This window comes from Micromonospora sp. NPDC051925, from assembly GCF_044548625.1.
GTDB lineage: Bacteria > Actinomycetota > Actinomycetes > Mycobacteriales > Micromonosporaceae > Micromonospora.
The window spans coordinates 230,687-274,211 of record NZ_JBIUCH010000010.1 but is presented as its reverse complement, the minus strand read 5'-3'; the positions used below and the strand labels follow the sequence as shown (position 1 = coordinate 274,211).

Annotated in this window: 33 protein-coding genes and 2 pseudogenes (1 of these 35 only partly in view); 17 read left to right on the top strand and 18 right to left on the bottom strand. The window is 71.3% G+C overall.

Annotation, left to right across the window (positions count from 1 at the left end; translation table 11 throughout):
• Nucleotides 1–494 precede the first annotated feature (494 nt).
• The 3 genes from ACIG87_RS16330 to ACIG87_RS16320 are packed head-to-tail and all read left to right on the top strand — an operon-like array spanning nucleotide 495 to nucleotide 2,704.
• Nucleotides 495–890, top strand: coding sequence for a hypothetical protein (locus ACIG87_RS16330; protein ID WP_396851312.1), 396 nt, complete (start codon nucleotides 495–497; stop codon nucleotides 888–890).
• The gene (locus ACIG87_RS16325) at nucleotides 887–1,174 is read left to right on the top strand and encodes a hypothetical protein (protein ID WP_396851311.1); all 288 of its coding nucleotides are present in this window, start codon (nucleotides 887–889) and stop codon (nucleotides 1,172–1,174) included. The genes ACIG87_RS16330 and ACIG87_RS16325 overlap by 4 nt, the downstream gene beginning before the upstream one ends.
• A gap of 51 nt (nucleotides 1,175–1,225) precedes the next feature.
• A complete protein-coding gene (locus ACIG87_RS16320) occupies nucleotides 1,226–2,704 on the top strand; it encodes an FtsK/SpoIIIE domain-containing protein (RefSeq protein ID WP_396851310.1) in 1,479 nt (492 codons plus the stop codon).
• A 29-nt stretch (nucleotides 2,705–2,733) separates the two neighbouring features.
• Here the strand turns inward: ACIG87_RS16320 and ACIG87_RS16315 are convergent, their stop codons facing one another.
• A complete protein-coding gene (locus ACIG87_RS16315) occupies nucleotides 2,734–3,072 on the bottom strand; it encodes a hypothetical protein (RefSeq protein ID WP_396851309.1) in 339 nt (112 codons plus the stop codon).
• Nucleotides 3,073–3,199: 127 nt separating this feature from the next.
• Complete coding sequence (locus ACIG87_RS16310) at nucleotides 3,200–3,793, bottom strand: hypothetical protein (protein ID WP_396851308.1); 594 nt, start codon at nucleotides 3,791–3,793, stop codon at nucleotides 3,200–3,202.
• 435 nt (nucleotides 3,794–4,228) lie between these two features.
• Between ACIG87_RS16310 and ACIG87_RS16305 the strand changes: the two genes are divergently transcribed.
• Nucleotides 4,229–5,599 carry a replication initiator gene (locus ACIG87_RS16305; protein ID WP_396851307.1) on the top strand — a complete coding sequence of 457 codons (1,371 nt, stop codon included), beginning with the start codon at nucleotides 4,229–4,231 and terminating at the stop codon, nucleotides 5,597–5,599.
• Between the two features lie 187 nt (nucleotides 5,600–5,786).
• Here ACIG87_RS16305 and ACIG87_RS16300 read toward each other — a convergent pair whose 3' ends face one another.
• From ACIG87_RS16300 to ACIG87_RS16285, 4 genes and pseudogenes are all read right to left on the bottom strand, one after another.
• A complete protein-coding gene (locus ACIG87_RS16300; protein WP_396851306.1) occupies nucleotides 5,787–6,356 on the bottom strand; it encodes a hypothetical protein in 570 nt (189 codons plus the stop codon).
• Nucleotides 6,357–6,451: 95 nt separating this feature from the next.
• Nucleotides 6,452–6,883: a hypothetical protein gene (locus tag ACIG87_RS16295; RefSeq protein WP_396851305.1), complete on the bottom strand. Its 432-nt coding sequence runs from the start codon at nucleotides 6,881–6,883 to the stop codon at nucleotides 6,452–6,454.
• A 192-nt stretch (nucleotides 6,884–7,075) separates the two neighbouring features.
• Nucleotides 7,076–8,494 carry a recombinase family protein gene (locus tag ACIG87_RS16290; RefSeq protein ID WP_396851304.1) on the bottom strand — a complete coding sequence of 473 codons (1,419 nt, stop codon included), beginning with the start codon at nucleotides 8,492–8,494 and terminating at the stop codon, nucleotides 7,076–7,078.
• Between the two features lie 21 nt (nucleotides 8,495–8,515).
• Nucleotides 8,516–9,037, bottom strand: a pseudogene (locus ACIG87_RS16285) (class I SAM-dependent methyltransferase); the annotation flags it as partial.
• Nucleotides 9,038–9,441: 404 nt separating this feature from the next.
• Here ACIG87_RS16285 and rpsA point away from each other — a divergent pair.
• Nucleotides 9,442–10,938, top strand: a complete 1,497-nt coding sequence (gene rpsA, locus ACIG87_RS16280) for a 30S ribosomal protein S1 (RefSeq protein WP_396851303.1) — start codon at nucleotides 9,442–9,444, stop codon at nucleotides 10,936–10,938.
• Nucleotides 10,939–11,247: 309 nt separating this feature from the next.
• Nucleotides 11,248–12,456: a dephospho-CoA kinase gene (coaE, locus tag ACIG87_RS16275; RefSeq protein WP_396851302.1), complete on the top strand. Its 1,209-nt coding sequence runs from the start codon at nucleotides 11,248–11,250 to the stop codon at nucleotides 12,454–12,456.
• A 3-nt stretch (nucleotides 12,457–12,459) separates the two neighbouring features.
• Here coaE and ACIG87_RS16270 read toward each other — a convergent pair whose 3' ends face one another.
• Nucleotides 12,460–13,929 carry a hypothetical protein gene (locus ACIG87_RS16270; RefSeq protein WP_396851301.1) on the bottom strand — a complete coding sequence of 490 codons (1,470 nt, stop codon included), beginning with the start codon at nucleotides 13,927–13,929 and terminating at the stop codon, nucleotides 12,460–12,462.
• 524 nt (nucleotides 13,930–14,453) lie between these two features.
• On the opposite strand from ACIG87_RS16270, the gene uvrB reads away from it, so the two are divergent.
• The gene (gene uvrB, locus ACIG87_RS16265; RefSeq protein WP_396851300.1) at nucleotides 14,454–16,562 is read left to right on the top strand and encodes an excinuclease ABC subunit UvrB; all 2,109 of its coding nucleotides are present in this window, start codon (nucleotides 14,454–14,456) and stop codon (nucleotides 16,560–16,562) included.
• 341 nt (nucleotides 16,563–16,903) lie between these two features.
• Nucleotides 16,904–17,758, top strand: a pseudogene (locus ACIG87_RS16260) (helix-turn-helix domain-containing protein); the annotation flags it as partial.
• Nucleotides 17,759–17,905: 147 nt separating this feature from the next.
• On the opposite strand, the gene ACIG87_RS16255 reads toward ACIG87_RS16260, so the two are convergent.
• Nucleotides 17,906–18,667 (bottom strand): SDR family oxidoreductase, encoded by a 762-nt coding sequence (locus ACIG87_RS16255; RefSeq protein ID WP_396851299.1) that lies wholly within the window; start codon nucleotides 18,665–18,667, stop codon nucleotides 17,906–17,908.
• Nucleotides 18,668–18,909: 242 nt separating this feature from the next.
• Complete coding sequence (locus ACIG87_RS16250) at nucleotides 18,910–19,203, bottom strand: antibiotic biosynthesis monooxygenase family protein (RefSeq protein WP_396851298.1); 294 nt, start codon at nucleotides 19,201–19,203, stop codon at nucleotides 18,910–18,912.
• Between the two features lie 396 nt (nucleotides 19,204–19,599).
• Here ACIG87_RS16250 and ACIG87_RS16245 point away from each other — a divergent pair, with 396 nt between their 5' ends.
• Nucleotides 19,600–20,598, top strand: a complete 999-nt coding sequence (locus ACIG87_RS16245; RefSeq protein ID WP_396851297.1) for a TerC family protein — start codon at nucleotides 19,600–19,602, stop codon at nucleotides 20,596–20,598.
• A 50-nt stretch (nucleotides 20,599–20,648) separates the two neighbouring features.
• On the opposite strand, the gene ACIG87_RS16240 is transcribed toward ACIG87_RS16245, so the two are convergent.
• Nucleotides 20,649–21,578: an NlpC/P60 family protein gene (locus ACIG87_RS16240; protein WP_396851296.1), complete on the bottom strand. Its 930-nt coding sequence runs from the start codon at nucleotides 21,576–21,578 to the stop codon at nucleotides 20,649–20,651.
• A 60-nt stretch (nucleotides 21,579–21,638) separates the two neighbouring features.
• On the bottom strand, nucleotides 21,639–22,736 hold the full coding sequence (locus ACIG87_RS16235) for a mandelate racemase/muconate lactonizing enzyme family protein (protein WP_396851295.1): 1,098 nt from the start codon (nucleotides 22,734–22,736) through the stop codon (nucleotides 21,639–21,641).
• A gap of 43 nt (nucleotides 22,737–22,779) precedes the next feature.
• On the opposite strand from ACIG87_RS16235, the gene ACIG87_RS16230 reads away from it, so the two are divergent.
• A complete protein-coding gene (locus tag ACIG87_RS16230; RefSeq protein WP_396851294.1) occupies nucleotides 22,780–23,577 on the top strand; it encodes a tyrosine-protein phosphatase in 798 nt (265 codons plus the stop codon).
• A gap of 6 nt (nucleotides 23,578–23,583) precedes the next feature.
• Here ACIG87_RS16230 and ACIG87_RS16225 read toward each other — a convergent pair whose 3' ends face one another.
• From ACIG87_RS16225 to ACIG87_RS16215, 3 genes are all read right to left on the bottom strand, one after another.
• Nucleotides 23,584–24,441 carry a serine hydrolase gene (locus ACIG87_RS16225; RefSeq protein ID WP_396851293.1) on the bottom strand — a complete coding sequence of 286 codons (858 nt, stop codon included), beginning with the start codon at nucleotides 24,439–24,441 and terminating at the stop codon, nucleotides 23,584–23,586.
• Nucleotides 24,442–24,647: 206 nt separating this feature from the next.
• Complete coding sequence (typA, locus tag ACIG87_RS16220) at nucleotides 24,648–26,516, bottom strand: translational GTPase TypA (protein ID WP_396851292.1); 1,869 nt, start codon at nucleotides 26,514–26,516, stop codon at nucleotides 24,648–24,650.
• A gap of 420 nt (nucleotides 26,517–26,936) precedes the next feature.
• Nucleotides 26,937–29,117 (bottom strand): MMPL family transporter, encoded by a 2,181-nt coding sequence (locus ACIG87_RS16215; protein ID WP_396851291.1) that lies wholly within the window; start codon nucleotides 29,115–29,117, stop codon nucleotides 26,937–26,939.
• A gap of 148 nt (nucleotides 29,118–29,265) precedes the next feature.
• Between ACIG87_RS16215 and ACIG87_RS16210 the strand changes: the two genes are divergently transcribed.
• Both ACIG87_RS16210 and ACIG87_RS16205 read left to right on the top strand, forming a co-directional pair.
• Nucleotides 29,266–29,781, top strand: coding sequence for a MarR family winged helix-turn-helix transcriptional regulator (locus tag ACIG87_RS16210; protein ID WP_396851329.1), 516 nt, complete (start codon nucleotides 29,266–29,268; stop codon nucleotides 29,779–29,781).
• Nucleotides 29,782–29,786: 5 nt separating this feature from the next.
• A complete protein-coding gene (locus ACIG87_RS16205; RefSeq protein WP_396851290.1) occupies nucleotides 29,787–31,412 on the top strand; it encodes a CocE/NonD family hydrolase in 1,626 nt (541 codons plus the stop codon).
• Nucleotides 31,413–31,656: 244 nt separating this feature from the next.
• Here ACIG87_RS16205 and ACIG87_RS16200 read toward each other — a convergent pair whose 3' ends face one another.
• Nucleotides 31,657–31,860 carry a cold-shock protein gene (locus ACIG87_RS16200; RefSeq protein ID WP_091237353.1) on the bottom strand — a complete coding sequence of 68 codons (204 nt, stop codon included), beginning with the start codon at nucleotides 31,858–31,860 and terminating at the stop codon, nucleotides 31,657–31,659.
• A 183-nt stretch (nucleotides 31,861–32,043) separates the two neighbouring features.
• On the opposite strand from ACIG87_RS16200, the gene ACIG87_RS16195 reads away from it, so the two are divergent.
• Nucleotides 32,044–32,727: a class I SAM-dependent methyltransferase gene (locus ACIG87_RS16195; RefSeq protein WP_396851289.1), complete on the top strand. Its 684-nt coding sequence runs from the start codon at nucleotides 32,044–32,046 to the stop codon at nucleotides 32,725–32,727.
• Between the two features lie 103 nt (nucleotides 32,728–32,830).
• Here ACIG87_RS16195 and ACIG87_RS16190 read toward each other — a convergent pair whose 3' ends face one another.
• The gene (locus ACIG87_RS16190; protein ID WP_396851288.1) at nucleotides 32,831–33,484 is read right to left on the bottom strand and encodes an MBL fold metallo-hydrolase; all 654 of its coding nucleotides are present in this window, start codon (nucleotides 33,482–33,484) and stop codon (nucleotides 32,831–32,833) included.
• 7 nt (nucleotides 33,485–33,491) lie between these two features.
• Nucleotides 33,492–34,211, bottom strand: a complete 720-nt coding sequence (locus tag ACIG87_RS16185) for a maleylpyruvate isomerase family mycothiol-dependent enzyme (RefSeq protein WP_396851287.1) — start codon at nucleotides 34,209–34,211, stop codon at nucleotides 33,492–33,494.
• 178 nt (nucleotides 34,212–34,389) lie between these two features.
• Between ACIG87_RS16185 and rsgA the strand changes: the two genes are divergently transcribed.
• The 3 genes from rsgA to ACIG87_RS16170 all read left to right on the top strand — a co-directional run bounded on the left by rsgA (nucleotide 34,390) and on the right by ACIG87_RS16170 (nucleotide 39,348).
• The gene (rsgA, locus tag ACIG87_RS16180) at nucleotides 34,390–35,469 is read left to right on the top strand and encodes a ribosome small subunit-dependent GTPase A (RefSeq protein WP_396851286.1); all 1,080 of its coding nucleotides are present in this window, start codon (nucleotides 34,390–34,392) and stop codon (nucleotides 35,467–35,469) included.
• A 197-nt stretch (nucleotides 35,470–35,666) separates the two neighbouring features.
• A complete protein-coding gene (gene uvrA / locus ACIG87_RS16175) occupies nucleotides 35,667–38,612 on the top strand; it encodes an excinuclease ABC subunit UvrA (protein ID WP_396851285.1) in 2,946 nt (981 codons plus the stop codon).
• Nucleotides 38,613–38,880: 268 nt separating this feature from the next.
• Nucleotides 38,881–39,348 (top strand): Rieske (2Fe-2S) protein, encoded by a 468-nt coding sequence (locus ACIG87_RS16170; protein ID WP_396851284.1) that lies wholly within the window; start codon nucleotides 38,881–38,883, stop codon nucleotides 39,346–39,348.
• A 50-nt stretch (nucleotides 39,349–39,398) separates the two neighbouring features.
• On the opposite strand, the gene ACIG87_RS16165 is transcribed toward ACIG87_RS16170, so the two are convergent.
• Nucleotides 39,399–42,650 (bottom strand): penicillin acylase family protein, encoded by a 3,252-nt coding sequence (locus ACIG87_RS16165; RefSeq protein ID WP_396851283.1) that lies wholly within the window; start codon nucleotides 42,648–42,650, stop codon nucleotides 39,399–39,401.
• Nucleotides 42,651–42,865: 215 nt separating this feature from the next.
• On the opposite strand from ACIG87_RS16165, the gene ACIG87_RS16160 reads away from it, so the two are divergent.
• A protein-coding gene (locus tag ACIG87_RS16160; RefSeq protein ID WP_396851282.1) for a jacalin-like lectin crosses the window boundary here: on the top strand, nucleotides 42,866–43,525 show its start. It continues 672 nt past the right edge of the window; 660 of the gene's 1,332 nt are visible here — the first part of the coding sequence; the start codon lies at nucleotides 42,866–42,868; the stop codon falls past the right edge of the window.

The following is a 43,525-nucleotide window of genomic DNA, read 5'->3' as shown; positions in this document are numbered from 1 at the left end:
TCTTCGGTTGTCCTCACAAACCATCGATGATCAACGCGGTGGCCGTCTTCACGCCCACGCCACGCCCAACGCCGAAGCCAAGTGACGTTGGAGTACTAAGTAGGGAAACTCGTACGCACCCCGGCTTCCGGGGGGTTGACCCTGCTGCCCTCGCGCCTCCGTCGTCCTGGCCCTGATCGCCGGAACCCGGGTGCGCGAGCGTCTACGCCGATCCCGCTCGGCCGTCCGCTCGTGCGGGTCGCGTCGAAGTCGTCCCGGTCCTCGGGCGGCGTCATCCGTTCTCGCCTGTCTGTCTGGAGGTTCGTCATGTCCCGTCACGCCTGCGCCACTGTCACCGCACCGATCCGGTCGTGCCTCGTGCCGACTTGCCGGAGTCGCGGCCCGCCCTGATGGCCCGCTCCGCTGCCCCTGTCCCGACCAGGCACCACCTGCACTACCTGCACCACCGCACAACCTGCACTACCCAACCAAACCCCTTGTCTTTGGAGCTTTTCGTGAACAGCATTCCTGTTGATCTTTCTCGTCTGTCCGGCCTGCTCTGCGTGGCCGCACCCGAACCCAAGACCGACCTCGACGGCGAACAACGCAAGGACCGCGACGGTAACCACCTGTGGGTGACCGGGATCGCGGTACGTCGAGCAGGCACCCGCAAGGCGTCGGTGATCGACGTGCAGACCTCCGCCGAGCCCGAAGGCGTCACGGAGGGAAGCCCGGTCGGCGTGACCGAGCTGGACGTGTCGCCGTGGGAGATCGAGGGCCGACACGGCTTGTCCTACAAGGCCGCATCGATCTACCCGAAGCGACCCGGCAACGCGGCCGGCGGTGCTTCCTCGCCTGGTGTGGTGCCGGGTCCGCCCCAGCGGGAGCGCGGCGCTAAGGGCACCGCATGACCGCCGCCGAAGCCACCTGGGCCGATGACCGGCCCGGCACCAGCGAACTGGACGTGATCCGGCTCATGGCCTCCGACGTCGCCGGCCTGACCGACGCGATCGAGTCCGCGCCGCCGGCTGCCCGGTCCCGCCTTGTCGCGGAGCTGGCCGGCTACCTCGGTGAGATGGCGGCGCGGTGCCGCTGGCTGGCCGGCGTCCTGGCCCACGGGTTGAACCTGAACGGCACCTACGCCGACGAGTCCGACTACGCCACCCACCACCCGATGTGCCGAACGGAGGACTGACTGATGCCGCCGGCATTGGCACCACCGCCAACGCCCGCGCCGTCACCATCGATGACCCCCGGGATTCCCGGCTTCACGCCGCGTTTTCCGGGGGTCACCCTGGAACGGCTCCAGGCATGGCTACCCACCATCATCACCGTCGCCCTGACCGTGGCCGCCGCCCTCGTGCTGCTGCTCGTCATGTCGCGGCTACTCCACCGGCTGGCACCCCGCGTGCACTGGTACGTGGTCGGGTTCCCGCTGATGCGGATACGGATGCGGCATTCCTGGCGGCACCTCTGCCTCAACGCCGATCTGACCGGCACCGACCGGCCGACCACCGGGCAACTCGGGCCGCTGGTCGTCAAGGGCCGACCGATCATGCCGGTCCTGCCGCTCCTGACCCGCATCCGACCCCGCACGTTCGGCGCAACGGCGGTGATCCTGCTGCACCCCGGGCAGATCCCCGAGCCGTTCGTCAACGCGGCGGAAGCGATGGCCCACGCATGGCGCGTCCACGCCGTCCGGGTCGACCCGAGGCAACGCGGCCGGGTCCGGTTGACCATCCTCACCGCCGATCCCCTCACCACCAACCACCGCGACGATGCCGCCGACTGGGCCACCGGTCCCGCCCCGGCATCGGCTGCGGGGACGTCCCGCTCCGACAGAGGAGCGGCCATCGAGGCGGCGGCCAGCACGACCCCGACTGTCGTCGCCGGGGCCGATGCGGCGGCTGTTCCGGGCGACCTGGCGGCGAACGTCGGTCACCGGGAAGACGGCCGACCATGGGTGATCGACCTGGTCACTTTCCCGCACTGGCTCATCACCGGGGCTACCCAGTCGGGCAAGAGCACGCTCATCAACGCGGCCGTGGCACGGTGGGCGGCCCGACCGATCGCCCTGGTCGGCATCGACTGCAAAGGCGGTATGGAACTCGCCCCCCACGCACCCCGCCTGTCCGCGCTCGCCACGGACCGGGCGGAAGCGGCCGATGTCCTGGCGCAACTCGTCACGGAGACACAACAACGGATGCGTCTGTGCCGCCAGCACGGGGCACGCAACATCTGGCAACTCCCGCCGGCCCTGCGACCTGTTCCGGTGATCGTCGTGGTCGACGAGTTGGCTGAGCTGTACCTTGTCGCCTCACGGGCCGACAAGGACGAAGCCCTCCGGGCCACGACGAACCTTCTCCGGCTGGCGCAACTCGGCGCGGCCCTCGGCGTGCATCTGGTCGTGGCCGGGCAACGGGTCGGCTCCGACCTCGGCCCCGGCGTGACCGCACTACGCGCCCAGCTCGCCGGACGGATCTGCCTACGGGTCAACGATGAGGAAACCGTCGACATGACGCTAGGTGACCTCTACCCCGACGCGGTGGAAGCCGCCCAGCAGATCGACCCCGCCGCGAAGGGCATCGCGGTCACCACCGCCAATGAGGCCGGGTGGATTCGTGCCCGCTCGGTCTACCTGCCACCAGAAACCCTGGACACCGTCATCACCGCGACAGCACACCTGGCACCGCGACTACCAGGGCTGACCCCGCCGAACCCGTGAAGGGAGACACGCACCGAGGCTGACCGAACCTAAATGTCAATCTCGTCGTCATTGTCGGGTGCCGGAATCCAGTACGGTTCCCGTTCAACCGGCACAACAAGCGCCGCCGCCGGACGCGACCTCGCCCACCTCAGAACCTCGTCGCGGGTGCCTTCAATTCCCGCCACCCCGGCCGTCTGACCACCTGGCATCTCGTCTACCCAACTGGCAGCCCAGACAATTTCCCGTTCCAGGTTGCGGCCTTTATGTATATACACCGTGCCGTGCCCGGGGCGGGGATCGGTTATCACCTGTGCGGGCGCGATTTCTTCGTCACGAATCTCGGGCGGAAGATAATAGGCATTCGTTCGGCGGCGAGGTTGCTCCATGCGGAGGATGCTACCGGACTGACTGAGATCCGAACCGGAAAGCGGATCGAGCCCCGCGTGATCATTCGCTTGGTCACGCGGGGCTCGACCGTCTGGTGTTATTCAGGTACCGCTCGTCTCAGGTGCGTCAGGACGGGCTCCACCCCGAGCCGTACCAGGCGCTGCCCATCTGCGGCGGGTCGTCCAGGTTGTACGCCCCGGCGGAGTTGCGGTGGAACTTCGGGCTCTTGACGAAGGTGTACCACCGGCCCGGGTACGAGCTGGACGGGTCCGTCCAGTCGAACTGGTGAGCCACTCCGGCATGAGCGACGGTGCTCTCATAGGCGATGTAGCCGCCTGATCCGAAGCAGCTCACCAAGGCCCCGGCCCCATACGGGCCACCGCTCCAGGTCTGCAACGTCGAACCCCCGCTCACGGGGTAGCCCTCGGGGTGGGCGCTGCTGAAGTACAGCCGCTCACCCGACGCCCGGACCTGCTTCGTGCCGCGCGTCGACTCGAACTGGAAGGGCTTCGACGTAGTGGTGCCTCCGCTGAACTTCACCTCGATGAAGAACTCGGTACTTCCCAACGTGGTGCCGTTGTAGCCGTAGATGCCATCGCCGCTGAACTCGGCCCAGTAGTTCGCGACGTAGTACCAGCACCCCAGCACCGAGCACGTTCCGCCGTTGGCCCGGACCTTTGACGTGTCCGGGCAGATCCACGCACCCTTCCGTGCGCTCACCGGACTGGAGCACTGGTCCGCCCCAGTTGCGGTCACGGCTTCGGTGTACGCCTTCGTCGTCGTGCTCGGTCGGGAGTCTGCGACTGCGGGAGCGGCGCTCACGGTGAGCCCACCGACAGCCACCAGCATTGCGGCGAGTAGCAGTCTTGCGAACCGTTTGACCATCGCCTCTTCTTCCTTCGAGGGTGTCCGGCAACAGCCGTGCAGCCGATCGCCGTTCACCTTGACCTCAGGGGATGGGCACACAGGAAATCCAGGCCCTTAATCGAAAGACGTCCCCGTGCCTCAAGTGAACGCTATTGATGAACCCGCCCAACACGCAAGGTCATCGATTGTCGGAGTTCGACTCCGACAATTTCAGCGAAACCTGTAACCGAGATTATCTCAACGAGGATTCCCATGCGCGAAAGCCACTCAAATGGAGATTTGCAACGGTTGACCTTCACCGACCGAGAGATCCTGACCACCGCCACCCACCCCGACTTCCGGGCATGGCTTGCCCGCATCCGCCACATCGGCGGCTGTCAACACCCCGTTCACCTCGTCGGCCACACCCTGACCGTCGACGCCACCACCGGCCGCCTGGTGGACGCCTTCACCAGCGCCGAGCAACCACACGGCCGACTCACCATCGCCTGCGGCAACCGCCGCCAATCCCGCTGCGAACCATGCGCCCGCCTGCACCAGGGCGACACGTACCAACTCGTGGTGTCCGGGCTCGCCGGAGGCAAGTCCGTCCCCGACACCGTACGGACGCACCCGCGCGTCTTCGTCACCTTCACCGCGCCCAGCTTCGGCCCCGTCCACCGGCACACCACCGACAAGCCCTGCCGGCCGCCCCGCCCACGTCGCGGCCTCGTCTGCACCCACGGCCGACCCCTGTGGTGCCTCGACCGCCACGCAACTGACGATCCGCCGACCGGTTCCCCGATCTGCGGCGACTGCTACGACTACCCGGCCGCCGTGCTCTGGAACGCGCACACCCGCGAACTCTGGCAACGCCTGCACCGCAACCTGTACGAAGCCATCGCATCGTCGCGGAGCATCTCCCGCACCGCCGCACGCAAGACAGTCCGTATCGCCTACGCCAAAGTGACCGAGTACCAGAGACGCGGGTCAGTCCACTTCCACGCCGTCATGCGCTTCGACGGCCCCACACCTGCCACCCCACCGCCAGCCTGGGCAACGCTGCCACTGCTGATCCAGACCATCCGCACCGCCACCCGCCGCGTCCACCTGGCCGTGCCCGGCCTGGATGCCATCCTCCGGTTCGGCGCACAACTCGATGTCCGACCCATCCTCCCCGGCCACCAGGGTGACGACCTCACCGAACGCGCCGTGGCCTCCTACATCGCCAAGTACGTCACCAAACCCGATGTCGCCGGCATCACCGTGGACCGCCCCATCCGCGACGCCATCACGATCTCGGTACTTCCTCTCACTGAGCACGCACGCACGCTCATCCGCACCTGCTGGAGTCTTGGCAGACGGCAGGAATACAAGGCCCTGAACCTGCGGCGGTGGGCGCATCAGCTCGGCTACCGAGGCCACATCGCCAGCAAAAGCCGGGCCTACTCCACCACCTATACCGCACTACGCGCCGCGAGGGAGGAGCACCGCCGCGACCAAGCCGAGGAACGTTTGCCCGACTCTCCGAACACCATCACCGACAAGCAGTGGACCTATACCGGCAACGGTCACACGCCTGGACAAGCCATGTTCGCCGATGCCATCGCAGATGATCTGCAAAGCGCTCGGGAGGCGGCGCACGACGCGCGCATGGGGGGTGAGCCTGATGGGCCTTGAAACCACCCCCACCCGTACAACGCGCCGCGTTTACGGGCTGCCTGGTGATTCTGCGGGTAGACGACAGCAGCGCCACGTCGAGCACGTGCGAAAACTGCTCGATAGGTGGCCTCCATTGACTGAGGAACAACGCTCAACACTTGCGCTGATCATTCGAAAGACACAATCTTCGCTACCAGATCACACACTATGCGCCTTTACCGCCATGAGCGTAGAAGCCGAGGGCAACAACAACCAATAGAACACCTATGAGTATGCCCAATAAGAAGCGTCCGGGCTTAGGCTGCGGAGCGACGCGGCTAGCCGCCATAGCGAGGTTCTCGGATGCGCCAAGAATGGCCGAGATGCTGCTATCAAAATCTCCGTGCGCCCGAACAGCGCCGAGTAGCTCCCTGATTTCCTGAGCCGCCACATGCATCTCGGCAGTGATATCGCGCATCTCCGCGGCAATATCCCGGAGCCCTTCGGGGACATTTTCGAGGTCGCCAGCAGCCCTGGAGATGGTTGAGGCAACCTCCATGTTAATGCTGTTTGATGAGACGATGAGCATCTCGGCAACGTCGACATTAATGCTACGGCTGGCCGCCCAGAGGGCTTCCGCAACATCGGCGTTAATATTATGCGCCGCCGCGCTGAGGGCCAGGGCGGTGTCAGGCGAAATTACGCCGTCTCGCAGCGCTTTCGTTAGAAGCGTACCTAGCTTGGGTGCATCATGCGAGATCTTGTCCAGGACGGCCTTAGTCTTACTGTCCACCATCTCTATATGGCCGAAGTTGTGGCCATTGACGATGGAGCCGGAGCCGGAGACTGTCTGACTCGAAGGCAATTCCCATTCCGGGCTAGAGGCTGCCATTAGATCGCCGCCCCGGAGGCTGGATTGATGCCCCCGAAGTTGTTTCCATTGATAATGCTACCCGAGTCGGAATTAGTCTGCCTCTGGATGGCGTATCGTTGAAAGTTGTTGCCCTGTGGCAGCAGATGCGCAATCTCGCGTGCAAGATCAGGGTCGGCCGCCATTGCTTTTCTGATCTGCAATTGCAGCGCGATGTCGCCGCCCTCTTCCCCCGCCGCAATGTCGGTTACGGCCCCTTCGATTACCTGCCGGGACTGCTCTCTGCGGAGTAGGCGATTGAGAATGTGGTGCCCAATACCAATCGTAGCGTCAGAAGCACCCTCGATCACCGTGCTTCGAACCTTGTCAAGGGTGCTGACTCCATATGCTGTCACGGCAGCGGTCACGTAAGGCATCACGGAAGCAGCGGTCTCGGCAACATCGAAATCCATCTAGCATGAATACAGCAATCCGAAGTGACATAGAAGCACCTTGCAACGATGCTTCATCGATTGTCGGCTTTCCGACTCCGAGTGGACAACGCAGCGAGAGTCGCGGCTCCCTGACGGGGCGACGATCCCGCGTGGCTTGCCCCGATCGATGCATCTCGGTGGCCGACCAAAGTTTGACGCTGAGCGGCAAGCTCAGCTCGTCGGCCGCGTCGACTTCTTCGGTGTGATCCGAACAGTCGTGGGGTCGAACCCTTTCCGCCCCCGGACTGCCGGCAGGATGGCGACGTCCATGAGCGTTGCGATGATCTGGCGGCGCTGGTCGTTGGTAATCTCGTCGGAGTGCCACCACGCCCGTACGTCCGGGGCGGCAATGGCCGGGCCAAGAACGTCAACCCGGCCAGCGTCTGCCATCCTCGCCTCGATCTCGGCAATGTCCGCCTCGGCAGCCTCGGTTCCGGCGAGCATTGTTGCCCTTGGGATGCGCTTCTTGGCGTAGTCGATGCCGAGTTGCTTGAGCAGGACCCGGGTTGCCTCCAACTCCTCACGGAGCGCGTCCACGTCGGGCCGCTCGTGGTCGACGAGCAAGTCAGCGCCGTCTCGCTCGATGAGGGCGATGACAACATCGCTCACCAGCTCGTCCACCGGCTCCACTGCCCGACTGACGTGCTTCCCGGTGCGACAGGTGTAGTTCTTGGCTCCGGTCTTCGACTGGCCGCTCATGTTGACGGTGTCGTCACAGACGCCACAGCGCGCAAGCCCGGTGTTCAGCCCTTTGGCGGACTTGCCGGTTCTCCTACGTGCCGGGTTCTCCAGGATGCTCTTGACCGCCCGCCACGTGGCCTCATCCACCAGGCCCGGCCAGGCTGCCTTGGTCACCACCTCGCCCCGGTGCGAACGCAAGCCGGCATTGCGCGGGCTGGTGAGCCACTTGCGTAGCGTCTCCGTTCGCCACAGGTTCCCCTGCCCGGTACGTAGTCCGGCATCGTTCAGTGCTCGGACCTGGGACGCGAGGTTGCCCTTGGCAAGGATCGCCCGGTAGACGTCCTTCGCCGCCTTGGCCTCCTTCTCCCGCAACGTCACGCGGTCAGGCTCGTACCCGAACGGCCGGGGGCCGGGGGCCGGGCGTCCCTTCTCGGCGTGCTGCCGGTTGGCCCGCTTCTGGCGCTCGGACTTCAACTCCGTCTCGTACCGGGCGTCACTCGCCGCGTTGTCGAAGAACTTGCGCCCCTGCGGCGTCGAGAGGTCGAACGTCATCCCGCGAGCGTAGGAGACGATCACCGGGTGAGGCGCGGCAAGACACGTCTCGTAGAACCGATACTCGTCCGTCTTCGTCTTCAACAGTCGCTCACTCGACCACGCGATGACCACACTGATCTCACCGGACGCGATGAGCTTCAACAGCCTCTCGAAGCCGGGCCGACGGCGGAGCGCGGTCTTGTCGTTGTCGACGAGCCGATGCGCCACGGGCCACCTGTTGTACTCCGCGTGGGCATCACAGTCCTCCCCTTGGCGCGCGATGCCTTCACCCTCGCGGCTGGTGCCCTTGTGCGGATCGTCAGAGAGGCGGAGGCAGATCGCGGCGCGTCGGTCCTGGCTGCTCAACAACGTCATGGGTAGATACTAGCAAGATCATACCCACTCGATCGGGTGGGTCACCGAGAAGACCCAGCGTCCGCCGGGGCGCAGCACCCGGTGCACCTCGGCCATCAGCGTCGCCGAGTCGTCGACGAACGGGATCGCCCCGAAGGCCGTACAGGCGATGTCGAAGGACGCCTCGGCGAAGGGCAGGGCCAGCGCGTCGGCCTGCACCAGCGGAACGCGTACCCCGCTGGTGCCGGCGGCGCGGGCGGCGTGCCGCAACATCCCGGCGGAGAGGTCGAAGGCGACCGGACGCGCCCCCTGGGTGGCCAGCCAGCGGGCACAGGACGCCGCCCCACAGCCGACCTCCAGGACCCGCCGACCGGTCACGTCGCCGAGCAGCCGCACGTCGGACTCGCGCAACCCCTCCGGGCACCAACGGAAGTCCACCTCGCCCAGGAACGCGCCGTGCTCGGCCTGGTAGTCGTCGGCATCGCCGTCCCACCAGCCGCGGTTGGCCCATCGCGTCTCGGTGTTGCCCACCCGACGCCGGATCACCCGCTCGTCGTCGTCCACCCGCTCGTCGTCGCCCACCCGCTCACGCTAGGCCCTGTGGTGGTGCCGCCCGCCGGACCCCGGCGTGCGCGGCGCGCCGGACGGCCGTACGCTGTCGGTCCCGTGGGGTGGATGTGACGGATGAGACACCGGAGGCGCTTTCTCACCGAAATATGCGCTTTCGCAGCTGACGAGGTCGCGAGGACCCGGGAGGGCTTGCACGCTGTGGTAATGCAGCGGGTAGGCTAGACGATGCGCTCGTGGATCGTGTACCTCGGCAGGGAGCAGGTGCGCGGTCACCGGAGCACCGATGATCTTCTCTTGGCGATCGTTCGGTGGACCCGGTGGCGGATCCGCTGGCGCGAACGGGTCACTGCGACACCACGCCTGCTGTGACAACCCATCCGACCGGAGCAACCGCCCACATGACGAGCAGCATCGAGGCCCCCTCGAGCGCCACCCGGGTCACCCACGACGATCTCGGTTCCGAGGAGGCTTTCCTCGCCGCGATCGACGAGACCATCAAGTACTTCAACGACGGCGACATTGTCGAAGGCACCGTCGTCAAGGTCGATCGGGACGAGGTCCTGCTCGACATCGGCTACAAGACCGAGGGCGTCATTCCCTCTCGGGAGTTGTCGATCAAGCACGACGTGGACCCCGCCGAGGTCGTCTCGGTCGGTGACCACATCGAGGCCCTGGTCCTCCAGAAGGAGGACAAGGAGGGTCGTCTGATCCTCTCCAAGAAGCGGGCGCAGTACGAGCGGGCCTGGGGCACGATCGAGAAGATCAAGGACGAGGACGGCGTCGTCCGCGGTTCGGTCATCGAGGTGGTCAAGGGTGGCCTCATCCTCGACATCGGGCTGCGCGGCTTCCTGCCCGCCTCCCTGGTCGAGATGCGGCGGGTGCGTGACCTGCAGCCGTACGTCGGCCGCGAGCTCGAAGCCAAGATCATCGAGCTGGACAAGAACCGCAACAACGTGGTGCTGTCCCGCCGGGCCTGGCTGGAGCAGACGCAGTCCGAGGTGCGCACCGAGTTCCTCAACAAGCTGCAGAAGGGCCAGGTCCGCAAGGGCGTCGTCTCGTCGATCGTCAACTTCGGCGCCTTCGTCGACCTGGGTGGCGTGGACGGTCTGGTGCACGTCTCCGAGCTGTCCTGGAAGCACATCGACCACCCGTCCGAGGTCGTCGAGGTCGGCCAGGAGGTCGAGGTCGAGGTCCTGGACGTCGACCTGGACCGCGAGCGGGTCTCGCTGTCGCTGAAGGCGACCCAGGAGGACCCGTGGCGGCAGTTCGCCCGTACCCACGCGATCCAGCAGATCGTGCCGGGTAAGGTCACCAAGCTGGTCCCGTTCGGCGCGTTCGTCCGGGTGGACGACGGCATCGAGGGCCTGGTCCACATCTCCGAGCTGGCCGAGCGCCACGTGGAGATCCCGGAGCAGGTCGTCCAGGTCGGCTCCGAGGTCATGGTCAAGGTCATCGACATCGACCTGGAGCGTCGCCGCATCTCGCTGTCGCTCAAGCAGGCCAACGAGGGCTTCGTCGAGGGCGAGGAGCACTTCGACCCGACCCTCTACGGCATGGCCGCGACGTACGACACCGAGGGCAACTACATCTACCCGGAGGGCTTCGACCCGGAGACGGGCGAGTGGCTCGAGGGGTACGACAAGCAGCGCGAGACCTGGGAGAACCAGTACGCCGAGGCCCGTCAGCGCTGGGAGGCCCACACCAAGCAGGTGCAGACCTCCCGGGCCGCCGACGCCGAGGCCGCTGCCAACCCGGCCCCGCCGGTCGCCACCGGTGGCACCACCACCTCGAGCAGCTCGTCGGCCCCGAGCCGGCAGGCCGAGGAGCCGGCCGGCACCCTGGCCACGGACGAGGCGCTCGCCGCGCTGCGGGAGAAGCTCGCCGGCGGCAAGTGATCCCTGCGGCTACTCCCACTCGGTGCGGCGTCTGACGTCGCCGCCGACCGGGAGCCGTCGCTGACGACGAAGAGCCCCGCCCCCGATCCGGTAGCCCGGATCGCGGGGCGGGGCTCTCGCCGTCTCCCCGTCCCCGCCACCCGTCGGGGTCGGACATCGGCCCGGCGGTGACCCCCCTGCCCGCCGGTCGGTACGTTCGGCCGCCCCTGCGCCCGTCCGGCCACGCTGTCCTGCACCCGTCGGGCCAGGCTGTCCTGCACGCGCGGGGGCGGTGTGGTGGGTCGGGAGTCGATCCGGTTGACTGGGTCGGTGCTGAGGGTGGGGTTGACCGGGGGCATCGGTTCCGGCAAGAGCGCGGTGGCGGCCCGGCTGGCAGAGCGGGGCGCGGTCATCGTCGACTCCGACCGGATCGCCCGCGAGGTGGTCGCGCCGGGCAGCGAAGGGTTGGCCGCGATCGTCGCCGCCTTCTCCGACCGGGTACTGGCCGCCGACGGGGCACTGGACCGGGCGGCGCTGGGCGCGGTGGTCTTCGCCGACGAGGCCGCCCGTCGTCGGCTGGAGGAGATCACCCATCCCCGGGTACGGGCCCGCACCGCCGAACTGTTCGCCGCGGCACCCACCGACGCGGTGGTGGTCAATGACGTGCCGCTGCTGGTGGAGGTGGGGCTCGCACCGACGTACCACCTGGTGGTGGTGGTGCAGACGGCCCTGGACATCCGGCTGGAGCGGCTGGGGCGGGACCGGGGAATGACCCGTGCGGAGGCCGAGCGGCGGATCGCCGCCCAGGCCGACGACGCCCGCCGTCGCGCGGCGGCCGACGTGGTCCTCCACAACGACGGCGCTCTCGACGAGCTGCACGCCGCCGTGGACGCCCTCTGGTGGCAGCGGCTGCTGCCCTACGAGCGCAACGTGCGGGAACACCGAGCGGTCCCCGACGGGCAGGCGGCGCTGACCGAGCCGGACCCGACCTGGCCGCAGCAGTACGCCCGGCTCGCCGCCCGGATCCGGCACGCGGTCGCCCCGGCCGACCTACGGATCGACCATGTCGGCCCGACCGCCGTTGCGGGGCTGGCCGGGCGGAATGTCATCGACGTGCAGGTGACCGTGCCGTCGCTGGCCGAGGCGGACGGCCCGTTGGCACGGCGGCTCGCCGACGCCGGGTTCCCGAGGGTGCCCGAGGCCCGTGGGGACAGCCCCCGGCCGACGGCCAGCGGAGGCGGTACGGGCAGCGGAGGCGGTATGGGCAGCGCGGCCAGCGAGAGCGGGCAGCAGCGGCTGCACGGCAGCGCCGACCCGGGCCGGCCGGTCCGGGTGCACCTGCGGGTGGCGGGATCGCCCGGTTGGCGTCACGCCCTGCTGATGCGTGACCACCTGCGTGCCGACCCCGATCAGCGGGCCGCGTACCTGCTGCTGGTGGCCTCGGACGGCGCGGCGTCCGCCACCGCCGACGACCCGTGGTGCGAGGAGGAGCACCTGCGGGCGGAGGCCTGGGCCGCGCGGACCGGCTGGCACCCCTGACCCTCACCGCCTGCCGGCCGGTGCGGTGGGCCGCGCGGTGACGCCAGCGGGCCCGGGTCGGGGGCGGGACGGCTTCGGACGGGGCGGGACGACTCCCGCCGGCAGCGGGCCGGGGCTCAGGTCCAGCTGTGCCCACAACCCACCGGGGGTGCGCAGCTCCAGTCGATGCAGGAAGCTGGAACGGTCCAGCCAGTACCTCAGCCGTTGGCCCTGGTGGCGCACCTCGAACACGTCCACCGGTCGGCCGGCCCGCCGGTCGCCCCGTACCCGTATCGCCGTGCTGCTGGCCGGGGCGGGCCCGCCGGCCCGCAACGCCGCGTCGACCAGCACGTCCAGCCCGTCGGTCGGCTGCCCACCGATCCGCCAACCGGCTTGGGCCGGCGGCGGCAGCGGCGGAACCGACGGCGGTCCGGGGGCTGCGAGGTCCGGCCCGACCGGTACGTCCGCCCGGCCGAAGCCGGCCCGGTCCCGGCGAAGCAGCGTCCGGCGGCCGAGGGTGTCCAGCTCGGAGACCGACAGGTAGGCGACGCCACCGGACCAGCTCAGCCAGCCGGCGCCGCGCAGGTTGGCGGCGCTGCCGAGTGGTGCGGTCACGGTGACGGCGGCCCCGGGGCCGGTGTGCAGCCGGGTGGCCAGCCGGCCCAGCCGTGCCACCTCCTCGTCGGTGAGGGCCCGGGGCAGTCCGGGCCGACCACCGAGCGCGTCGACCGGCCACGGTGTCGGCCGGTCGATCCGGTCCAGCTCGACGGTGATCGGGGTGCCGTCGACGAGCCGGCCCGCCCAGCGACGTAGCCGGGCGTCCCGGTCGACCCACCAGCGGGGGTCCGCGTCCCCCGCCACCGGATGATCGGCCGGTGCGGCGGTCGGCCCGACCGGCCGCAGCGCTGCCTGGAGGACGTCCACCGGGTCGCCGCCGAGGGTGTCCCGCCCGATCCAGCGTCCGCCGCCGGCCCGCAGTGGTTCCGCCGGTTCGGCCCGGTCGGCGGCGAGCGCGAAGAGGACGGCGAGCGCCCCGGCCAGGCCCCGCCCGCTCGGCAGGTCGCGCAGCCGCCACCGGTCACCGGGCGGCACCAGCGGCGGCCGGGCCGGGGTCACGATCGCCGTGGGGTCGGGGCGTTGCACCACCACCGACCGGGTGGCCTGCACCAGTCCCCGGTCCTGCCCGGCGCCCGGACCGCCCACCTGGAGGTAGGCCAACGGACGGGACCAGTCGACCCAGCCGACCAGGTCGGTGCGGCCGGCCCCGGTGCCGACGGCCACCCGTACCCCGGCCCGGACGTCCCGGTAGGTGGTGACCCGGACGGCGGCCAGCCGCTCGGCCTCGTCGCCGGTCAGCGCGCGGGCCGGCTCCGCCGGTGCGGGTGCCCAGCTGAGCAGGGCGGCCACCAGCGCGGCGGCGGAGGTGGCGGCGACCACGCCCAGGGCGACCAGGGCGGTACGTCGACGGCCCGGCGCGCTCTCGTCGACGTCCACCGCAGTGGGTTCGACGACGGCGACCGGCGTACCGGCCTTCCGGTGGTGCCGGCCGGGGCGTCGTCGGCCGGGTCCGGCCGGTGGCGGGCGCGCTGTGGAGGGGTGTCGCGGCCGGTCGGACGAGGTCTCCACGTGTGGTTGAACGGGCCGGCCCGGGGCGGGGTGACGCCGGCGCGACGGCCGGGGCGGCGGGTCGGTCGGGGCGAAGGGTCTGTCAGGGCGGCGGGTCTGCCGGGGCGAAGGGTCTGCCGGGAATGCAGGGGCGCTCGCGGCGGGCCGGTCTGCGCCAGGGGCGCGACCACCCGGGATGCGCACGCCGGTGATGTCCGGGTGCTGCGACCCCAGGTGCCGGGTGGTGGGAGCCTGTCGAGGGCCCGGCCACCGCCGCGGTCGGCCGCCGCGAGCGGCCTACGGTGTCCAGGCTAGCCCTCGCAGATGTGGGCCACAATGGCAATATCGAAGCTGATCACGGGGCCGGCGGTGGTCGCGGTGGTTTGTCGGACCTGCGGCGTACCGTGGGGACCATGGCGCTCGACATTCCCCGGCTCGACGGTCGCTTCCAGGTCGTCAGCGATTTCCAGCCGGCCGGCGACCAACCGGCCGCGATCGACGATCTTGAGCGTCGGGTCCGGCGTGGCGATCGTAACACCGTGCTGCTCGGCGCCACCGGCACCGGCAAGAGCGCCACCACGGCCTGGCTGATCGAGCGGCTGCAACGGCCGACCCTGGTACTCGCCCCCAACAAGACGCTCTGCGCCCAGCTGGCCAAGGAGTTCAGCGAGCTGCTCCCGCACAACTCGGTGGAGTACTTCGTCTCCTACTACGACTACTACCAGCCCGAGGCGTACATCCCGCAGACCGACACCTACATCGAGAAGGACTCCTCGATCAACGAGGAGGTCGAGCGGCTGCGGCACAAGGCGACCATGTCGCTGCTCACCCGGCGCGACACGATCGTGGTGGCCACCGTCTCGGCCATCTACGGCCTGGGCACCCCCGAGGAATACCTCGACCGGGCCGTCCGGATCACCGTCGGTCAGGAGCTCGACCGCGACCAGCTGCTGCGCCGGCTGGTCGACATCCAGTACACCCGCAACGACATGGCCTTCCAGCGGGGCACCTTCCGGGTCCGGGGTGACACCCTGGAGATCATCCCGGCGTACGAGGAGCTGGCGGTCCGGATCGAGCTCTTCGGTGACGAGGTGGAGAAGCTCTACTACCTCAACCCGCTCACCGGTGACGTGGTCAAGGAGGTCGACCATCTGCTGATCTTCCCGGCCACCCACTACGCGGCCGGTCCGGAGCGGATGGAACGGGCGACCCGGGACATCGAGGCCGAGCTGGGGGAGCGGCTGGCCGAGCTGGAACGGCAGGGCAAGCTGCTGGAGGCGCAGCGGCTGCGGATGCGCACCACCTACGACCTGGAGATGATGCGTCAGGTCGGGTTCTGCTCCGGCATCGAGAACTACTCCATGCACATCGACGGCCGGCTGCCCGGCAGTCCGCCGCACTGTCTGCTCGACTACTTCCCGGACGACTTCCTCACCGTGGTCGACGAGTCACACGTCACCATCCCGCAGATCGGCGGCATGTTCGAGGGCGACGCGTCGCGCAAGCGGATGCTCATCGACCACGGTTTCCGGCTGCCCAGCGCCGCCGACAACCGCCCGCTGCGCTTCGACGAGTTCCTGGAGCGGGTCGGTCAGCTGGTCTTCCTGTCGGCCACCCCGGGCCCGTGGGAGATGGAGCAGGCCCAGGGCGAGTTCGTCGAGCAGGTGATCCGTCCCACCGGCCTGATCGATCCGGAGGTCGTGATCAAACCGACCAAGGGTCAGATCGACGACCTGATGCACGAGATCAAGCTGCGTACCGAGCGGGACGAGCGGGTGCTGGTCACCACGCTGACCAAGAAGATGGCCGAGGACCTGTCCGACTACCTCCTGGAGAACGGCATCCGGGTGCGTTACCTGCACTCCGAGGTCGACACGCTGCGCCGGGTGGAGCTGCTGCGCGAGCTGCGTAAGGGCGACTACGACGTGCTGGTCGGCATCAACCTGCTCCGGGAGGGCCTCGACCTGCCCGAGGTCTCCCTGGTGGCGATCCTGGACGCCGACAAGGAGGGCTTCCTGCGCAGCGGCCGGTCGCTGATCCAGACCATCGGCCGGGCCGCCCGCAACGTCTCCGGCCAGGTGCACATGTACGCCGACAAGATCACCCCTTCGATGGCGTCGGCGATCGACGAGACCAACCGTCGCCGGGCCAAGCAGATCGCGCACAACGAGGCGCACGGGATCAGCCCCGAGCCGCTGCGCAAGAAGATCCACGACATCCTCGACGACATCTACCGCGAGGCGGAGGACACCGAGAGTTCGCGGATCGGTGGGGCCGCCCGGCAGCTCTCCCGGGGCAAGGCGCCGGTCAAGGAGACCCGCAGCCGCAGCCGGGCCACCGCGGGCACGCCGTCGCGGGAGGGCATGGCCCGCGCCGACCTGGCGCAGCTGATCCAGGAGCTCAACGACCAGATGCTCGCCGCTGCCCGGGAACTGCAGTTCGAGCTGGCCGCGCGGATCCGGGACGAGGTCGCCGACCTGAAGAAGGAACTGCGCGGGATGGACGCCGCCGGGGTGAAGTGACGGGCGACACCGACTACGGTTTCCGGGACTGTGCGGCCCGGGAGCTGGCCGGGAAGGCCTGGTCGTCAGGCGCCTACCGGCTCTGGAGACCCCGGCCCATTGCCCGACCGCGCGGCGTCGACGGCCCGGCGGGCTGAGTGGCGCGGTGGGCTGAGTGGCGTCGGCGGACCGGCGGGTGGTGCGAGTGGCGTCGACGGCCGGGCGGCAGCGGCGGCCAGGTCGGCGGTCGTGCCCGCCGACCAGACGGTATCCGATTTCGGTGCAGATAAATGTTGCGTTGAGCAAGCGATGTGTTGCCCTGGGTGATGATCCTGCGTACCCTCCCTCGTGGGGAGGCTGGGATGCCATTGTCATCGAGTCCTGTCATTCGACGTGCGCGGCTCGGCGCCGAGCTGCGCCAGTTACGCAGACGGGAGGCGCTGACACTGGAACAGGTCTGTACCCGGTTGGGCTGGGCCTCCACCTCGAAGCTGTCCCGCATCGAGCTGGGGCAGAGCCGGCCCGATCTGGCCGACGTCCTCGACCTGCTGGACGTCTACGAGGTCCCGTCGCCGCAGCGCGAGGCGCTGATCGTCATCGCCCGGGACGCGGCGACCGGTCGCGGCTGGTGGAAGGCGCTCGGCGAGATGAGCGAGCGGCAACGCACCTACGCCGAGTTGGAGGCGGGGGCGGCGAGCATCGTGGAGTACCAGCCGACGGTGCTGCCCGGCCTGCTCCAGGCTCCCGGCTACGCCCGGCTGCGGATCACTGCCGGCCGGTTGCTGCACCCGGATGTCGACGTCGAGGCCGATCTGCGTGCCCGGCTCACCCGACAGGGAGTGTTGCGCCGTCCCGATCCGCCGCGCTACACCGCCCTGCTCGACGAGCGGGTCTGCGATCCCGCCGGTCTGCCCGACGACGTCTGGCGCGAGCAGTTGGACCATCTGCTGGCCGTGGCCGAGCTGCCGCACGTGACGATCCGGGTGGTGCCCTGTACGGAGGTTCCGCGCGGTGGGGCGTACCCGTTGACCGCCTTCTCGTGTTATTCGTTCCCTGACCCGGCCGATCCGCGCACGGTGATGCTGGAGGCGTTGACCACCGACGTGCGGCTGGCCTCCGACGCCGACGTCAGTCGCTACGACCGGATGACCGGTTGGCTCTCCGCCGCCGCGCTCAGCCCGGCGGAGACGATGGAGCTGATCGGCCGAAAGGCGGCCGGTCTCGCCGCCGATCCACCCGCGGGCGCAGCGGCCGGGCCGCCGGCTGACGAGGACATTGTCCGGGACGGGCGGGAGGCCGCCGACCGGGCCGGCGGTGTCGTGCCCGGGACGCCGCAGGTCACCCGGCGGGCGGCTGCTCCGGGCTCACCCGTGGCGGCGGAACCCACCCTCGGAGTCGATGACCTGGCCGGTGATCCAGTCCGCCTCCCGTGAGCAGAGGAAGCGGACCAGTCGCGCCGCGTCCTGTGGGGTGCCCCAACGCCCACCCGGGAAGAGCGCCGCCACGGCGGCGTGTGCGTCCGGTGGGGCGTACCCGGTGTCGGTCGGCCCGGGGTTGAGGCAGTTGACGGTGATCCCTCGGGGCATCAGCAGCGGCGCGAGCTGGGTGGTGAGGTTCTCCACGCCGGCCTTGCTGGCCGCGTAGGCCAACTCGTCCGGCATCGGGCCGAGGCGCTGGCCGCTGGAGAAGAACACCAACCGGCCACCTGCCCCGGCGGTGAACGCGGTGGCGAACGCGTCGGCCAACAGCAGCGTGGCCCGGACGTTCACCAGCAGGTGCCGGTCGATCTGGGCCACGTCCAGCTCACCCAGGCCGGTGCGGGTGGAATAGGCGTGCGCCGCCACCACCGCGTCGAGCCGACCGTGCCGGCGTACCGCCTCGGCGACCAGGGCGGCCGGGGTGGCGGGGTCGAGCAGGTCGGCGGCGACGTGGCCGGCGGCGTCGCCCAGCTCGGCCAACAGCGCCGGTACGCCGTCCGGGTCACCGCCGTAGGGCTGGGCGTCGTCGTAGTCGGGCAGGCCGGTGAGGAGCAGCCGGTGCCCGTCGGCGGCGAGGGTGCGGGCGACTGCCGCGCCGATGCCGATCCGCCGGCTCACCCCGGTCACCAGGAACACCCGTTCGGTCATGCGGACCAGTCAACCGGGCCGGTGGGCCGGACGCCACGGGTTATCGCCGCGCTGGTCACGCAGGCCAGTCGATCGGGCCGGACGCCACGGATCGTCGCCGCGCCACCAGGTGCGCCCCAGCCGCGTGACCACCGGACCCGGCGCCCCCGAACGCGTCGGAGCCGGTGTGCCGCGCGTGCGCCGCACGATAGCCCCGGGGTACGACAGGTCCGCTTGAGTAGGAATCGACCGGAACGACTTCCTCAGGCCGGCACGTCGACGAAGTGCTCGACCCGGGGCGGGCCGGCGAAGTGCGGGCCGATCAGTGCCCGCCACCTGCCGAACGCCTCGGTGGCCCGGAAGTTCTCCTCGTGCGCCTGCACCGAGTCCCACTCGACCAGCAGGACGAACCGGGAGGGGGACTCGATGCCCCGGGTCATCCGGACCGAGCGGCAGCCCTGGGCGGCGACGATGATGGGATGCGCCGCCGCGTAGGCGGCGGCGAACTCGTCCTCGTGTCCGGGCAGTACGTCGATGAGCGCGACCTCAAGCACCATGCCTGACAGCCTGCCACGCCGCCCCGGTCCCGCGACGCTCCGGGGGACCTCCCCACCCGTCCACCCCTAGCCTCCTAGGATGCCCTAGCGGGTGTGCTGTCACCGCGCTCGGTGCCGGAACGTGATGCTGTCGGCAAAGCGGGCCGCAGGAGGTGCGCCCGTGGCCCTCGATGGTGAACAATGGCGGCCGAGGAGGGGAGTATTCCCTCGCGACGGAGTCGTCAGCACGGTCGAGCGTCGTCCCCGACGATCGACCCGGCTCCGCCGGTCAGCGTCCCGTTCGTGGGTCGCTGGCGGAAGAGACCTCCGACAGTCACCCGTGTGTGCGTCGTCGCCCACCCCGCCGTCACGCGGCGTACGGTGTGCCCGACGCCGCGTGTCTGCCGGAGGAATGGATTGAACGTGTCCGGAATGGTGTGGGCGGGAACCCTCGTCGCACTGACGGCGGTGCTCCTCGTCGACCTCTTCATCATCGGTCGCCGGCCGCACGAGCCCAGCGTCCGCGAGTCGAGCCTCTGGGTCAGCTTCTACGTCGGCCTGGCGCTGCTCTTCGGGGCGGGGCTGTGGGTCACCGCGGGCGGCAGCGTGGCCGGCCAGTTCTACACCGGTTGGCTCACCGAGTACAGCCTCTCGGTCGACAACCTCTTCGTCTTCGTGATCATCATGGCCCGCTTCGGGGTGCCCCGGAAGTACCAGCAGAAGGTGCTGCTCATCGGCATCGTGCTGGCCCTGGTCATGCGGGGTGGCTTCATCGCCGCCGGGGCAGCGCTGATCTCCCAGTTCTCCTGGGTGTTCTACATCTTCGGCGCGTTCCTGATCTACACGGCGATCAACCTGGCCCGCCAGGGCGAGCCGGAGGAGGACGAGTTCAAGGAGAACGTGCTGATCCGGTGGAGCCGCAAGGCGCTGCCGCTCTCGCGGGACTACGACGGCGCGAAGCTGACCACGCACCAGGCCGGCCGGCGGCTGTTCACCCCGATGCTGGTGGTGATGATCGCGATCGGCACCACCGACCTGATCTTCGCGTTGGACTCGATCCCGGCGATCTTCGGCATCACCCAGGAGCCGTACCTGGTCTTCACCGCCAACGTCTTCGCGCTGATGGGGCTACGACAGCTCTACTTCCTGGTCGGTGGGCTGCTCGACCGGCTGATCTACCTGAGCTACGGCCTGGCCGTGGTGCTCGGTTTCATCGGCGTCAAACTGGTGCTGGAGGCGCTGGCCGACAACAACCTGCCGTTCCTCAACAGTGGCGAGCCGATCGGCTGGGCCCCGCACATTCCGATCTGGCTCTCGTTGACGGTCATCCTCGGCTGCCTCGCCGTGGCGACGGTGGCCAGCCTGGTCAAGTCCTCCCGGGACCGGCGACGCGAGCTGGCCGAGGCCCGTCGCTGACGTAGGGCCGGAAAGGGCGTCACCACACCCGGTGGCGCCCTTTTCCCGGGTCAGACACGGTGCGCGCCGACCAGGGTGGCGACCCGGTCGGGCGGCAGCGGCTCCGCCAGCACCCGCCGCTGCCGGTAGCAGGCATGCAGCATCCGTGGTCCACTGCCGGCAGTCACCAGGCCGACGTGGTGGATTCCCCGCCCGGGTCGGCCGAAGAAGTAGAGGTCGCCGGGGCGTTCCTCGCCGGCCGGCACCGGTGTGGTGGCCGCCGCCTGGTCGTCGGCGTCGCGGGGCAGCGTCACGCCGAATCGCCGCCAGACCAGGTGGACCAGGCCGGAACAATCGATCCCGTGCCCGGAGAGCCCACCCCAGACGTACGCGACGTCGCGCAGTCGGGCGGCGACGGCGAGCACGTCGTCGGCCGTCGGCGCGGCGGTGGGCAGGTCGGTGACGTCCGCCTCGGGAACCCAGAGCGGATCGGGCCGGCCGGGTGCCCGGACCGGTCGCCACCCGTCGACCGCCGGGCCCACGGGGAGGAGCCGGGTGCCGAGGACGATCCCGGGCAGGGTCACCGGCCCGCCCGGGGCGGCGCGCAGGCCGGTGCTGACGGCGTCGACGACCAGCGGGGTGAGGGAGTCGCCGTCCGGGGCTGCCGGGTCGCCGTCCGGGGACGCCGGCACGAGTTGTGCGGCGGGCAGCCAACCGGGATAGCCGCGGGGGTCGCGGCGGGGGGCGGCCTGTTCCACCGCGACCACCTCGGCCCAGCCGCCGGGGCGCAGCGCGGTCACCAGGACCCGTTCGCCGAGCAGCAGTTGGCTGAGCACGCAGTCGCCGACCCGCTGGGTGGCGTCCATTCCGCTGATCCAGCCGTCGGTGTCGGAGGGCACCGCCAGGGCCGGACGGTCGACCGGCCGGGTCGCGCCGGGATCCGTCCAGAGGGTGGCGACGGCCACCCGTACGAGGGCCTCGCGGCCCGGCTCCAACTCCACGTCGACCTCCGGCTCACGTGTCGGTGCCTACCCGGACGGTAGGTAAGAAAAATGCCACCATCAACCTTGGTGCTGAACTTTAGTTTCGGCCACCGAGGTGATGCCGAGCCCCGGGGCATCCGGCAGCACCACGGTGGCGCCCTCGTACCGCAGCCCACCGCGCACCGGTGACCAGGCCAGCCACCAGGCGGCGTCCAGGTCGGACACCGCGCTGGTCCGGTACGCGGCGGCCAGGCTGGCCGCCGCGCCGACGCCGACCTGACTCTCCATCATGGACCCGACGAGAGCGCCCATCCCGTGCGCGCCGGCCAACTCCAGCAGGGTCCGCGCGGTGCGCAGGCCGCCGCACTTGGCGAGCTTGACGTTGACCATGTCGGCGGCCCGCCGCCGGATCACCTCGACCAGGTCCCGCACCCCGAACACCGCCTCGTCGGCCAGGATCGGCACGCTCACCCGGTCGCCGACCCAGGCCATGCCGTCCAGGTCCCACCGGGCCACCGGCTGCTCGACGAACTCCACGTCGAGCCCGGCGTCCTCGACGCCCCGGATCACCCGGACCGCCTCGCGCGGCGTCCACCCCTGGTTGGCGTCCAACCGGATGCGCACCTGCGGGCCGACGGCCGCCCGGACCGCGCGGACCCGCTCCAGATCGCCCGCCGGGTCCGTACCGACCTTCAGCTTCAGCACGTCGAAGCCCTCGCTTCGCCGTTGCCGGGCCGCCATCGCCAGCTCCGCGCCGTCCCCGGCGGCCAATGTGACGTCCGTCCGGATCCGCAGCGCGGTGCCGCCGAGCAACCGCACCAACGGTACGCCGAGCCGCCGCGCCGCAAGGTCGTGCAGGGCCACGTCCAGCGCCCCCCGGGCCGCCTCGTTGCCGGCCACCGCCGCCTCCACCTCGGCGCACCGGGCCAGTACGTCGTCGGCGTCCCGGCCGACCACCGCCGGGGCGAGCACGTGACGCACGCAGGCCTCCGCGCCGGCCACCGACGCCCCGGTGACCTGCCACACCTGCGGCGCCTCGCCGTAGCCGGACCGCCCGTCGGCGTCGGTCACCTCCACCACCAGGGTCTCCACAGTGGTGGTCCGGCGCAGCGCGGTCACGAACGGGGTGTGCAGGGGTGCGGACAGCCGGTGGGTGCGTACCGCGGCGATCGTCATGTGCGGCACCCTATACGCACGATGTCGCCGGAGAGGGAGGCCGATGAACGTGCGGGACTGGGAGCTGGTGGGCGCACCGAACGCCCGTGACCTGGGCGGACTACCCACCACGGACGGGCGGCGGGTACGGGCGGGCCGGCTGATCCGCACCCCGGCGCTGGGCCGGCTCACCGAGGCCGACCTGACGGTGCTGGGTCGGCTCGCCCCGGCCTGCGTGGTCGACCTGCGCGACGACTCCGAGACGGCGGTCGCCCCGCCGAACCGGTTGGCCGGTGACCCGCACCTGGTCCGGCTGCCGGTGCTCGACCCGGCGCACCCCGCGTTCACGTACCTCTCGGCGGTGCTCCTCGGCCACGACCTCGACGCGTACGACGAACTGGCCCGGCAGGGCGCCCCGGCCGCGATGGCGACGGTCTACCGCTGGTTCGTCACCGGCGAGGCGGCCCGGGTGGGCTTCGCCCGTGCGGTCCGGTTGGCGGCCGATCCGGCGAACCTGCCGCTGCTGTTCCACTGCTCGGCCGGTAAGGACCGCACCGGTTGGCTGGCGGTGGTGCTGCTCACCGCCCTCGGCGTGGACGAGGAGACGGTGCGGGCCGACTACCTGCGGCACAACGAGCTGACGGTGGAGCTGCGCGAGGCGCTGTTGGCGGCGATGCTGCGGCAGCGGCCGGAGCTGGACCCGGAGACGGCGCGGGCGGTGCTGGAGGTCCGCCCCGCCTACCTGGACGCCGGGTACGACGAGGTGCGCCGGGCGCACGGGTCGTTCGACGCGTACCTGGTCGACGGGTTGGGGGTGACCGCGGAGGTCCGCGCCGCCCTGCGGCGGCACCTGCTGGACTGAGGCCGGTCAGCCGGCCAGGTCGTGCCGGGCCGCCCAGGCCGCCGCCGAGACCTCCGCGACCAGCCGGCAGGCGTCGTCGAGGTCGTCGTCGGCTGAGGCGGCGAGGTCGGTGGTGGTGCAGACGGCGATCACGTACGGCGGGGCGTCGTCGGGCAGGACCACGCCGGCACCGTGCCGCACGCCGCGCACCCAGCCGTTCTTGTGGGCGATCCGGGTGCCGTCGGGCAGCCCGGCGGCGAGATCCTCGCGGTGCCGCTGGGCCAGCAGCACGTCCACCATGGCGGCACAGGCCGCCGGGGAGGCCAGCGGCCCGGGACGGTCGACACCGGCGGCCAGCCCGCCGAGCAGCGCCGCCAGGTCGGCGGTGGTGACCAGATTGGTGATGCCCGCCTCCCGGGCGGCGGCGTCCTCGATGCCCCGCCCGGTGACGCTGTGCCGCGCACCGGCGAGCTGCCATGCCTGCGCCACGGCGGGCAGTCCGACCCGGTCGATGAGCAGGTTGGTGGCGAGGTTGCTGGACCGGGTGATCATCCGGTCGGCCAGCCAGCGCGGGGTGGCCCGCCCGCCCAGCCGCTCCCAGACCGCCTCGTCGTTGTCGTAGTGCCGGGCGCAGGAGAACCGGGGTGCGCCCGGCCGGGCGGAGTCGAACTCGTTGACCACCGGCACCGGGGCGTCCAGGGCGAGGGTGCCCGCCTCGGCGGCGCGGTGCAGCGCCAGCAGCACCGCGACCTTCATGGTGCTGGCCGCGTAGTGGGTGGCGTCGGGGGTACGGGTCCAGGTGGGCGGCGCGTCGAGCCGGCCCACGTACGCCGAGACGGTGCCGGGCACCCGGTCCAGCCGGGCGTCGAGATCATCCCAGGTCATGACGGTGACGGTAGCGGACCGCCGGCGCGCACGGCGGTAGCCCTGGGACGGCGGAGCGCCCGGCCCCCGGGACGGGCGGGAGCCCTTGCCGCCCGGGGCGGGCGGGAGTTGCTGGAGCCCGGGGCGGGCGGAGCCTTTGAAGCCCGGGGCGGGCGGAGCCCCGGGCCGCGTGGGGCGGACCGGGGCTCCGGGTGGAACGGGGTGGGTCAGCCGGCGTGCTTGCGGCGGGCGGCCATCCGGCCCCGCTGGGTCTGGTCCAGCACCACCTTGCGAATCCGGACGGCGACCGGGGTCACCTCGACGCACTCGTCCTCGCGGCAGAACTCCAGCGCCTGCTCCAGGGAGAGCTTGCGCGGCGGGATCAGCTTCTCGGTCTCGTCGGAGGTCGAGGCCCGCATGTTGGTGAGCTTCTTCTCCTTGGTGATGTTGACGTCCATGTCGTCGGAGCGGGAGTTCTCCCCGACGATCATGCCCTCGTACACCTCGGTGGTCGGCTCGACGAAGAGCTGGCCGCGTTCCTGCAGGTTGATCATGGCGAACGGGGTGACCACGCCGGTCCGGTCGGCCACCAGCGAACCGTTGTTGCGGGTCCGCAGCTCACCGAACCACGGCTCGTACGACTCGAAGACGTGGTGCAGGATGCCGGTGCCCCGGGTGTCGGTGAGGAACTCGGTGCGGAAGCCGATCAGGCCGCGCGCCGGCACCAGCCACTCCATCCGGATCCAACCGGTGCCGTGGTTGACCAGCTGCTCCATCCGGCCCTTGCGGGTCGCCAGGAGCTGGGTGATCGCGCCCAGGTACTCCTCCGGGGCGTCGATGGTCAGCCGCTCCACCGGCTCGCAGGTCTTGCCGTCGATCTCCTTGGTGACCACCTGCGGCTTGCCGACGGTCAGCTCGTACGACTCGCGGCGCATCTGCTCCACCAGGATGGCCAGGGCCAGCTCGCCTCGGCCCTGCACCTCCCAGGCGTCCGGTCGCTCGGTCGGCAGGACCCGCAGCGACACGTTGCCGACCAGCTCCTTGTCGAGCCGGTCCTTGACCATCCGGGCGGTGACCTTGGCGCCCTTGACCCGGCCGACCAGCGGCGAGGTGTTGGTGCCGATGGTCATCGAGATGGCCGGCTCGTCCACGGTGATCAGCGGCAGCGGGATCGGGTTCTCCGCGTCGGCGAGGGTCTCACCGATCATGATCTCCGGGATGCCGGCGACGGCGATGATGTCGCCGGGTCCGGCCGAGTCGGCCGGCTTGCGCTCCAGCCCCTCGGTCATCAGCATCTCGGAGATGCGGACCCGCTGGGTGCTGCCGTCGGTACGGCACCAGGCCACCGTCTGGCCCTTGTTGATGGTGCCCTGGCGCACCCGGCACAGCGCCAACCGGCCCAGGAACGGCGAGGCGTCGAGGTTGGTGACGTGCGCCTGCAGCGGTGCGTCCTCGTTGTAGGAGGGCGGCGGGATGGTGTCGAGCAGGGTGCGGAACAGCGGCTCCAGGCTGGTGCTGTCGTCCGGCACCGAGCCGTCGGCGGGCTGGGTCAGCGAGGCGATGCCGTCGCGGGCGCAGGCGTAGACGATCGGGAAGTCGATCTGCTCCTCGTCGGCGTCCAGGTCGAGGAAGAGCTCGTAGGTGTCGTCCACGACCTCCTTGATCCGGGCGTCGGGACGGTCCACCTTGTTGATCACCAGGATGATCGGCATCCGGGCCTTGAGCGCCTTGCGGAGCACGAACCGGGTCTGCGGCAGCGGGCCCTCGCTGGCATCGACCAGCAGCACCACCCCGTCGACCATGGTCAGGCCCCGCTCGACCTCGCCACCGAAGTCGGCGTGGCCAGGGGTGTCGATGATGTTGATGGTGACCGGGTCGGAGCCGTCCGCCGGCAGGTACCGCACGCCGGTGTTCTTGGCCAGGATGGTGATGCCCTTTTCCCGTTCGAGGTCCATCGAGTCCATGACGCGCTCGGTGTTCTCACCACGGGCCCCGTAGGCGCCGGCCTGCCGCAACATGGCGTCGACCAGGGTCGTTTTGCCGTGGTCGACGTGGGCGATGATGGCGACATTGCGGAGGTCGGTGCGAAGCTGCATACCCTCCATACTCCTGTCTACGGTTGCCGGGGCAGGTGTCGGGGTCACCCCGACACCGCCCGGATCTCGGCCGGAACTGCTGTTCCGGCCGTGCCAGCTGCTGGTCTGCCGATTCCGCCGGTCCGGTCGGGCCATCCGTGGTCGCGATGATCATGGCGGACGGGGCCGCAGTGATCTTCGGTCTGTCGGTGCCGGGGGGAGACGACCCTGCTGGTCGGTCTCCTAGCGTACGCGGGCCCGCGACGGCCCGTCTCGGCACTGCGGCCGAGGAACGGGGTGGCCGTGACCGGCGACACATCTCCGGAGGGATCGCCGCCGCAGGGGGCTGTCGGCGGCCCGCCCGGATCGCCTCGCCGTGGGCACCCGCCCCGGCCACCCGGGCACACCAGGACCCGGTCCCGCGGAGGTCCAGGATCCGGCTCAGTCCCGGGCGGCGACCTCCCTGCCAGCGGCGTCGACGGCGGGCGCGTCGGTGGGGTCGGTGCTCGTGGGGCCGGTGGTGGGCGCGTCGGTGGCGGCAGCGGTGTCCGGGCTGATCCGGCCCGGCCACCAGAACCGGTCACCGAGCACGAACGCCAGCGCCGGCACCAGCACCGTGCGCACCAACAGGGTGTCGAGCAGCACACCGATGCACACGATGATCCCGATCTGGGTCAGGGTGATCAGCGGCAGCACGCCGAGGACGGCGAAGACCGCGGCGAGCAGGACGCCCGCGCTGGTGATCACCCCGCCGGTGACCCGTAGGGCGGAGAGCATCCCGTCCCGGGTACCGGCCCGGCGGGCGTCCTCTCGGGCCCGGGTGACCAGGAAGATGTTGTAGTCCACCCCGAGGGCGACGAGGAACACGAAGGCCAGCAGGAGCACTCCGCTGTCCAGCGCGGGGAAGTCCAGCACGTGGTCGAAGAGCAGCCAGGCCGCGCCCAGGCTGGCGAAGAAGGACGCGATCACGGTGAGCACCAGCAGCAGCGGGGCGAGCAGTCCGCGCAGCAGCAGCACCAGGACGGCGAGGACGAGCACCAGGATGATCGGCAGGATCAGCCACAGGTCCCGGGTGTTGGCCTCGTCGGAGTCGTAGGTCGCCGCGACGGTGCCCCCGACCAGTGCGCCGTCGGCCGGCTCGGCTCCGGCGACGGCGGGTGGCGCGGAGCCGGGTACGGCGGCGACCGCGTCCCGCAGCGCCTCGACCGCCCGGTCGGACGCCGGGCTGCCCGGTTCGGCGGTCAGCACCACGTCGACCTGGGCGACGCTCGCGCCGGCCGCGCCGGGGCGGGCGGAGGCGACCCCGGGCACGGCTGCGGCGGCCCGGGTGACCGCGTCGGTGGCGGCCGGGTTGGTGAGCACGGCCACCGGCTGGGTGGTGCCGGCGGGGAAGGCCCGGGCCAGTGTCTTGGCCCCGGCGACCGCCTCCGGCTCGACCCGGAACTGCTCGGTCTCGGACAGGCCGGTGCGGACGCCCAGCCCGCCGAGGGCGAGACCGGCGAGCAGCAGGGTGGCCAGCACGGCGACCGGCACCGGGCGGCGGACCACGGCGGTGCCGAGCCGGCCCCACAGCTTGCCCTCGCGGGCCGGGCCGCCGACCCTCGGCACGAACGGCCAGAACAGCCCCCGCCCGAAGACGACCAGCACGGCGGGGAGCACGAACAGCGCCGAGAGCATGGCGAACACGACCCCGGTGGCGCAGGCCACGGCGAGGGCCCGGTTGGTCTCCTGCTCGGACAGCAGCAGGGTGAGTACGCCGAGCACGACGGTGCCGCCACTGGCCAGGATCGGTTCGGCGGTACGGCGTACGGCGGCGCGCATGGCGGCGAACCGGTCCTCGGCGCGGCGCAGCTCCTCCCGGTAACGGGCGATGAGCAGCAGGGCGTAGTCGGTGGCGGCGCCGAAGACCAGCACGCTGGCGATGCCGGTGACCGCGCCCTCCTGGAGGTTGATGCCGACGGCCGGGACGATGGTGTCGACGGCCCGCAGGGTGAGCTGTTCGGTGGCGGCGACCACGATCAGCGGCACGATCCACAGGAACGGGCTGCGGTAGGTGATCAGCAGCAGCAGGGCGACCACGCCGGCGGTGACGGCGAGCAGGGTGACGTCGGCGCCCTCGAAGACCTTGGTCAGGTCGGCGGTGAACGCGGGTGCCCCGGTGACCGCGACGGTGAGCCCGGCGGGCAGGTCGGTGAGGGTGTCGCGGACCTGGGCGACCTGGTCGGCGACGGCCTGCTGGCCGTCGGCGGTGTCCAGCGGCACGGCGAGCAGCGCGACCGTGCCGTCCGGGGAGACCTGGGGCGGGCTGACCTGACCGCCGACGGCGAGCCGGCCCAGCGCGCCGGAGCGGTCGGTGACGGCGGCCCGGTCGGCGTCGGTCAGCGGGCTGCCGTCGTCCCGGCTGACCACGATGACGGCCGGTTGGACGTCGCTGGCCGGTAGCTGGTCCTGAAGGCGTTCCACCTGGGTCGACTGCCACTGCACGGACAGGCCGGTGGCGGAGACGGGGGCGGGGTTGTCGGGCCTGGGGAGCCCGAAGACGACCGCGCCGACGACGATCGCGGCGACCACGGTGAGCCAGGCGGCGAGCCGGCTGCGGGCGACGCGGGTGAACAGAGACATCGAATGCCCTCGTGGTCTGTCGGTGGTGACGCCGGCCCGAAAATAGCCCGGCTGTCGAGTATCTTGATGGCCGAGATTATCGGCCGCTGCTCTATGCTGCAAGCGGACGGACCGACAGGGGGAAACGGCGGGCGTGGCAGCGCACGAGATGTATCGGCGGCGGGACGATCCGCGCGGGCGGATGGTGGCCGACATCACCAACGACCTGCGGCGTTACTCGGTGGACGCGCAGCACATCGGGCACGCCTTCGCCGGCCTACACGGGCTCAACCCGACCGACCTGCACGCGTTGATCGCCGTCATGGACGCCGAACTGCTCGGCGACCCGATCACCCCCGGCCGGCTCGGCGAACAGCTCCACCTCTCCTCGGGGTCGGTGACCGCGCTGATCGACCGGCTGGAACGCGCCGGGCACATCCGCCGGGACCGGGACACCGCCGACCGGCGCAAGGTGTTCCTGCGCTACGCCGACCAGGGGGCCGCCCTGGCGATGAGTTTCTTCGGACCGCTCGGCCGGCGTACCGACGAGGTGATGGCCCGGTTCACCGACGAGGAGCTGGCGATCGTGCACCGGTTCCTGGCCACCATGGTCGCCTCGATGCGGGAGCACCGCGACGCCATGCGGGCCGCCCGGCCCGAACCGCCCCGGCGTCCGGCGGGCTGACCGCCGTGCTGGACCGGATCGCCGCCGCCGCGCTGCGGCTGCCCGCCGTACCCACCCACCGGGTCGCCGTCACCCGGGGCATTCCGGTACGGGCCCGCGACGGCGTCGTGCTGCGTACCGACCACTACGCTCCCCGGTTGCCCGGCGCGCCGACCGTGCTGATCCGCACCCCGTACGGGCGGGGCGGGCCGATGCGGCTGCTCGGCCGGCTGATCGCCGGTCGCGGCTTCCACCTGGTGATCCAGTCCTGTCGGGGCACCGACGGCTCCGGCGGCCGGTTCGACCCGCTGGCGCACGAGCGCGACGACGGCCTGGACACCGTCGACTGGCTGCGTGGGCAGCCCTGGTACACCGGCCGGTTCGGCATGTTCGGGGCCAGCTACCAGGGCTTCGTGCAGTGGGCCCTGGCCGCCGAGGCGGGGGACGAACTGGCCGCGATGGTCGCGGTGGTCACCGCCTCGGCCACCCGTGACTCGACGTACGCGGGGGAGTCCTTCGCCCTGGACACCGTGCTGACCTGGACCGAGCTGCTCCAGGCGCAGACCGTGCCGTGGCTGGCCCGGCAGTGGGAGCTCAAGCGTGGGCAGCCCCGGCTGGCCGCCGCGCTGGCCCACCTGCCGCTGGCCGAGGCCGACCGGGTGGCGACCGGGGTGACCGTGCCGTTCTTCCAGGAGTGGCTGCGCCACCACACCCCGGACGCCGAGTACTGGCGGAGTCGGGTCTTCGGCGCGCGGATCGCCGAGGTGCGCGCCCCGGTGGCGATGATCAGCGGCTGGCAGGACATCTTCCTGCCCGCCCAGCTCGCCGACCACGCCGCGCTGCGCGCCGCAGGGGTGCCCACCCGGCTCACCGTCGGCCCGTGGACGCACGGCAGCCCCGGGTTGCTGGCGGAGGCGCTACGGGAGGGGCTGGGCTGGCTCGACGCCCACCTGTACGGCCGGCCGGCGTCGCCGCGCGCCCCGGTGCGGGTGCACGTCGGCGGGGACGGCGGTGGTTGGCGGGACCTCCCCGACTGGCCTCCACCGGCGACCGACACCCCGTGGCACCTGCACGCCGGGGGCCGGCTCGCCCCGGAGCCGCCGACGGCGTCGACACCGGACACCATCCGGTACGACCCGGCCGATCCCACCCCGTCGCTCGGCGGCCCGCTGCTGGTCGCCCAGCGGGCCGGCCCGGTCGACAACCGCCCCGTCGAGGCCCGGCCGGACGTGCTCGTCTACACCAGCGCGGTATTGACCGCCCCGGTCGAGGTGGTGGGTCCGGTCCGCGCCGAGATCCACGTGCGCAGCGAACTGCCGTACCTGGACGTCTTCGTCCGGCTCTGTGACGTGGACCGGCGCGGCCGGTCGTGGAACGTCTGCGACGGCCTGGTCCGGGTGGCCCCCGGCCGGTTCCCGGTGGACGCGGACGGGGTGACCCGGGTGCCGGTGCCGCTGTGGCCGGCGGCGCACCGCTTCGCCGCCGGGCACCGGCTGCGGCTGCAGGTCTCCGGTGGTGCCCATCCCCGCTACGCGCGCAACCCGGGGACCGGTGAACCGCTCGGTGCCGCAGTGACACTCCGCGCCGGACGGCGGGAGATCCTGCATGATCCACGGCATCCGTCGCTGCTGGTTCTCCCGCGGTCTTCCTGATCCGTGAGGTGGGCCTCGCCGCCGGCCCGGCCGGGCCGCTCTGGCTGCCGCTGGGCGGGATCCTGGTGAGCCTCGGGGTGGCGATCGGGAACGTGGCGAAGGCCAGCTACCTGCTGGTTGGCGGCCACGCCGCTGATCCTGCTGGTGGGGCCGATCCGGCGCGGTCGGAACCTATCCACGACGGCGGCGACGACCTGAAAGCGCTCGGTGGCGGCGGCCCAGGGCCGCCGCCACCGGCACGGACCTACAGCGGGCGGACGTTCTCCGCCTGCGGACCCTTCTGCCCCTGGGTCACATCGAACTCGACCTTCTGGGCCTCCTGCAGTTCCCGGTAACCGCTACTGGCGATCGCCGAGTAGTGGACGAAGACGTCGGGGCCCCCGCCATCCTGCTCGATGAAGCCGAAGCCCTTTTCCGAGTTGAACCACTTGACCGTGCCGGTTGCCATGCATCTCTCCCTGTTTACAACGGGTGACCCCCCGCCGTTGCGGCGGTTGGTCGCCCTGTACTGCCCCGACAGTAACCGGCCGATCCGATTTTTGCCGGCTGAAGTGCCGCAAGATTCAACGGAAACTCGCGGGCAGGGCCGGAATGCCGCCCGGCGGGTGGTCCGCTCGGGCACACTCGACCGGTGAACGGACCGAGTACCGCCGCGTTGACCGAGCTGGAGGCGGAGATCGACGCGCCGGGCGACGGGCTGGACCGGCTCCGGCTGGTGCCCACACCGTTCGTGCCCGAGGTGCGGCTGCACCTCGCCGAGGACGCGATCGTCTGGTGGGCCCGGATGGAGGCGGCAGCCGGTCGTACCCTGCCGCCACCGTTCTGGGCATCGGCCTGGGCGGGCGGCCAGGCGCTTGCCCGACACCTGCTGGACCACCCCGAGCTGGTCGCCGGTCGCCGGGTGCTCGACCTGGCCGCCGGCTCCGGACTGGTCGCCATCGCCGCCGCGCTGGCCGGGGCCGCCCAGGTCGTCGCCAACGACGTGGACCCGTACGCGGTGGCGGCGGCGACCGTCAACGCACGGGCCAACCGGGTACGGGTGCTCGCCCGCCAGGGCGACCTGCTCGACGACGACGGGACGCCTGCCGACCTGCTGGTCGCCGGGGACGTCCTCTACGACCGGGAACTGGCCGCCCGGGTGCTGCCGTACCTGCGGCGGGCCGCCGAGGGTGGGGCGCAGGTGCTGGTCGGCGACCCGGACCGGGGGCACCTGCCGTCGGACGTGCTGGAGGTGGTGGCCTGCTATCCGGTGCCGACCACCGAACCCTCCGTCGACTCCCCGGTCCGCTGGGTGCAGGTGCTACGGCCGCGGTGAGGTCAGCCGTCGTCCGGCCGCGGGCGGTTCGGGGGAACGGCCGGAGCGGGTGGACGGGGAACGGGCCGGCGTCGGCCGGTCGGAGCCGACCGACGCCACGTCGTCACCAGCCGCGGGCCCGCCACTGCGGCAGCGACGCCCGCTCCGCGCCGAGGGTGCTGTCCCCGCCGTGGCCCGGGTAGAACCAGGTCTCGTCGGGCAGCCGGTCGAACAGCTTGTGCTCCACGTCGTCGATGAGCTGGCCGAAGCGCTCCGGATCCCGGTCGGTGTTGCCGACGCCACCGGGAAAGAGGGAGTCGCCGGTGAACAGGTGCGGGGTGCCGGCCGGGTCGCGGTAGAGCAGCGCGACCGACCCGGGGGTGTGTCCCTTGATGTGGATCACTTCCAGCGTCTGGTCGCCCACCGCGACGGTGTCGCCGTCGGCCAGGGTCTGCGCCGTGATCGGCAGTCCGTCGGCGTCGTCGGCGTGCACCAGGGCGCGGGCGCTGGTCTTGGCGACGACCTCCTCCAGCGCCACCCAGTGGTCCATGTGCTGGTGGGTGGTGACCACCGAGGCCAGGCCGGTGTCACCGACCAGGTCGAGCAGTCGGGGCGCCTCGTTCGCGGCGTCGATGAGCACCTGCGCGCCGGTGTCGCGGCAGCGCAGCAGGTAGGCGTTGTTGTCCATCGGGCCGACCGACACCTTGGTGACGGTGAGCCGGTCCAGCTCGCGGACGGCGGGCGGGCCGCCGGGGGTGACGTCTCCGGTGTAGCTCATGGGCGGTCTATATCCATTCCGGTGGTGTCGGCAGGGGACCGTTCGGGGTGACGGTCAACACGTCGCCGCTGCTGCGGCCGATCAACCAGGCGGCCAGCTCGGCGGCGGGGCCGGCGACCAGCGGGGCGCCCGCAGGGTCGCCCACCACCAGCTCCGGCCGGTTGCCGTCGGCAGGCCGCAGCACCAGCGCCGGCGCGTCGGGACGGCCGGCGAGTCCACCGGCCACCTCGTGCAGCAGGTGCTGGGCGAACGTCGGCGGCCAGTCCGCCGGGCGGTAGCCGGTGGCCAGGTCGACGTGGTGCACCTCCAGCTCGCGCAGCCGGCCCCAGACCAGCATGGCGGCCTTCCACGGGCCGCGTCGGGTCTGCACGGTGGCGCTCCACGCCTCGACCGGCATGGCGGCCACCGCTTCGGCGAACCGGTCGGCGCAACGGCGCAGGTCGGCCAGGTGCTCGGCGGGTGGCCGGGCGGCCCCGGCGGTGATGTCGGCGTCCCGGGCGGCGGTGCTGGTGTACATCGGGATGGGCTCGCCGGTGCGGGCGGCGGTGAGCAGGTTGACGAACCCGTCGGCGTTGCGGGCCAGGTGGGTCAGCACGTGGCCACGGGTCCAGCCGGGCAGCAGGGAAGGGGCCGTGACGGCCGCCGCGTCGAGACCGGCCGCCGTGTGCAACAGCCGGACGGTGGCGTCGTCCACCTCACCGGTCAACAGCAGTGGATCTGTGGTCACGCCACGACCCTAGCGGTCCCGGGAGCGTTGCGCCGCCGGGGAATTCACTTTCGGCGCGTCGGCGTGACGCCTACCGTCGGCCTCGACGCGGTACCGGGACGACGAACGGGGGTGGTGACCATGCCGGTCGCAGTACGCGTGTTGCGCCACGACCAGTTCCGACCCTGATGAGGATGACATGACCATCGATCTGACCGCCCTCGGCCTGGACGCCGAGCGGGCGGCGTACGCGCGGCGGCGCCCGGACCGCCGGCCCGGCCGGGTGGCCCGGGTCGACCGGGGGGTGTGCACCGTCCTCGGCGCGGACGGACCGGTCCGGGCCAGCATGGGCCCGGCGGTGCTGGCCGCCGCCGCCCGTGACCTGACCGCGTTGCCGTGCGCCGGCGACTGGGTGCTGCTGGCCCGCTGGCCGGACGGCCCGGTGACCGTCGACGCGGTGCTGCCCCGGCGTACCGCGCTGGTCCGCCGGACCGCCGGCAAGGACGCCAGCGGGCAGGTGCTCGCCGCCAACCTCGACACCGCCGCGGTGGTCGAGCCGGTGCACCCGGAGCCGGACACCGCCCGGATCGAACGGCTGCTCTCGCTGGCCCACGAGTCGGGGGCCCGGCCGCTGGTGCTGCTCACCAAGGCCGACCTGGCCGCCGACCCGCAGGCGGTGGCCCGGCAGCTCGCCTCGGTGGCGCCCGGGGTGCCGGTGCTGCCGGTCAGCGCCGAGCGGGGCACCGGACTGGAACCGCTGCGGCCCCTGGTCGCGCCGGGCCGCACACTGGCCCTGCTCGGCCCCTCCGGGGCGGGCAAGTCGAGCCTGGTCAACGCCCTGGTCGGGGCGGACGTCATGCCGACCCAGGCGATCCGACGCTCCGACGGCAAGGGCCGGCACACCACCACCTGGCGGGCGCTGGTCCCGGTGCCCGGCGGCGGTGCGGTGCTGGACACTCCCGGGGTCCGGGCGGTCGGTCTGCTGGACGGGCACGCCGGGCTGGACCGGGCGTTCGTCGACATCGCCGAGCTGGCCACCGGTTGCCGGTACGCCGACTGCGGGCACACCGCCGAGCCCGCCTGCGCGGTGCGGGAGGCGCTGGAGAACGGGGAACTGCCTGCCCGGCGCTGGGAGAGCTGGCGTCGGCTCCAGCGGGAGGTGGCGTACGAGAGTGGTCGCCGCCAGAGCCGGCTGGCCGCCGAGCGGCGGGGCGGCTGGCGAGGCGGACGACGGCGTCCGGCGCGTCCGGCGTCGCCACCGCTGCCGGGCGGATTCTGAGCGGACTGTCCTGCTCCGGTGGGTGCCGGTCGGCTCGACCCGACCGGTGTGAGCTGGTGGAACGTGCGCGTGAGGAAAGTTGTCATACCCCGGGGCTAGAGTTGCCGGGGCGTTCCTTCTGCGCCCGTAAAACCGCTCAGATCCCACTCGGAGCGGACAGATCCGCCTCACATTCTTCTTCCGGGAGCACACGCACCGTGGCCGACCGTCTGATCATCCGTGGCGCGCGCGAGCACAACCTGCGTGACGTCAGTCTCGACCTGCCCCGGGACGCGCTCATCGTCTTCACCGGGCTCTCCGGCTCCGGCAAGTCGAGCCTGGCCTTCGACACCATCTTCGCCGAGGGCCAGCGCCGCTACGTGGAGTCGCTGTCGTCGTACGCGCGGCAGTTCCTCGGCCAGATGGACAAGCCCGACGTGGACTTCATCGAGGGCCTGAGCCCGGCCGTCTCGATCGACCAGAAGTCGACCTCGCGCAACCCGCGCTCCACCGTCGGCACCATCACCGAGGTCTACGACTACCTCCGGCTGCTCTTCGCCCGCATCGGCGAACCGCACTGCCCGGTCTGTGGCGAGCGGATCTCCAAGCAGAGCCCGCAGCAGATCGTCGACCGGGTCCTCGCGATGGCCGAGGGCACGAAGTTCATGGTGCTCGCCCCGGTGATCCGTGGCCGCAAGGGCGAGTACGTCGACCTCTTCGCCGAACTCCAGGCCAAGGGCTACGCCCGCGCCCGGGTCGACGGGGTGGTGCACCCGCTGACCGAGCCGCCGAAGCTCAAGAAGCAGGAGAAGCACACCATCGAGGTGGTGATCGACCGGCTCAGCGTCAAGTCGAGCGCCAAGCAGCGGCTGACCGACTCGGTGGAGGCCGCGCTCGGCCTCTCCGACGGCCTGGTGCTGCTCGACTTCGTCGACCTGGCCGAGAACGACCCGGCCCGGGAGCGCCGCTACTCCGAGCACCTGGCCTGCCCGAACGACCACCCGTTGGCGATCGAGGATCTGGAACCCCGGGTCTTCTCGTTCAACGCGCCCTACGGGGCCTGCCCGGAGTGCACCGGTCTGGGCACCAAGAAGGAGGTCGACCCGGAGCTGGTCGTCCCCGACCCGGAGCGCACCCTGCGCGAGGGCGCGCTGCAACCCTGGGCCACCGGGCACAACCTGGAGTACTTCCTGCGGCTGCTGGAGGCGCTCGGCGAGAGCCAGCACTTCGACGTCGACACCCCGTGGCGGGCGCTGCCGGCGCGGGTGCAGAAGACGATCCTGCACGGCTCCGACGACCAGGTGCACGTCCGTTACCGCAACAAGTACGGCCGGGAGCGGTCCTACTACACCGGCTTCGAGGGTGTGGTGCAGTGGATCGAGCGCCGGCACACCGACACCGAGAGCGAGTGGTCGCGCGACAAGTACGAGGGCTACATGCGCGACGTGCCCTGCGCGGCCTGCGGCGGCACCCGGCTCAAGCCCGAGGTGCTGGCGGTCACCCTGGCCGGCAAGAGCATCGCCGAGGTCTGCAACCTGTCGGTGGGCGAGGCGGCCGAGCTGCTCGCCGGCATCGAGCTGACCGACCGGCAGAAGATGATCGCCGAGCGGGTGCTCAAGGAGATCAACGCCCGGCTGCGGTTCCTGCTCGACGTCGGCCTGGACTACCTCTCCCTGGACCGGGCGGCCGGCACCCTCTCCGGTGGCGAGGCGCAGCGCATCCGGTTGGCCACCCAGATCGGCTCCGGCCTGGTCGGCGTGCTCTACGTGCTCGACGAGCCGTCGATCGGCCTGCACCAGCGGGACAACCACCGGCTGATCGAGACCCTGCTGCGGCTGCGCGGCCTGGGCAACACGCTGATCGTGGTCGAGCACGACGAGGACACCATCCGGGTCGCCGACTGGATCGTCGACATCGGGCCCGGCGCGGGCGAGCACGGTGGCAAGATCGTGCACAGCGGGTCGGTGCCGGCGTTGCTGGACAACCCCGAGTCGGTGACCGGGGCGTACCTGTCGGGCCGGCGGGAGATCCCGACGCCGAAGCAGCGTCGGGCGCAGACGCCGGAGCGGGAACTGGTGGTGCACGGGGCGCGCGAGCACAACCTGCGCAACCTGACCGTCCCGTTCCCGCTCGGCCAGCTCATCGCGGTCACCGGGGTCTCCGGCTCGGGCAAGTCGACGCTGGTCAACGACATCCTGTACGCGGTGCTGGCCAACCAGATCAACGGCGCCCGGCTGGTCCCCGGCCGGCACACCCGGGTCTCCGGGTTGGAACACGTCGACAAGGTGGTCGGTGTCGACCAGTCGCCGATCGGCCGGACACCGCGCTCCAACCCGGCCACCTACACCGGGGTCTGGGACCACGTCCGCAAGCTGTTCGCCGAGACCACCGAGGCCAAGGTCCGGGGGTACGGGCCGGGCCGGTTCTCGTTCAACGTCAAGGGTGGCCGCTGCGAGGCGTGCTCCGGTGACGGCACCATCAAGATCGAGATGAACTTCCTGCCGGACGTCTACGTCCCCTGTGAGGTCTGCAAGGGCGCCCGGTACAACCGGGAGACCCTGGAGGTGCACTACAAGGGCAAAACCGTCTCCGACGTGTTGGAGATGCCGATCGAGGAGGCGGCCGAGTTCTTCTCCGCCATCCCGGCCATCCACCGGCACCTGCGGACGCTCAACGACGTGGGCCTGGGCTACGTCCGGCTGGGTCAGCCCGCGCCGACGCTGTCCGGTGGCGAGGCGCAGCGGGTCAAGCTCGCCTCCGAGTTGCAGAAGCGCTCCACCGGCCGGACGGTCTACGTGCTCGACGAGCCCACCACCGGCCTGCACTTCGAGGACATCCGCAAGCTGCTGATGGTGCTGGAGGGCCTGGTCGACAAGGGCAACACGGTGATCACCATCGAGCACAACCTGGACGTGATCAAGACGGCCGACTGGCTGATCGACATGGGCCCGGAGGGCGGCCACCGGGGCGGCACGGTGCTCGCCACCGGCACCCCGGAGGAGGTCGCCGAGGTCGCCGAGAGCCACACCGGCCAGTTCCTGCGGTCGGTGCTCAAGCTCGACGGTGAGGCCAGCGGGGCGAAGGCGGCGGTGACCCGGGCGGCCCGGGCCAACGGCACGACGCCGAAGTCGCGTACCCGCAAGGTGCCGGCCGGGGCACGCTGAGCGGACGGTACGACGGCCCCGGCCGGCGTGGTCGTCAAGCCTGCGCACGGCTCGTCGGTGGCCGGTGCGGTGGTTCGTGGTGTCCTGCGCCGCCCGTGCCCGCTGGTCGTCGTAGCCCGGTCCGGTGCCCGAGGGGTCGGTCGGGTCCGGCCGGTCGTCGGGGACGTTTCCGGGTGGCCGGGGTGAACCGTCGGGCACAGTGGTGCGTGTGCTCCAGTGAGCCGCGAAGGTCGACGACCGGCGGCGGCAGTCGAGAGAAAGGCCGAACATGAACGACGATCAGGTGCTGACCGGGCCCGGCACGCAGACCCGCCGTGCCCTGCTGGCCGGGGCCGGCGCGGTGGGGGCGTCGGTCCTCCTGACCGCCTGCGGCGACGACTCCGGTGACGAGCCGGCCGCCCCGGCCAGCGGCGGACCGGCCGCGACCACCGGCGGTGGCGGGCCGGGCACCGCCGCGATCGCCAAGACCAGCGACATCCCGGTCGGTGGCGGCCAGGTCTACGCCGCCCAGGGGGTGGTGATCACCCAGCCGACCGAGGGGCAGTTCAAGGGCTTCGACCCGATCTGCACCCACCAGGGCTGCCCGGTGTCGAACGTCGACGGCGGGACGATCAACTGCACCTGCCACAACAGCAAGTTCGCCATCACCGACGGCGCGGTGACGCAGGGCCCGGCGACCACGCCACTCGCCGCCAAGGAGATCAAGGTCCAGGGCGACCAGATCTCGCTGGCCTGACCGGCCGACCGGCGCGGGGGTCGCCCTCCGCGCCGGCCGGACCGCCGGGCTCAGCGCGCGTACACCGCCATCTCCCAGATCGAGAAGCCGTACGTGGTGGCCCGGGTCAGGCCGTGCATCCGGACGTACCGGGCGGTCACGGTGGGGAAGGCCGCCACGTCGGTGCCGCCGTCGCCGGCCGTGGTCGACCAGACCGTACGCCAGTTCGTCCCGTCGGTGGACACCTCGATCCGGTACGACCGGGCGTTCGCCGACTCCCAGGCCAGCGTCGTCCGGCCCACCTGACGGGCCGACCCGAGGTCGACGGTGAGCCACTGGTCGTCCGCCCAGGTGCTGGCCCAGCGGGTGCCGAGGTCGGAGTCGACGGCCTTGGCCGCGCCGAAGAACAGCTCGCTGCCGGACGCGGTCACCGGTCGGCCGGCGGCCAGGTTGGTCAGGTCGTCGCCGCGCCGGGACGGGAACGAGACCACCTGTTGGAAGGTGGGCCGGTTCTGCCAGGCGATGGTGGCGTGCTTGATCCCGCCGAGCGGCGACTGGACGATCGCGTCCGCGCACCACTGGTCGCCGGCCGCGCAGCTCGCGTCGCCGGGGTAGACCTGGGCCGCCGGGGTGGCCGCCGCGGTGCGCAGGGTGTCCAGCAGCGCCTGCCGGCAGCCGGCGAGGTTGCCCCCGCCGCAGTAGGTGCGGCCCAGCCCGCCGCGCACCGGGTCGCCGAGCACCGCCCGCAGGTCCTTGTCGACGTAACCCCACCAGCCGTACTGGAACGACGAGCCCTTGTGGGCCTGGGCCTCGTTGGCCGAGGTGGGCAGGTTCGACACGTCGCCCTGCTGGTGCCCGGAGGGGGACTCGTTGAGCTGGATCGCGTTGATCAGCGACTGGTAGAGGTCCGGGCCGAGCTGGTCGCGGAACATCCCGCGGACCAGCAGCGGCCACCAGGCGTCGAAGGTGCGGATCGCGTCGGCGTGCCGGTAGACCTTCGACCCCTTGGCGGTCTCCACCCGCAGCGCGCCGTCCTGCCGCCACGCCTTGAGCCGGGCGATCTCGGCGGCCAGTGCGGAATCGGTGACGGGCTGGCTCTCCAGCACCCGGATCAGCTCGTCGAGCACCTCGGCGCCGCGCAGGTCGGTCAGGCCGGCCTGTTCGACCAGCGCGGTCAGCGAACCCCGGTCGAACTTCGTGCCGGCCGCCAGGGCCGCCTTGAGCGGACGGTCCAGCAGGTCGGCCCGGTGCACCGCGCCGAAGCTGTAGTTGCCGTCGGCGCCCCCGAAGTCCTTGGCCTGCTTGTTGTTCCAGCTGACGTAGTAGTCCTGGTTCACCGAGCGGGGGTGGGCGGCCAGCGGGGCGTAGCTGGCGGTGTTCGTCGCCGGGTCGAAGCCCTGCCACTCGTAGGCCGGTTCGGCCCTCATCGGCAGGTTCGGGTTGGATCCGGCAGCCCGTACCGGGTTCAACCCGGAGTTGAAGTACGCCGACTCGGTGGAGTTGACGTAGAACCAGTTGAACGCGTAGTCGACGTTGTTGGCCGAGGCGACGAAGGCGTCCGCCGAGCCCATCTGGGTCGGGTCGTTGAACATCTGGAAGCCGATGGCCGAGTCGGCCTCGTGCCGGTAGGTGGAGCGCAGCTGGGTGAAGGCGTGCGGCTTGCCGCCCACCGTCGCCCGCCAGGAGACCAGGCCGAGCTTCGTCCGCCAGGCGACCAGCTTGTACGACCCCTTGGCGGTGCCGTCGGCGAGGGTCGGGCTCCACTGGTTGACGTGCGCGAGCTGCTCCATCGCCAGGCACTGCCCCCGGTACAGGTAGTGGTCGGCGGCGAGTGTGGGGGTGCTGCCGTCGGTGGTGCACAGCGGCACCGAGTAGGTGTCGGTGATGTCGTGGATCGACGAGGTGGCGCTCCACGCGTAGTCCTGGCCCCGGCCGAGCAGCACGTAGAGGTTGAGGCCGGCGAACGCGGCCCCCCGGGCGCTGATCCCCGGCCCCTGCAACTCCTGCACCATCAGCAGCTGCGGGGAGAAGTAGCCGGTCTGCGGGCCGAAGACCGCGACCGGGTGCCCGGTGGCCGAGTTCGCGGCGGAGACCACCGCCGCGTTGGACATGCCCCGGTGCGCCGGGCTGATGGTCAGCCCGGACAGCGCGGCGGCCAGCTCGCCGGCGGCGCTGCCGGTGCCGGTGCCGGTCGCGGTGGTGCGGGCCGCGGTGCTGCCGGCGGAGCCGGTCGGGTCGGTGAAGATCGGCTCGACCCGGGCCGAGCCGGCGTCGGGCAGCACCACGCTGGCCGCGTCCGGGGAGGCGTCGCCGTACGGGAAGCTCTGCCCGTCGTGCAGGGTCAGCACGGTCTCCGGGTCGTTCTGGTTGCGGAACGCCGTCCACACCCGGTCGCCCTCGGTGGCGCCGTACTTGGCGCGGGCGGCGATCCGGACCAGCGCGGACTGCATCTCGGTGCCGCCCCCGCCGCCGAACAGCCCGCCGACCACGCCGGCGATGGCGATCAGGTCGGTGAGCTGGAACGGCTCCGGGCCGCCGGCGTTGGTGACCGCGTCGAGGTGGCCGGTCAGCACGTACTCGCCGGGGCAGTTGCGGTTGGCCATGCAGACGCCGATGTAGGCGTTGATGCCGGCGATGTACTCCTGCACGTCGGCGTAGAGCTGCTGGCCGCGCGGACCCTTGCCGCGCAGCGCCTCGACCTGCGCCGCGAGATCCGCCTCGGTGTACGGCGAGTTGCGCCAGACGCTCTGCTCCAACGCCCGGTTGCCGGGGGCGCCACCGGCGAACGAGGTGAGGGTGCCCCGGCCCACGTGCCGCAGCAGGTCCATGGTGAACAGCCGGTCCTCGGCGCCGGCGTACCCCGCGCCGTACATGGTGCCGCCCCGGGTGGTGCCGGTGACGTGCGGCACGCCGGTCGCCTTGTCCCGCAGGATGCGTACGTCGGCGCGGGGGGAGTAGTCGCGCTCGACCTGTCCCTGGGGGACGCCGAAGGACGCGTCGTTGAAGAACGAGCCGATCTGTTCCTCGCGCAGCCCGGCGTAGCCGTAGACCAGGTCGGCGTACCGGCCGAGCTGGTCGGCGGAGTGCCGGGGCAGGGTGCCGAGGGTCTGGTTGCCGAGCACCTCGACCAGGGTGGCGTTGCCGTTCTGGCCGGGCGGCAGGATGTCGCCGCACTCGCCGAGGCAGTAGTCGTCGGGGGCGTACGCCGTGCGCGGCGGGGCGGCGGCGGCCGGCGTGGCGGGGACTGCGGTGAGCAGGGCGGCGACGCTGATGCCGGCGGTCAGGCCGGCGAGCAGACGGCGGACGGTGGGGGGACGGGGCATGGCGATCCTCCGATGAGGATGGGGATCTTTACGTGAATAACATTCGGTTACCGGATGGTAATCTTCGTTCGTCGATATCGGAAGACGTCCATCGAGCGGCTGCCGAATCTTTGCCCGGGGAGCCTTGAGCCGGTCGGAGCACTTGGATAACCTTCGATCCCGCACCGGGGCCGGCGCTCCCTGGTTGGCCTCCTCCACTTCAGATTGGACAGTCGATGAAGGTCGTCCGTCTGCTCGCGTCCGCGGCGCTGCTCGCGGCCGTGCTCACCCCGTCCGGGCCGGCCGCCGCGTCCGCCGGCACCGCCGCCGCCCCCAGTTCGGGGGCGTTCTCCGTGCTCACCTACAACGTGGCCGGCCTGCCCGACATCATCTCCAGCGGCGACCCGGCGACGAACACCCGGCCGATCGGCGAACGGCTCGGCGGGTACGACATCGTGCACGTCCAGGAGGACTTCAACTACCACGCCGACCTGTACGCCACCGACCAGCACCCGTACCGGACCCCGACCAGTGGGGGCGTGCCGTTCGGCAGTGGCCTCAACACGCTGTCGAACTACCCGTACAGCGACTTCGCCCGGGTCAAGTGGAACTCCTGCAACGGCACCGACTGCCTCACCCCGAAGGGCTTCAGCGCCTCCAGGATCCGGCTGGCCGAGGGCGTCTTCGTCGACTTCTACAACGCCCATCCGAACGCCGGCAGCACCGACGCCGACCTGGCCGCCCGGCGGGCCAACCTCAGCCAGCTCTCCGCGTACATCGCGGCCAACTCGGCCGGCAACGCGGTGGTGGTGATGGGGGACCTGAACGTCCGCTACACCCGTACCGGCGACAACATCCGCGACCTGGTGGCGGCCAACGGCCTCACCGACGTCTGG

Coding starts and splice junctions, on each gene's coding strand:
- ACIG87_RS16325 (WP_396851311.1), top strand. CDS start 887: ATGACCGCCGCCGAAGCCACCTGGGCCGATGACCGGCCCGGCACCAGC.
- ACIG87_RS16320 (WP_396851310.1), top strand. CDS start 1,226: ATGACCCCCGGGATTCCCGGCTTCACGCCGCGTTTTCCGGGGGTCACC.
- ACIG87_RS16315 (WP_396851309.1), bottom strand. CDS start 3,072: ATGGAGCAACCTCGCCGCCGAACGAATGCCTATTATCTTCCGCCCGAG.
- ACIG87_RS16300 (WP_396851306.1), bottom strand. CDS start 6,356: ATGGTGGACAGTAAGACTAAGGCCGTCCTGGACAAGATCTCGCATGAT.
- ACIG87_RS16295 (WP_396851305.1), bottom strand. CDS start 6,883: ATGGATTTCGATGTTGCCGAGACCGCTGCTTCCGTGATGCCTTACGTG.
- ACIG87_RS16290 (WP_396851304.1), bottom strand. CDS start 8,494: ATGACGTTGTTGAGCAGCCAGGACCGACGCGCCGCGATCTGCCTCCGC.
- rpsA (WP_396851303.1), top strand. CDS start 9,442: ATGACGAGCAGCATCGAGGCCCCCTCGAGCGCCACCCGGGTCACCCAC.
- uvrB (WP_396851300.1), top strand. CDS start 14,454: ATGGCGCTCGACATTCCCCGGCTCGACGGTCGCTTCCAGGTCGTCAGC.
- ACIG87_RS16255 (WP_396851299.1), bottom strand. CDS start 18,667: ATGACCGAACGGGTGTTCCTGGTGACCGGGGTGAGCCGGCGGATCGGC.
- ACIG87_RS16250 (WP_396851298.1), bottom strand. CDS start 19,203: ATGGTGCTTGAGGTCGCGCTCATCGACGTACTGCCCGGACACGAGGAC.
- ACIG87_RS16235 (WP_396851295.1), bottom strand. CDS start 22,736: ATGACGATCGCCGCGGTACGCACCCACCGGCTGTCCGCACCCCTGCAC.
- ACIG87_RS16230 (WP_396851294.1), top strand. CDS start 22,780: ATGAACGTGCGGGACTGGGAGCTGGTGGGCGCACCGAACGCCCGTGAC.
- ACIG87_RS16225 (WP_396851293.1), bottom strand. CDS start 24,441: ATGACCTGGGATGATCTCGACGCCCGGCTGGACCGGGTGCCCGGCACC.
- typA (WP_396851292.1), bottom strand. CDS start 26,516: ATGCAGCTTCGCACCGACCTCCGCAATGTCGCCATCATCGCCCACGTC.
- ACIG87_RS16215 (WP_396851291.1), bottom strand. CDS start 29,117: ATGTCTCTGTTCACCCGCGTCGCCCGCAGCCGGCTCGCCGCCTGGCTC.
- ACIG87_RS16210 (WP_396851329.1), top strand. CDS start 29,266: ATGTATCGGCGGCGGGACGATCCGCGCGGGCGGATGGTGGCCGACATC.
- ACIG87_RS16200 (WP_091237353.1), bottom strand. CDS start 31,860: ATGGCAACCGGCACGGTCAAGTGGTTCAACTCGGAAAAGGGCTTCGGC.
- ACIG87_RS16190 (WP_396851288.1), bottom strand. CDS start 33,484: ATGAGCTACACCGGAGACGTCACCCCCGGCGGCCCGCCCGCCGTCCGC.
- rsgA (WP_396851286.1), top strand. CDS start 34,390: ATGACCATCGATCTGACCGCCCTCGGCCTGGACGCCGAGCGGGCGGCG.
- ACIG87_RS16170 (WP_396851284.1), top strand. CDS start 38,881: ATGAACGACGATCAGGTGCTGACCGGGCCCGGCACGCAGACCCGCCGT.
- ACIG87_RS16165 (WP_396851283.1), bottom strand. CDS start 42,650: ATGCCCCGTCCCCCCACCGTCCGCCGTCTGCTCGCCGGCCTGACCGCC.